The sequence below is a fragment of the Marinobacter lacisalsi genome (genome assembly GCF_042651045.1).
Classification (GTDB): domain Bacteria; phylum Pseudomonadota; class Gammaproteobacteria; order Pseudomonadales; family Oleiphilaceae; genus Marinobacter; species Marinobacter lacisalsi.
On the sequence record NZ_JBHSDI010000013.1, the window covers coordinates 225,213 to 274,309 of the forward strand.

A 49,097-nucleotide genomic window follows, 5' to 3' on the forward strand; every position below is an offset into this window, starting at 1 on the left:
CGCCAGTGGGGGGCGCACTGTTCGTGCTGGACAAGTTGTTGGGCGAACCATTGAGCAAACTGACCAGCGCCACTTATAGTGTAAGGGGAACCTGGGATAATCCGGACGTGAAGCTGCGCAATATCTTTGATTCCGGCAACCGGGAATAAGCCTGGGGTCCCACACCACAGTCATCCGCAACGGAGATCGCTATGGCGAATGCCCAGACCGTCGCCGCCATCCAGATGGTGAGCACAACGGATATTGATGACAACCTCAACCAGGCCGGGCTTCTGCTGGCCCGTGCCGCCGAGCAGGGCGCCCGGGTGGCTGTTCTGCCGGAAAACTTTGCGGTACTGGATACCGCCAATATGCCATTGCATGGCAGTCGCGAGGTGTCTGCCGACGGTCCGATCCGCAGTTTCCTGGCAGAACAGGCCCGCAAGCACGGGCTATGGATCGTTGGCGGCTCTTTGCCCATCGGGGCCAGGCCCGACGGAACCACCCTTGAGGATCGGGTGCGGGCGAGCTGTGTGGTCATCGATGATCAGGGCCGGGAGGTGGCCCGCTATGACAAGATCCACCTGTTCGATGCGATGGTTGAAGACAGCCAGGGGCAGTATCGGGAATCGGACACCTTTGAGCCGGGTGAGGATCTGGTAACGGTCGATACGCCGGTGGGCAGGTTGGGACTATCGATTTGTTACGATCTGCGTTTTCCCGAGATGTTCCGGCAACTGCGCGAAAAGGAGGTGGATTGGATAACCTTGCCCAGCGCCTTTACCTGGCACACCGGCGATGCCCACTGGCACCCACTGGTGCGTGCCCGCGCGATAGAGAACCAGGTATGGGTGGTGGCGCCGGGGCAAGGCGGCCAGAACAGCGAACGTCGCCGTACCTATGGCCACTCCATGATCGTCGACCCGTGGGGCAGAATTCTGAAGGAACTGGTGGAGGGTGCCGGGGTTGTCGTCGCGGATCTTGACCCGGACTACCTGCAGCAGATCCGCACACGCATGCCGGTCTGGGAACACCGGCGCCTCTGAGGGCGTATACGGCCCGGAAAAGACTGATTTGCTACGGAAGAAAAACGCAAAGACAAAGACATTATTGGCCACGAAATCCACTAAAGAACACGAAAATTGCCTACCCTGAGCTCTGGGGGGAGGGTTATCTGGCGAAGCCTTTTCGTGAGATTTCGTGGATTTCGTGGCTAAAAAAAGAGTTTTTGATTTTTATTTCCGTGTTCTTCCGTGGCCAAAAAATCTTTGGTTCAGGAGCTCCGCTCAGCCTCGTCGATGCACTCCCGCAGGTAGCGGAACAGTTTCTTGCTGTGGCCGGTATTATTCCCGGATTTCACGTCTTTCTGGGCATTCCTCAGCAGGTTGCGGAGGTGCTGCACATCGGTTGCCGGACATTGCTCCACGAAACCCGCCACCGCCGTATTGCCTTCGGCAATCAGCCGGTCACGCCAGCGTTCGGCCAGATGGTGGCGACGGGTGTGTTCCTCGCTGCCTGCATCGAAGGCTTCCACGGAGCGACGCAGGCCGTCAGGATCAGCCTCGTTGCGAATGACCTTGCCTACGTATTGCAGGTGCCGGCGGCGGGCCTCATGCTGACGGATACGCCGGGACTCAACGATGGCTGCCTTGAGGGTCTCACTAATGGGCAGTGAAGCCAGCTGTTCATCGCTCAGGTCCATCATTCGTTTGCCCAGCTCCTGAAGGGCGTGCATTTCCCGCTTCAGCTGCGATTTGCTCTTGATCAGCTCGTCGTCATCTGCGGCGGCGTCCTGGGGTGTGGATTGTCTGTTCACGGGGTGCTCTCTCATGGGTCACTGGCCCTCGCCAAAATAGTCATTGATCAGTGCCTCCAGGGCGGCGATTGCCTCTTGTTCGTCGGGACCGTCGGCCGCCAGCTCCACTTCCGTGCCCTGGCTGGCCGCCAGCATCATTACCGGCATAATGCTTTTGGCGTCCACCTCACGGTCACCCTTGGCGAGCAGGACCCTGCTCTCGAAGGCGGACGCGGTTTCAACCAGTTTGGCGGCCGCACGGGCATGCAGGCCGAGCTTGTTGATGATGGTGACAGGCTGGCGGATCATGAAGTGCCACTGGCTTTCGGGTTCAGGTGGGGGAGCTCCGTGTGCCGGGTCTGTACCCGGCTGTATTGACGGCTGAAATAGCGGGACAACTGCTCGCAGACATACACTGAACGGTGCTGGCCGCCAGTACAGCCGATGGAGATGGTCATGTAGCTGCGGTTGCTCTTGCTGAACTGAGGCAACCAGTTTTCCAGGAACCGGGTCAGGTCATCGATCATGCGGTTGGTCATCTCGTCAGAGCCGAGAAAATTGATCACCTGCTGATCCATGCCGGTATATTTTCGCAGCTGCGGGTCCCAGTAAGGGTTGGGCAGGCAGCGAACGTCGAGTACGTAATCGGAGTCCACCGGCACGCCGTGCTTGAAACCGAATGACTGGAACAGCAGCGCCAGTTCCTGCTCGCTACGACCGATAATCCGTCGTTTGACCATGTCCCGCAGCTCGTACATGGAAAGATCCGTGGTGTCCATGTACAGGTCTGCCAGCTGGGCAATGGGTTCCAGCAGCTGTTTCTCGTAACGGATAGCCTCGGGCAGCGAGGTCTCATCGTCACTCAGCGGGTGTTTGCGGCGAGTGGCGTGGAAGCGTTGCAGCAGTGACTGTTCGGTGGCGTCCAGGTAGATGATTTCAGTGGTCATTCCGGAGTCCAGCAGGCGCTGGTGAATGGCCTCGAAATTGGCAATTTCGTCAGACAGGTTGCGGGCATCAATGCTGACAGCAATGTTCTCCAGCCGACTGCCGGAGTGGCCGGATGTGGCTTCCGTGGTGAGCGGAAACAGCAGGCCGATGGGAAGGTTGTCAATGCAATAGAACCCCAGGTCTTCCAGCACGTGCAGGGCCGTACTCTTGCCAGAGCCTGAACGTCCACTAACGATGATCAGCTTCATGAGACTTGTCCCTTGGCGACTTGGCCGGTAATGAGCCCGGATGTATCCTGTTCCCCGATGAAGGATCAGGCGTTGCCGGTCATCTTCTGGTAAAGATCGTCAGCCGTAGTGCAGGCCCTCAGGGCATCACAGAAACTTCGGTCATTGAATTGCTCCGCCAGCTGGCTCAGCAGCTCGAGATGCTCTGATGTGGCTTCCCGGGGGACGATCAGCGTGAACAGTACATCCACCGGCTGGTTGTCGATGGCGTCAAAGGAGACCCCCTCCTCAAGGGTAACCAGAGCACCGACCACACGGGTACAACCCTCAAGGCGACAGTGGGGAATGGCAATTCCCTGACCGATACCGGTGCTGCCCAGGCGCTCTCGGGCGACGAGATTGTTGAAGATCTGGGTTTCATCCAGTTCCGAATACTCCTCGGCGACTGTTTCGGCGATAAATTCCAGAATCCGCTTCTTGCTGGTTCCGTTAACGCGACAGTGGGTGAGCTGCGGCGCCAGGATGTTATTGATGGTCAAGGTCGAATCGGTCATGGATTCTCATCGGTCCCGATAAAAAAATGCTGCGGTACGAACCCGTACCGCAGCGATGTGATTCAGATTATAGCCGTTTCGGCATGACAACCGTTAGCGGGCGGTTGCTCCGTGCATCCGGTCAACGTTCTTTTCCTTGTGCTTGAGGATCTGTCGGTCAAGCTTGTCCACCAGGGCGTCGATAGCAGCGTACATGTCCTCGTTTTCCGCCTTGGCGTGAATCTCGCCACCGACCACATGCAGCGTGGCCTCTGCAATCTGGCGCACTTTTTCCACTTCCAGGGTGACCTGACAATTACTGATGTGATCGAAGTGGCGCTCGAGCTTTTCGAATTTTTCGTTGATGTAATCCTTGAGGGAGGGAGTCAGTTCAACGTGATGACCGGAAATATTCAGTTGCATGGGCTTCTCCTGTTTGTATCAGACCCGTATGTTCAGACCAGTCGTTTCCGCTCGTTGGAGGGCGGAATGTGCATGGCTTCACGGTATTTTGCCACCGTTCGCCTCGCCACCTTTATGCCCTGCTCTCCCAGCATGGTGGCAATCTTGCTGTCACTGAGCGGCTTTTTCGGGGTTTCCGCCGCAATCAGTTTCCTGATCATCGCACGAATGGCCGTTGACGAACATTCGCCGCCTTCCTCCGTGCTCACATGGCTCGAGAAGAAGAATTTCAGCTCGAAGATGCCGCGGGGTGTGTGCATGTATTTCTGCGTGGTAACCCGGGAAATGGTCGATTCGTGCATTTCCACCGCCTGGGCGATGTCCGAAAGGATCAGCGGTTTCATCGCTTCTTCCCCATGGTCCAGAAAACCCTGCTGATGTTCAACTATTCGTGTCGCCACCTTCAACAGGGTTTCGTTACGGCTCTGCAGGCTCTTGATAAACCACTTCGCTTCCTGCAGCTGATCCCGCAGGTAGGTGTTGTCGGCACTGCTGTCGGCCCGCCTTATAAGGGAAGCATAGCTGGCATTGACACGAATGCGCGGGGCAATTTCCGGGTTCAATTCCACCCGCCAGCGCCCCTTATCCTTGCTTACGATCACATCCGGAATAACGTAATCCGGCTCGGAGCGGTCCAGAGTATTGCCGGGGTGGGGGTTAAGCGCGGTAATGACCGCCAGCACCTCCCGCAGCTGATCCTCCTTGAGGCGGCTGCGGCGCAGTAATTGCGCGTAGTCCCGGTTACCAAGCAGATTGATGTAGTGGGTAATCACCAACCGGGCCTTATCCAGCCAGGGAGTATCAGGCGGCAGCTGGTTCAGCTGGATCAGCAGGCACTCCTGCAGATCACGGGCAAAGACCCCGGGCGGGTCAAAGTGCTGCAGGCGATGAAGAACGGCCTCTACCTCGTCCCGCTCCACCGGGTCTTCGTCTTCCTCGTCCATCAGGCCGGAATGGATTTCATCCAGGTCTGAGGTCAGATAGCCACGATCGTCCACCGCATCCAGCAAGGCGTGGGCAATGGCGCTGTCCCGATCACTCATGGGGGTGAGGTTCAGCTGCCATTCCAGGTGATCCTGGAGGGTTTCGGTGGTCGGGCTGCGGCTTTCAAAGTCGGAATCGTTGTCGTCCTCGCCCCGGGAAGCGGGGGCGGGGGCTGTCTGATAGATGTCATCCCAGGCGGTATCCACCGGCAGATCATCCGGAATGGTGTCGGCGCTGTTGTTCTCTGCCGACCAGTCGGATTCTTCCCAGCTGTTGTCGACCTCGGAGGCCGTGGCCGATTCGGCCTGATCCCGATCATCCCGGTCCTGCTGCTCCCGGTCGGAATCGGACGCCTCCGCGTTCTCTTCCTCTTCGGGGGTTTCCAGCATCGGGTTGGAATCCAGGGCCTGCTGGATTTCCTGTTGCAGGTCGAGGGTGGAAAGCTGGAGCAGACGGATCGCCTGTTGCAGTTGCGGGGTCATCGTGAGGCTTTGACCCATCTTTAACTGTAAGGAGGCTTTCATGACCATGGTTTCACATCCATCACCCTTCTGAGGTAACCGTAACGCACCAGTGGACAAAACCACTGACTCAGCTCAAAAAATAGCTGAAAATCAACAAAAAAATCAGCGTTACCGGATACTTGGAAATAACAAGCAAGTTCTTTGCCGAGTGTACCCCCTTGATGCTGGCAACACAATTGCAGGGGTGTCGGTGTGTGTTCCAGTGTGTAAAAACCGCCAGGGGCGGTTGTTGTCCTCGGCAGGTCAGAGCCTGAACTCATCCCCCAGGTAGACTTCCTTGACCTGCTGGTTGGCCAGGACCTCGTCGGCCGAGCCGGACGCAATGATATGACCGCTGCTGACGATGTAGGCTTTTTCGCAGATATCCAGCGTTTCCCGGACGTTGTGGTCGGTGATCAGTACGCCGATGTTCTTGTCCCGCAGGTGACGGATAATCTGCTTGATGTCACTGACAGAGATCGGGTCGACCCCGGCAAAGGGCTCGTCCAGCAGGATGAATGCCGGTTCCATGGCCAGGGCGCGGGCTATTTCCACGCGGCGTCGTTCACCCCCGGACAGAGCCATGCCGGCACTGTCGCGAATGTGAGTTATATGGAACTCCTGCAGGAGTTCTTCCATTTTTTCCACCCGTTGCCGGCGGTTCAGGTCCTTGCGGGTTTCCAGGATCGCCATGATGTTGTCGCTTACCGACAGTTTGCGGAAAACAGACGCTTCCTGGGGCAGGTAACCGATGCCCTGTCTGGCCCGCCCGTGCATGGGCAGGGGGGTTATATCCTTGCCGTCTATGCTGATGTGGCCGTGGTCCGCGGGCACCAGGCCAACGATCATGTAGAAGCACGTGGTCTTGCCGGCGCCATTGGGGCCGAGCAGGCCGACAATCTGTCCGCTCTCGATGCTCAGCGAGACGTCAATGACGACCTTTTTCTGTTTATAGCTTTTGGCGAGATGATTCGCCTGCAGTAATGCCATGGATATCGCCGTCAGTTGCTGCTGTTGCCACGGGGCTGGATGATCATTTCAACCCGGCCAGATCCCTCGCCATCCGCTGTGCGGCCTTCGCCGGTGACCACCTTGTTGGCGGTGTTGTAATTGATCACCGCGCCCCGGAACTCGTCTCCGCCCTGTTTCACGACCGCTTCCCGCTCGAAGCGCAGCAGGTTGTCGCCGGCGGAATAGTGAATCTTCAGGGCTTCGGCATTCACGGCACTCTCGGTTTCCGTGGCCGGGCGGTAGTAGGTGGCCGGGCGCCCGCTGGCGTCAATCTGGTCAAGGCCGGCGGCGTTGCGGGAAACATCGACCCGGTCAGCCGTCAGCAGAATCCCGCCCTGGCGGACCTTGACATTGCCCCGATAGACAGCCGTGCCCTGAGTGTCATCCAGGCGCGCTGAATCGGCGGTAACCCGGATCGGCTCATTGGAATCCAGGTTGAACGCCAGGGCGGGCAGCGCCGGCCCCAGTGCCAGCGTTGACATCAGTAGCAGGCGGCTTGCCAGGTTACGGACGGGTTTCATAGATCCCCTCAACTGAGTTTTCCAATTCCACTACCCGTTCATCAAACCAGCCGGTCATGCCCCGGGCGTGGGTGATGTTGCCCGGCGACTTCAGGGTAACGGGATGATCTGTGGTGGCCCTGCCGGCAGGGTTGTCGATAAGAAGATATTCTGTCAGCAGCACGGCATTACCGCCTTCAACGCTGCGTGTGACTTTGACGCTGCCTTCCAGTTCCATCACCTCGGTGGTCATGTGGTAGAGGCCCTCATCGGCGACCACCAGCCAGCGCAGGTCAGCCTCGTGATCATACAGGGTGGCGTCCGGGGCCTCCAGAACCGCCTCCTGACGATCGTCGAACTGTTCCGTGCGGGGGCTGGTGGCGACCAGCTTTGGCCGCCCCTGTGCATCGAATGACCGGAATACCCCCTGATTGATAAAGGTATCCGGTTCCGTTTCCCCGCGTAGCGCAACGGCGTCACTGTCGGGGGAGCGGGCGTCGTCACTTTGCCAGAGCAAAAAGCCGAGGGCCAGGGCGGCGATCAGCAGGCCGGGGTTGCGTATGCCGGGACGGGCCAGAAAATCCAGGAGCCGTACCAGAAGATTGCGGGAGTTGTCGGGCGACTTCATTGTTCGCCTCCCAGCCAGGTCTGCAGCTCCTGGTCCAGACGTCCGCGGGCAGACAAGAGCAGGTCTGTCAGCTCCCGGACAGCACCATGGCCCCCGGCGGTCCTGGTGCACAGGTCGGCGTGCTGACGGACAAACCAGTGGCCATTGGGCACGGTGACGCCCAGGCCGGCATGGCGTATCGCTGCCAGGTCCGGCAGGTCATCCCCGATATAGGCGACCCGGGCCGGTGGTAACTGACGCTCAGTCATGATCTCGCGCAGCGCCGTCAGTTTGTCCTCCCGTCCCTGCAACAGGGTGGTAATGCCCAGGCTGGTCATGCGTCGTTCGGTAAGGGGCGAGCGACGGCCGGTGATTACGGCCACTTCGATGCCAGCGGCCATGGCCTGCTTGAGGCCAAGTCCGTCGAGGATGTTGAATGCCTTGAGTTCATCGCCGCTGGCAGAGAAGATCAGGGCACCGTCAGTCATCACCCCGTCCACGTCCAGGGCAAGCAGGGTGATGTCTCTTGACTTTGCGAGGATATCCTCGGGCCATTCAGGCCGGCCGGTGGGGCTTGGGTCCCTGGTCATTGCGGCTCCGTCAGATGACGCCGGCACGCAGCAGGTCGTGCATGTTAATGGCTCCCACCAGTTCTTCCTTGCGGTTCAGAACGGGTAGGGCGTTGATCTTCAGCTCCTCCATCACGTGAAGGGCTTCGGCGGCAAGCTGGTTGTCGTGGATAGTGCGCCCATGTCGAGTCATCACGTCCCGAATCAGCGTGTTGTGAATATCGATGGACCGGTCCAGTGTGCGGCGAAGGTCACCATCGGTAAAGATGCCCGTCAGTTCACCGTCGTCGTTGACCACGGTGGTCATGCCCAGGCCCTTGAGCGAAATTTCCAGCAGGGCGCCGGACATTGGCGTGTTCTCCTTTACCCGGGGCAGGCGTTCGCCGGTGTGCATGATGTCGGCCACCCGCAACAACAGGCGGCGTCCCAGGGCCCCGCCAGGATGGGAGAGGGCAAAATCCTCGGCACTGAAGCCACGGGCTTCCAGCAGCGCTACGGCCAGTGCATCACCCATGACCAGCGTGGCAGTGGTGCTGGAGGTGGGGGCCAGCCCTAATGGGCAGGCTTCTTTGGCAACGCTGACGTCAAGATTGGCCACAGCTTCCCGGGCCAGGGTGGAGTCAGGGTTGCCCGTCATACTGATCAGCGGTGAGCCCATGCGTTTAAGCAGAGGCAGGATGGTAAGCACTTCGCCGGTATTGCCGGAGTTGGAGATGGCGAGCACTACATCCTGGCTGGTGATCATGCCCAGATCGCCATGGCTGGCCTCCCCGGGGTGTACGAAAAAGGATGGCGTGCCGGTGCTGGCCAGGGTGGCCGCAATCTTGTTGCCGATATGACCGGATTTCCCCATACCGGTCACCACCACGCGACCCCTGCAGGCCATCATCACCTCGCAGGCACGGACAAAATCGTCGCCGATCCGCGTGGACAGCGCATCCACGGCCTGGCGCTCCACTTCGATCGCCTGCAGTGCGGCAGAAACAAACGGTTTGGTCATGAGGCTCCTGGTCAGTCTGTTCCGGGTCAGGGTTGATCGTGATTATCCGGGTTTTTAACAGGTGCGACAGTATATCATCAAGCGGGCCTCCGGGGTGCCTGATCGGTGGGTCGGGTGCTCCCTTGCCGCCCTCCTTCCAAACTTTAACCCTCCCGGCCATTGAGCGGCGGTGCAAGTTGGCATACTGTAACGCCAAATTTCACGACACTTTTCGCCATGGCTGAGCGCTCTTGCATTGTACTGGACGACGTTGTTTTTACCCGGGGGCACCGGCGTATCTTCGATGGTGTGTCCCTGCGCATTCCCCGTGGCCGGATTACCGCCATCATGGGGCCCAGTGGCACCGGCAAGACCACGCTGCTACGTCTTGTTGGCGGTCAGCTCAAGCCTGACAGTGGCCAGGTGCTGGTGGATGGCGAGGACGTTCCCCGTATGAAGCGAAAGGCGCTGTACCGCTTCCGTCGGCGAATGGGCATGCTGTTCCAGAGTGGTGCCCTGTTCACCGACCTGAGTGTGTTCGAGAACGTTGCCTTCCCCCTGCGGGTCCACACCTCCCTGCCCGAAGACATGGTCCGAGATATCGTGCTGATGAAGCTGGAGGCGGTGGGTTTGCGGGGTGCTCGCGACCTGATGCCGGCCCAGCTCTCCGGTGGTATGACCCGGCGGGTGGCGCTGGCGAGGAGTATAGCGATGGACCCTGAACTGATTCTGTACGACGAACCCTTTGCAGGTCAGGATCCGATCGCCATGGGGGTGCTGGTCAAGCTGATCCGTGAGCTTAACACCACCATGGGTCTGACCAGCGTGCTGGTCTCCCACGACGTGCCGGAATGCCTCAGCATTGCCCATCATGCCTGCATTATCGCCGACGGCAAGGTCATTGGCGAGGGTACGCCGGAAGAGCTGAGGCAACACGCCTCGCCCAGAGTCCAGCAGTTCCTGCATGGCCAGCCCGACGGGCCTGTTCCCTTTCACTACCCTGCACCGGATGCCGCCGAAGACTGGGGCTGTCGTGTGGCTGATGACGAGGGTTCCCGTGCCTGAGTACCTGATTGACCGCATTGCCCGCCTGGGCCGTGGCACTGTGGACGCCGTGGCCTCCCTGGGTCGCGCTGCGGTATTCCTGTGGGGCGCCTTGATCGGGGTCCCCAGGCCTTCGGTGGGGCTGCCACTGATGGTGCGGCAGATATACCATGTGGGGGTGCTGTCACTGGCCATTGTGGTGGTGTCGGGTCTGTTTATCGGCATGGTTCTGGCGTTGCAGGGGTATTACATCCTCAGCGACTTTGGTTCAGAAAGTGCGATCGGGCAGATGATTGCCCTGACCTTGTTGCGGGAGCTGGGACCGGTGGTGACGGCGCTGCTGTTTGCCGGACGTGCGGGGTCAGCCCTGACCGCCGAGATCGGCCTGATGAAGGCCACAGAGCAGCTTTCCAGCATGGAGATGATGGGGGTCGATCCGTTGCGCCGGGTGATTGCCCCCCGCCTGTGGGCCGGTTTCATTTCCATGCCGGTGCTGGCGCTGATTTTTTCGGTAGTGGGCATCTGGGGCGGCATGCTGGTGGGCGTGCAATGGCTGGGGGTGTTTGAAGGCTCCTACTGGGGCAATATGCAGGCCTCGGTGACGTTCTTCGACGATGTCGTTAACGGTCTGATCAAGAGCCTGGTGTTCGGTTTCGTCTGCACCTGGATTGCGGTCTACCAGGGCTATGACTGCGTACCGACATCGGCGGGTATCAGCTCGGCCACCACCAGGACGGTTGTGTTTTCATCACTGGCGGTGCTGGGTCTGGACTTTGTCCTGACCGCCGTCATGTTCGGGAGTTTCTGATGGCTCAGAGAACAACAGACATTATTGTCGGCCTGTTTATACTCGCTGGCGGAGCGGCACTGCTGGTGCTGGCCCTGCAGGTCAGCGGGCTGACCCTCAGGCCCGGTGGCGAGACCTATAGCGTCCAGGCTTACTTCAACGACGCCGGCGGACTGTCGCCCCGGGCGAAAGTCTCCATGGCAGGCGTGACCGTGGGGCGAATCCGGGAGGTGAAACTGGATCAGGAAATGTTCCAGGCCCGTGTGGTCATCGACATTGAGGAACAATACGACAGCATTCCCGCCGACAGCTCAGCGATCATACGTACATCCGGCCTGTTGGGAGAACAGTATATTGATATTTCGCCGGGTGGTGACCTGGAGTCCCTGGCGGATGGGGATACCTTCTACGAAACCCAGTCAGCGCTTAACATTGAGCGCATGATCAGCAATTTCGCCTCCGGTCAGGGTGGCGAGTAAGTCAAAAGAAACAGGAGAGACCCATGACCGCGGTTCGATCAATCAGGCAGTATGCCACCATGCCCCTGGCGTTGGCTGTCATCGCGCTCATAACAGCGCTGATGGTGCGCCCCGTAGCAGCCAACAGCCAGGAGCTGACCAGCTACGTGGATGAGAATACCCAGAAGCTGGTGCAAAAGCTCAATGAGGAAAAAGACCTTTACACCGACGACCCGGATGCCTTCTATCGGAAAATGGAAGAGGCGCTGACCGGATTTGTGGATTTTCGCCGGATTGCCGCCCGGGTCATGGGGCGCTATGCCAGGCAGACAACACCGGAGCAGCGTGACGAGTTTGTGGTCCGTTTCAAGCGTAGCCTGTTTGAGAGTTATGCCCAGGCTCTGGTGGACAGCTCCGATGGCTTCGAAATCGACGTGCGGGGCGCCCAGGTCAATCCGAGGGACGAGGATCGGGCGTCGGTGAACATGCTGGTGACCACCGAATCCGGTGATCGCTACCAGGTAACCTATTCCATGTATCGTCAAAACGGCAGTGGCCAGTGGCTGATGGAAAATGTGATTGTCGAGGGTGTGAATATCGGCCTGGCGTTCCGTGACCGTTTTGCCCAGGAAATGGAGTCACGTCGTGGCGACGTGGATGCCGTTATCGAGAACTGGGGTGACGCGGTGGCATCCCTGAATCTGGATGAGGAAATGGAACAGGGCGCTGACAGCGAATGAGCGCCTCGGCCGAGCCCGACGGTAACCGGCTGGCGCTGGCCGGTCAGATTACCGCCGACAATGTGCTCGCCATCCGGCAGCGTGGGGAGGCATGGCTTGCCTCTCTGACGCCCGGCGTTCCGGCCAGTGTGGACCTTTCGGCCGTCACCACGGCCAGTAGCGTGTTGCTGTCATTGCTCCTGTGTCTTCGTCGCTTTGCTGACCAGCGACAGGTGACGCTGACCTTCGCTGGAACCCCGGACGATCTGGTCGGGCTTTCCCATCTTAACGGAATCTCCCGTTGGCTGACCGGCCCCTCATAATCCGGTACAATTCCGCTTTCGTTTCGTACAAACCGAGGTTAGACGCGTATGCAAGCCCAGGACGTTGCCGAACTGGTTCGCAAAGAACTGCCCGACTGTGAAATCGAGGTGCAGAACGACGGAAACCACTATCTGGTGGTGGCGATTGGCGACCGTTTTGAAGGCATGTCTCCGGTAAAGAAGCAGCAGCTTATCTATGGTGCGCTGCGGGAGCAGCTGGATGACGGTACCATTCATGCCCTGACCATTCGCGCGTTCACTCCGGCCCAGTGGGCAGCCCGGCAACAGTAAGCCGGCGCACAGTCACCGGTTCACCGCTGCTGATTCAGCTGTCGGTTCACAACTACAGGAATTCAACGTGGATAAACTACTCATCCGGGGCCGCAAGCCGCTTGACGGCGAGATTCGCATCTCCGGTGCCAAGAATTCAGCCCTGCCCATCCTGGCGTCAACGTTGCTGGCTGACGAGCCGGTGTCGGTGGGCAACCTGCCGCATCTGAACGACATCACCACCATGATTGAGCTGCTTGGCCGCATGGGCATTGAGGTGATGATTGACGAGAAGATGAGCGTTCAGGTGGATGCCAGCACCATCAAGGAAACCGTCGCGCCCTACGAGCTGGTGAAAACCATGCGGGCGTCGATCCTGGTGCTGGGGCCTCTGGTGGCGCATTTCGGTGAGGCCGAGGTCTCGCTGCCCGGTGGTTGTGCCATTGGCAGCCGACCGGTAAATCTGCACATCCACGGCCTTGAGCAGATGGGCGCGGAGGTGCGTGTTGAGAATGGCTATATCCATGCAAAATCCAACGGTCGTCTGAAGGGCGCCCACATCTTTCTCGATACGGTGACCGTCACCGGTACCGAAAACCTGATGATGGCAGCGGCTCTGGCCGATGGTGTCACTATCCTCGAGAACGCGGCCCGTGAACCGGAGGTGGTGGATCTGGCCGAGTGCCTGATCGCCATGGGCGCTGATGTCCGGGGACATGGCACCGCCACCATCGAGATCCACGGGGTGGAGCGTCTGCATGGCTGCCATTACGATGTGCTGCCGGATCGGGTGGAAACTGGTACCTATCTCGTGGCCGCCGCTGCCACCAGAGGTCGGGTTCGCCTGAAGGACACCCGCGAGAACCTGCTGGAAGCCGTTCTGCTCAAGCTGGAAGAGGCCGGTGCCCATATCAGTACCGGCAAGGACTGGATCGAGCTGGACATGAAGGGTAACCGGCCCAAAGCCGTGTCGCTGCGTACAGCACCCTATCCTGCCTTCCCGACGGACATGCAGGCCCAGTTCGCGGCCATGAATACCGTGGCTGAAGGCACGGGCACCATTGTGGAAACGGTGTTCGAAAACCGTTTCATGCACATCCAGGAGCTCAGCCGCATGGGCGCCGATATCACCCTGGAAGGCAATGCCGCCATCATCAAGGGTGTGGAACACCTGACCGGCGCGCCGGTCATGGCGACTGATCTGCGGGCCTCTGCCAGCCTGGTGATTGCCGGGCTGGTGGCCGATGGCGACACCATCGTTGACCGTATCTATCACATTGATCGGGGCTACGAGTGCATTGAGGAGAAGTTCCAGCTTCTGGGCGCGACTATTCGCCGGATTCCGGCCTGAGGCCGGGCCGGACAAGACATTCAGACCGGACTGATAACCGATGACCGACACGTCGATTACCATTGCGCTTTCGAAGGGGCGCATCCTTGACGAGACGATTCCGCTGCTGAAGGAGGCGGGCATCGAGTTTGTGGACGATATCAAGAAGTCGCGCAAGCTGGTGTTCCCGAGCACGGACCCCAATGTACGGCTGTTGATCATCCGTGCCACCGATGTGCCAACCTATGTTCAGTACGGCGGTGCCGATCTGGGCGTGACTGGCAAGGACGTGCTGATGGAGCACGGCGGTGCGGGTCTGTACGAGCCACTGGATCTCAATATTTCCCGCTGCCGTCTGATGACGGCCGGGGTAAAGGGCCAGCCGGCACCCCAGGGTCGTCTGCGGGTCGCTACCAAGTTTGTGAATCTTGCGCGGCGCTACTATGCGGCCCAGGGGCGGCAGGCGGATATCATCAAGCTCTACGGGGCGATGGAGCTGGCGCCGTTGCTGGGGCTGGCGGATGAGATCGTGGATATTGTGGATACCGGCAATACCCTGAAGGCCAATGGTCTGGAGCCGCGGGAGCTGATCGAGAATATCAGCACCCGGTTGGTGGCGAACCGGGCGTCCATGAAGATGAAGCATGCCATGCTGCAGCCGATCATCGAGAAGATGGGGCAGGCGGTTGAGGCTCGGCGGGTTGTTGAGGCCTGATTTTCCGGTTTTGGCTTGGGTGTTTGTCGCCCGCCCGGACAAGCGGTAAGGCTTTCCGGGACACGCCGTGAATACGTCCATGTAGGCTCTTCAAAAACGTCCCTGTTTTTGAAGGTCTCGGAAAGCCTTACCGCTCATCCGGGCTGACATTGGAGTGGCGCTCGGCGTTCGCCGTTTCCGCAAAAGTGTCGATGCCCCTCCCGGACTACTTGAGAGTTAACCGTAGTTTTTGTTGAACGCAGGTGACCTATGACTGACCTTACGATTACCAGACTGTCTGCTTCCGAAGCAGGTTTTGATGATGCGCTGTCCCGGCTTCTGGCCTGGGAGGACAGCGTGGACCATCAGGTAAACGAGTCGGTTCGTCATATCCTGAGCGAGGTGAAGCTGCGGGGCGATGAGGCGGTGATGGAGTTTACCGCCAGGTTCGACCAGCTTGAGGTGGCTTCCATGGCCGAGCTGGAGATTTCTGCCGCCCGGCTGGAGCAGGCTCTGGAAGCCATTCCCTCCGAGCAGAGGGATGCCCTGGAAGCGGCTGCGGACCGGATTCGTGACTATCACCAGCGGCAGAAACAGGACTCCTGGCAGTACGAGGATGCTAACGGCACGGTTCTGGGGCAGAAAGTGACGCCGCTGGACCGGGTGGGGCTGTATGTGCCTGGTGGCAAGGCTGCTTACCCATCGTCAGTGCTGATGAATGCGCTTCCTGCCAAGGTGGCCGGCGTTGGCGAGATCATCATGGTCGTGCCGACCCCGGCCGGGGTGGTGAACGATATGGTATTGGCCGCTGCCGCGATTGCAGGGGTGGATCGTGTGTTCACCCTAGGTGGTGCGCAGGCGATCGGTGCACTGGCCTATGGGACCGAAACGGTACCAGCGGTGGACAAGATTGTGGGGCCGGGCAATATCTTTGTGGCTACCGCCAAGCGTGAGGTTTTCGGTACGGTGGGCATCGATATGATTGCCGGGCCGTCGGAGATCCTGGTGATCTGTGACGGCAAGACCGACCCGGACTGGATTGCCATGGACCTGTTCTCGCAGGCGGAGCATGATGAACAGGCTCAGTCCATCCTGGTGAGTCCGGATGTGGCGTTCCTGGATGCGGTTGAGGCCAGCATCCGCAAGCTGGCGCCCACCATGGAACGGGGGGAGATCATTGCCCGCTCGCTATCGGATCGAGGAGCACTGATCCAGGTGAAGGATCTGGATGAGGCTGCGGTGGTCTCCAACCGGATTGCCCCGGAGCATCTGGAATTGTCGGTGGAAGCACCAGAACAGCTGGTGGCCAGGATTCGCCACGCCGGCGCGATTTTCATGGGGCGCTACACGGCGGAAGCCCTGGGCGACTATTGCGCCGGCCCCAATCACGTGCTGCCCACATCCGGTACCGCCCGATTCTCGTCGCCGCTGGGGGTGTATGACTTCCAGAAACGTTCGTCGCTGATCGGTTTTTCGGCCGCTGGTGCCGATCGCATGGGGCGGGTGGCGTCTGTGCTGGCCCGGGGCGAGGGGCTGACTGCCCACGCCCGTTCAGCGGAATATCGCATCGACATGGATCGCGATCAGTAAGGAATCGTCATGAGCAAGTTCTGGAGCCCCCTGGTCAGTGACCTGAAGCCTTACGTACCGGGTGAGCAGCCGAAGATGAGGCGGCTGGTCAAGCTAAACACCAATGAGAATCCCTACGGCCCCTCCTTGCGGGTGCTTGAGGCGATCCGGCAGCAGCTGGATGACGGTTTGCGCCTGTATCCGGACCCGGAGAGTGAGCACCTTCGAGAGGTGATCGGACGCTACTATGGCGTGTCTTCCGAGCAGGTGTTTGTGGGCAACGGCTCGGACGAGGTGTTGGCCCATATCTTCCAGGGACTGCTGAAGCAGGACAAACCGATCCTGTTTCCGGACATCACCTACAGTTTCTATCCGGTGTATTGCAGTCTCTACGGCGTGGAGAGCCGCACCGTTGCGCTCAATGATGCGTTCGAGATCAATCCGGAGGATTACCTGGTTCCCAACGGCGGTATCATTTTCCCCAATCCCAATGCGCCCACCGGCCGCTATCTGGCCCTGGGTGAGGTAGAGCGCATGATCGCCGGCAACCCGGATACTGTCGTGGTGGTGGACGAGGCCTATGTGGATTTCGGCGGTGAAACGGCTATCAGTCTGGTGGATCAGTACCCGAACCTGCTGGTCACCCAGACCTTGTCCAAGGCCCGCTCCCTTGCCGGGCTGCGGGTCGGCCTGGCGGTGGGCCACCGGGACCTGGTGGAAGCCCTGAACCGGGTCAAGAACAGCTTCAATTCCTACCCTCTGGACCGTCTGGCCCAGGCCGGGGCGGCAGCCGCCTTTGAAGATGAGGCCTGGTTCGACCAGTCCCGCAAGCGGGTGATGGCGGAGCGGGATCGGGTGACGAAAGCGATGACCGGCATGGGCTTCGAGGTACTGCCATCCACCGCCAACTTCATCTTCTGCCAGCACCGTACAGTGACCGGGGAAGATCTCGCTGCCCGGCTGCGGGAACGGGGGATCATCGTGCGGCACTTCAACAAGCCGAGGATCGATAATTTCCTGCGTATCACTATTGGCACCGCCGGGCAGAACGACGAACTGCTGCGGGCGCTGGGCGAGCTGACGGGTTGATCTACCCTCCAGCCAGAACGTCCGCTGACTGACAGGAGCAACCTATGGCAAAACGTACCGACATACTCCAGACCCTGAACCAATGGCTGAGTCCGGAGGACTTCCAGGACTACTGTCCAAATGGCCTGCAGGTTGAAGGTGGTGAAGAGGTTAATCGGATTGTCAGCGGTGTAACCGCGTCCCAGGCCCTGATCGATGCGGCTGTCGAGGCTGACGCGGACATGATCCTGGTGCATCACGGGTATTTCTGGAAAGGGGAGCCCCAGGCGGTCACGGGCATGAAAAAAAACCGCATCAGGACGCTGCTGAAGCATGACATCAGCCTGGTGGCCTACCACCTGCCACTGGATGACCATCCGGAGTATGGCAATAATCGCCAACTGGCTGACGTGCTGGGTATCCGTGATCCACGCCCCCTGGCTGGACTACTCTGGCAGGGGGAGCTGGACGAGCCGATGACGGCTGAGGCGTTTGCCGGGTATCTGGGCGAGCGATTGTGCCGAGTGCCCCTGCATGTTGGGGCGGGCCCGGAAAATATTCATCGTGTGGCCTGGTGTACGGGCGCGGCCCAGGGGTTCCTGCCAATGGCCGTGGAGGCTGGAGTGGATGCCTACATCAGCGGTGAGGCTTCAGAGCCAACCACCCATACCGCACGGGAATGCGGTATTCATTATTTTGGCGCCGGCCACCACGCCACCGAGCGTTATGGTGTGCAGGCGCTGGGGCAGGCGCTGGCCCGGGAGTTCGGGGTGTCGCACCAGTTCATTGACTGCGACAACCCGGTGTAGACTCAGGCCCTGGCTTTGGCCTTTTCTTCGTCGGTCAGGCCGTACCCTTCGTCGAGGGTACCTTTCTCGGCAGGATCTTTCTTCGGAGCATAATCCCTGGGCGGTTCTGCCGCTTCACCGTCCTCGCCCTTGGCGCCAGTCAGCCGGGCACGGCTGCTTTCCTGTTCCAGCTCCTCCAGCCACTCGTCGTCGCTTGCCAGTCGGTTGGCGCCACGGGCCATGTGCTGGTTGACGTCGCGGAAGGCATCATTGAAGCGTCGCAGCAAGTGTGCCGACTCCATGAAATGCTCGTTCACCTGAGCCTGGTAACGGGTGTATTCGTTGCGCAGTTCTTCTGTCTGCTGCTCGGCACGGCGCTGCCGGAGCGTTGAACTCTGGCTGGAACGGCCAATGAGCAGGCCAATGATCAGTCCTACGGCTAGTGCGGCAACAGCGGCCAAAATCAGGTTGGTCATAGGGTTATCGTCCTGTCGGAAATCCTTTTTTGCGCCAAGGGCGGCCTTTCGGGGGAGTGAGGCGGCATGGTTCCACCATCGGATTGCCTCGCTCTGTCTCAGGCCCGCCCCGGCCGGGAACATCATAACGTCAGTATACCCGTTAAGGGCAGCCGCTGCCCATGGTCTCATGCCCCTGCAAAGGTATTGTTGATTTATTGCAACAGGTCAAGAAAGCTTGCAACACCGGGAATATGCGGGCACAGCCCGCAATAATGGCGAATATTATGAAAATCAGCGACAATGGCGCCCGTTTTTTTGATGAACAGGCGTCTGCGGCTTCTGATGACGCAGGCGTCCGGATCCTGATAGGGGAAGGCTCTGAATGACACCCTGGGAACGATACCAGAACGATCTTGAACGCCCGGATTTCAAGGCGGATGCGGCACAGGAAGACGCCGTACGTCGATTGCAGGCGCTGTATGACAAACTGGTGGAAGCCGAAAACGAGCGTAGCCGACCGTTGCGAAAACTGTCGCTGAAGGTTCGCAAGGGGCGCGAGGAACCGGTCAGGGGACTGTACTTCTGGGGCGGCGTCGGTCGTGGCAAGACCTACCTGATGGACACTTTCTACGAATCGCTGCCGTTTGATCGCAAGATGCGGGTTCACTTCCACCGCTTCATGCAACGGGTTCATAACGAGTTCAAGACTCTGAAAGGGGAGAAGAATCCACTGGAGAAGGTGGCCGCCCGATTTGCCCGCGAAGCCCGGGTCATCTGTTTTGATGAGTTCTTCGTGTCGGACATCGGTGATGCAATGATTCTGGCGACCCTGATGGACGCCCTGTTCAGCCGTGGGGTGTCGCTGGTGTGTACCTCCAATATTCCACCGGACGGCCTCTACAAGGACGGGTTGCAACGGGCCCGTTTCCTGCCGGCCATTGATCTGGTCAAGAAACACACCGACGTGGTTAATGTGGACGGCGGCGTGGACTATCGTTTGCGTACCCTGGAGCAGGCGGAACTCTATCACTCACCTCTGGACGATCAGGCGGACATCAGCCTGAAGAAGAGCTTCGACGGTCTTGCCGTGGAAGCGGGCAACCATGGCCTGAATCTGGAGATAAACGGACGCAAGCTCCAGGCCCGGGCCCACGCGGATGATGTGGTGTGGTTCGAATTCCGGGAGCTGTGTGATGGCCCCCGTAGTCAGAACGACTACATTGAGCTCGCACGGGAATTCCAGACGATCATTGTGTCCAATGTCCCGATTCTGGGGGGTGACAAGGATGATCAGGCCCGTCGCTTCATCAACATGATCGACGAATTCTACGACCGCAACGTCAAGCTCATCCTCTCCGCTGAGGTGCCTATTACCGAGTTATATGCGGGTGGCAGACTCGGATTCGAGTTCGAGCGCACGGAATCCCGATTGCTGGAAATGCAGTCGCGGGATTACCTGGGGGCGCCCCACAAGGCCTGAGGGACCTGGCGGAGCCCCTACTCCTCGACAGAGGCGGTATCCGGGGTGGGTTCGTAGTCAGGCCGCAGCCGTTCCTCTGGGGCAGTGGCCAGTTCAAGCAGACTCTGAACATTGTCCCGGCTGACTATGGTGTCCCGGTAGCGCTGGTCATACCATACCAGGTTGTTGTAGCGGATCATGCTGCGCAATTCCCGGACGTACTCCTGCCCTCTGGCGGAATAGTCCCTGAGCCCGGCCGCCAGTTCCGATCCGGTTGGGTACTGCCCGCGCTGGTGAGCCTTTTCCCGCAATACACGAAGTTCGTGATAGGCGGGGTGGCGATTCAGGTTCTGTATGTAGGCCCGCACCGAATGGTACGGGGAGCGGAAGCGGGCCACTTCGTAGCTGGCGCCTTCGGGCCGGCTCAGGGGTACCAGGCCGCAACCCCGGGAGAAGCACCACTGACCGAACAGGTTGTTGCCCTGGCGGGCGAACCGGGATGTGCCCCACGCCGATTCATTGGCCGCCTGGGCCAGGACCAGCGATGGCGGAATGGTGTCCAGTCGCCGGAGCAGGCGCTGGAACATCTCCTCGCTGCCGTTCTCCTCATCCACTCGCAGGCGCTCCGCCTGACCGGCCAGCCAGGTGATATCTTCGTCGCTCAGGGTATCTTTGGACCGGAGCCCAAGCAGGTGCTGCCGTTGCAGAAGAATCCGGCTGTTGGCCAGCAAGGTGCGGCTGTACAGGTAGGAGAAGAAGGCTGCTTTCTTCTCGGTGACGTCCGTGTAAAGCTTGAAGTTGGGCAGGGGCTCAAGTATCCACCTGGGGAGGTCCGGCAGGGAGGCCAGTTCCAGGTCCTCTTCCGCGTCCTGCCCACGAGGCTCCGGCGGCGGTGGTGTATGGAGTACGCCCAACAGTGCCGCCAGAGTAAAAGGCACAATCAGCAGAAGACTTTTTGAACCGGCAGACATTGAGTTCCTCGTAAATGACCGTTGCTGACGTCAGTCTAACAGTCACTACGAGGAAATTTCTGTTCAGGTTTGTATCAGAAGAAGATCTTCATGCCGACGAGGACGCCTTCGTCCAGGTTTACGTCGCTGTGGCTGTCGTCCAGGTCGGTGTTGACGTAACGATAACCCGCATAGACGTCCGCATTGCGGATAACCCGGTAGCTGACCCTGGCTTCCACATCAGTGACCGCATCGGAATCACCGAATGACAGGATGCTGGGGGCATAGTGGGCACTGCCGCTGACCGACAACCCTGGTACTGTCGGAATATTCACGGTGGCATAGCCGCCGATACCGACGCCACCGCCGTCGAAGTCGTCATCATCCCATAGCAGACCCCGGAAGCCGATGCCCGCCGTGGTCGGAAGATTGCCCAGCGCTGTCTGGCCCTGTGCATGGAACTCGCCATTGAGAAGGTGGCGGCTACCTTCGTGATAGGTATAGCCAGCGCCGATCTGCATGTCTGACTGGGCATCAAAGAAGTTGACCTGGCCCTTGACGGACTCGCTGGTCAGGCTGAAATCCGCATCGGCGGCCAGCGCCGGTGCCGCCGCGACAGACAGGGCGACGGGCAGGGCAATGGCATAAGTCCTAAACTGCATGATGAGGTACCTCAGGAAGTTGGTTGGTTCGTTCCGATCAGATCTTGTTGTGAACGTGTTGGCATATTACCGGTGGGGCGTGTGAGGCTCAACTTAAACTCCGTTCAGTCACCAGTAACCCCCTGTCACCATAACCTGGCTGGGCGTCGGGTGTTTTTCAGTGGAAGTCTGTGCGGAGGCAGGGCAATGCTCTGGCCGAAGGCTTGATGCCCTGGCCAGCGAAATAACCAAACGGGAAACTAGTCGATATTCTGCTGCTGCAGCGACTCGATCAAGTCGTCTTCGGATACGGGTTCCTGGGAGGGAATACGGTAGTCCTCGCTGGCCCAGGCGCCAAGGTCGATCAGGCGGCAGCGGTCAGAGCAGAATGGCCGATGGGGGTTGCTGTCGGTCCATTCCACCGGGGTCTTGCAGGTCGGGCAGTCTACGAACATCAGAATTCTCTTGCGGCTTCCGGTTGCATGTCAGAACAGTATTGTTCCAGAACGGCCCGCAGCATGTCGATGTTTACCGGCTTGGCGACGAACACGTCCATGCCTGCCTCGCGGCTGCGCTCCTCATCCTGTTCCATGGCGCTTGCGGTCAGGGCGATAACCGGGGTGTGGCGAAGTTCGCCGTCCTGCTCCTCGCGGCGGAGCTGACGGGTGGCTTCGTAACCGTCGAGTTCCGGCATGATGCAATCCATGAATATCAGGTCGAAATGGCCGTTGCGCCACTGTTCCAGGGCCTGCTGGCCGTCGTCGGCGGTACTTACCCGGCAGCCCAGCTTCTCCAGCAGACGTTGGGTCAGGGCCCGGTTTACCGGGTTGTCTTCGGCCAGCAGCACACTCATCGGGCCGCAGGGCAGGGGTTTTGGTGATGGCAGTGGTGCCATGGGGGCCTGCAGTGAAAACCGGGTCAGGAACGTCCGTTCGCCCCGGTCTGTGTCCCCGAACAACTGGTTGAGCATGGGGGCCAGGCGTGACTCCCGCAGTGCCTTGCTCAGGAAGGCGTCGGCCCCGGCTGACCGGAAATGCTCGCCGTCACCCCGTTGCGGGTTGGCGGACAGCACAAAGATCCGTGTTGCCTCCCAGGCAGGGTTTTCACGGATCTTGCGGCACAGCAGATCACTGTCCATATCCGGCACGAAACCGTCGAGGATCACGGCGTCGAAGGGGGTGCCCGTTTCTTCAGCGGTGGACAGTGCGGCCAGCACTTCGGCGCCGGAACGCACGGCTTCGATGTCCACTTCCAGGCGCGACAGCATCTCCAGTGTGATCTTTCGGGACAGGGCGTAGGAGTCGGCCACCAGGATGCGACGGCCACGGACATTGGCCAGATTGACCCTGGCTTTCGGTGCCCGTTGGCTGGCCTCCGGCAGGTTGACTTCCAGCCAGAAGGTGGAGCCCTCGCCGGGAGAACTTTCCACGTCCAGGTGACCTTCCATCAACTCAACCAGCTGGCGGCATATGGTGAGGCCGAGGCCGGCGCCGGGAAGCTGGCGGCGGGTGCGGACATCGAACTGGACGTAGGGCTCGAAGATCAGCGGCAGGTGGTCGGTGTCAATGCCTACGCCGGTGTCCTCCACCGACAGGCGCAGCTGGGCGTTGCCTTCCTTGCGGCCGAGCAGTTCAGCGCTGATCAGCACGTGACCGGAATCGGTGTAGCGAATGGCGTTGGAGGTGAGGTTCAGTAACACCTGACGGATGCGGATGGGGTCGCCCACCAACTGCCCGGGCAGGTTCTCGTCCACCCGTAATTCCAGGGCCAGGCCCTTGTCCCTCGCCCGGGGGCCCAGCATGCTCACCAGATCATTGAGGGTTTCCCGCAGGTCAAACTCGATGGCGTCCAGTTCAAGCTTGCCCGCCTCGATGCTGGAAATATCCAGCAGATCGTTGATGATGGCCGATAGCCCCTCCGCCGCGTGCATGAGTGTGTCCACATAGTCATGCTGTTCCTGATCCAGGCGGGTGTCCTGGAGCAGGCTGGCGTACCCGAGCACTGACTGCAACGGGATCCTCAGCTCATGGCTGAGGTTGGCCAGGAACAGGTTCTTGGCGTGATTGGCGCGGATCGCCTCGTCCCGTTCATCCATGGACTGCCGGCTGGACTGGCGCAGGTCCCGTGTTTCTTCCAGCAGCCGTTCCCGCATCTGGTTGAGGGCGTGTTCCATCTCGCTCAGTTCGTCCGGCCGGGAGGGTGGCTTCCGATTCAGTCGCAGGGGTTCGATGAGGGCGTTCAGGTTGAGCCGGGTGGTGTAGTCGGCCATTGCCTCCAGATGGCGGGACAACATGATGCGCACAATCAGCAGCAGGCCCAGGGTGCCCAGCATGACGATGATGGACTGGAACAGCAGCAGGACCAGGGCCCGGTCTCTCACCGCAGCCTGCACCTGATCCGCCGAGGAGGTCAGCACCAGGCGCCCCAGATTAGGGGTGGCCACCAGTTCCGAGCGGGTCATCCGCAGGGCGTGTTCATGGCTGATCACGTCGCCTTCCGGGTATTCGCCGATACTGAATTCACGACCATTGGCGGTTATGATCCTGGCGTGCTGGATAACCTCGAACGACAGCAGGTCGTCCAGCATGTTCTCCACCTCGCCGAAGTTCATAAGCCACAGCTGCTGGCTGAGGTTGCCTTCGATGATTTCTGCGGTTTTTTGCTGCAGGTTGCGGATTTCGGCCAGCCGTCGACCGGTTTCACCAGCCAGTTGCAGGCCGGTCGCAACCACCGCCACCATCAGGCTGAACAGCAACACGTAGACCAGCAGCCGCGCGGCCAGGGGCCGAACGCTGAGGTTACGGGTGAGGGCAGCAATCACTCGTGATGCAGACAAGGCACTTGGTTCCCTGTGATCCGGAATTCCGTCAGTCAGTGTAACAGACTGTCAATATAACAACACCGACCAAGTCAAACCTGAAACGGACATTCAAGTCATAAAGATGAGCGCCATAGATACGGTCTTCGTCTTGTCGGCCGCGTCGGAAAGAGGGCCTGGGATCGTAGCTGGCGACGTCTTCAATCAGTCCTTTCAGGTCAGGGTAGCGTTCCTCAGGGAGGGCGGCAAGCTGCGCTTCCGCTTCTGTCGAGAAGCGCACGGGCAGTCGTTCCGGAGCGTCTTCTCCGGCCCACCCGATGCGTGCATCGGGAACGGAATCGGCGAATGGCAGATAGGGCTTGATGTCCAGGATGGGCGTACCATCGATCAGGTCGTGGTCGCGTATGCGCAGTATCAGCTCATCGTCGCGCCGGACCAGCCCCTCGTTACTGACCACCGATAACCCCAGACTGTTGGGGCGAAAGGGCGAGCGGCTGGCGAAAACGCCCACCTTGCGGTTGCCACCGAGGCGGGGCGGGCGCACCACCGGTCGCCATTCAGCCCGCACAGCCTGATGGAACTGGAAGGTCAGCCACAGGTGACTGCAGCTTTCCAGGCCCCGAAAGGCATCTTCCCGGTTGAACGGCGGTGCGATGACCAGCTCGGCCCAGGCGTTGCGGGTCAGACCGGGCTGGCGCGGCACGGCAAACTTGTCCCGGAAGCAGGAACGGGTGGTCGCCACCGGGGTCAGGGTCAGTGCTTCCTCGGCGGGTCTGGATGGATGGCGGGACACTTATGCTCCTGTGGATCAATGGCGTACCACGTTGCCGGAGAAAAACATCTCGACACGCAGCAGCAGTGAGGCCTCTTCCCGAAAGTCGTTCTCCCGGTCAAATTGTACTGAGGGTATGATCTCGCCGTACAGCCAGTCCTGATAGAGGCGGTAACGCCAGGTGATATCCGCGAAGAAGCTTTCGTGCCGCCAGTCGGGATCGCTGTCGCCAAGCACGCCGAAGCGGGGGTTCAGCTCGGAACGGTTGTTCAGGCGTTTGTGAAAGTTGAAAATCTGGGCCAGGTCGAAACGACGGTCATCGTGTTTCCATACCGCTTCGGAGCTGGCCAGGAAGGTCCAGTCGTTGCCGATATCCTTGCCAAGCTCGAACCGGGTGGAAGCGCCCCAGCCATCCGTATGAAAATAGTAAACCCGCTGCCGGGCCGAGAGCTGCCAGTCGGAAAGGTTCCAGCGGCCGCGGATGCTCGTCCGCCAGAAGGCCTCGGGAGGAAAGCGCAGCCGCGCACCCACATCGTTGCTGAGATTGACGGCGTCGGAGATCCGGGTCAGGTAACTCAGGGCGCCTGTCGGGTTGGTGTCCGAGCGTTGGTCATCGGTGAGTTGTCGGTCCCGCCTGCGTTCGCCCAGGGGAATCAGGTCTTCGCTCTCGCTTTCGACCACCACCCGGAGTTTTTCTTCCGCGGTGGGCAGGTCCAGCTTGAAGCGGACTTCCGGGTCAAAATCCGCCAGATCACTGGTGGCGGATTCGGCGGCGAATCCGAGCCGGAGATAGCTGGCGTTGTCAGGCAGGGCCCGGGCGTTCCACGACAGGGTTCGATCGGCCCAGGCCCCGAGCGCCTGCACCCGACGCGACTGGGTGTGTTCCTGACGAATGACCCAGTTGGAAAATGCCATCCAGTAGGAGTCTTTCGGCTCCCGCCAGAATTCGTCGGGCGTGAAGGTGAAGAACTCCGGTGGCAGGTTCTCCGGTGACAGTGATTGCGTCAGGGGGGCTTCGGCTCTGGCGGAGGTGCTGATTCCAAGAACGAGCAGGATGACGCCTGCGACCTGCTGCCAGCTTGTCGGAAAGGAGAGCCTGCGATCCATCAACGTTCAGCTCCGGGTCAGGTCCAGTAGTTGCTGGTGCAGTCTCTCTACCTCAGCCTGGACCTGATCCAGTGGGCGATCATTGTGTATCACGAAGTCGGCGCGTTCCATCCGGTGTTTTCGGGGTATCTGCGCGGCAATGATCCGCTCCACCTGCTCCCGGTCATTGCTGTCACGGGCCATGGTGCGTTCGATCTGGGTTTCTTCGGGTACGTCAACCACGATGGCCTTGCGTATCAGCGTATGCTGATCCGTCTCCAGCAGCAGGGGAGAGACCAGCAATACGTAGGGCAGGTGGTAATCTTCGGGCTGCAGCTGTCTGGCCAGTTCGTCCCTGATGGTGGGGTGCAGCAGGCCTTCCAGCCATTCCCGCTCACTGTCGTCCCTGAACACGATCGTTCGCAGGGCGGCACGATCGAGGGCCCCGTCATCCTGCAGGATGGTGTCGCCGAAACGCCCGACAATCTCCGCCAGGGCCGGCGTGCCCGGTTCCACCACTTCCCGGGCGACGATATCCGCATCCACCCAGTGCACACCGAGATCACCAAACATCCTGGCCACGGTGGATTTTCCGCTGCCGATACCGCCAGTCAGTCCGATCACTACAGGGTTGTTCATCAATACCTCTTTATTCTGTGGTCAGCCACGCTCCTCCGGTCAGGGTGCTCAGGGCCGTGCCAGGGGAAGCCACGCGGATTTTGCCACGGACACGTCACCCCTTGCACGATTGTTCTTGAACTACTTCAACCGATTGAGCACCGAATCACCAATATTGCGGGTGTCGCGGCGGGTGCCGCCGTTCTGCGCCAGGTCGGCGGCAACAGCGGCATAAAGTTCGCGACCGGCCTCGGCCAGCAGCGGATCCTGGCGCCCAAGCCATTCCAGCATCCTGGCGGTGGTGAACAGCATGGCGGTGGGATCGGCGATGCCCTGGCCGGCGATGTCCGGTGCGCTGCCGTGGGTGGGTTCGAACATGGAAGGCATGTCGGGGTTATCCGGGTTCAGGTTGCAGGACGGCGCAACCCCCATGCCACCGGAAAGCACGGCAGCCAGATCCGTGAGTATATCTCCCTGCAGGTTGCTGGCGACCACCACATCGAAAGCCCACGGGGCCTGCACGAACTTCATACAGGCGGCGTCGATAAGTTCATGGTGGGTGGCAACATCGGGGTAATCCCGGGCAACCTGCTCGAACACTTCGGTATACATGTCACCCCAATATCGGAGTGCGTTGCGCTTGGTCACCACACACACCTGGCTTTCGCAGCGCTCGCCGGAGAGTGTCGGGAAGTCCCGTTTGTTGCCGTCACGGCGGCGGGCGTCGGCCCTCAGGCGGGCCTGCTCGAAGCCATAACGGATAATCCGCTCGGCGCCCCGGCGGGTGAACACTTCCATCTGCGTAGCCACTTCATGTTCGGTACCCTGACGCAGGCGACCGCCCTGGCCCACGTATTCGCCCTCGCTGTTTTCCCGGATGACCAGCATGTCGATATCCCGGGCCCGGTCATCGGCCAGGTACTGGCGCGCCCCCGGCAACAGGCGGGCGGGGCGTTCACAGACCCACTGGTCGAAGCCCTTGCGCATGTCCAGCAATGGTGCCAACGACACACTGTCAGGCAGCAGGTAACGCTCCGGATCGTCCATTGGGCCCGGGTCGCCCAGGGCCCCCAGCAGGATGGCATCGTACTGTGCAAGCTGTGACAGGGCGTCTTCCGGCATGACCTCCCCGTGCCGTTCGTGCCAGGCGTGGGATGGCCAGGGGAAGCGGGTCCATTCAATGGGTAGCTGGTGCTTCTCGCGGAGCAGTTCCAGGCAGTGAACCGCTTCCGTTACCACTTCCGGACCGATCCCGTCACCGGGCATGACAGCGATTCTCAGGGGCTGGGGCATAGTGAAACCACTCCTTGAATGAGAATTTACAGATGTTTGCAACCGCCCCCTGCCAATGCGGGCACCATGCTGACACCATGGGAAGCGGGAGATGATAGACAGTGTAGCCACACAGCTGGAATTCGTCAGTGTTTCAGTGCGTTTACGAAGGTGCACCCTGTGTCTATAGTGACAACCAGTGGGAAAGTCATACTCGATATTCTGAATCAAAGGAGCAGGTGTGCAACGGCCCGACGTTTTGTTCGATGAGACCCATTGCGGTCAGTGTGCCTGTGGTGAAGGTCTGGATTTCCAGTTCTCCTTCGCTTTCCAGCCTATCGTTGATGTTTCCGATAACACGGTCTATGCCTACGAGGCGCTGGTCAGGGGGCTGCAGGGGGAAAGCGCGTGGAGCATCCTGTCCCGGGTGAACGAGCAGAACCGTTATTCCTTTGATCAGATCTGCCGGGTAAAGGCCGTCAAACTGGCTGCAAAGCTGGGTATGGATGCCATGCTCAGCATCAATTTCATGCCCAACGCGGTTTACCAGGCAGAGTACTGCATCCGCACCACCCTGGCGGCAGCGCAGACCTATAACTTCGATACCCGCAAGATTATTTTCGAGCTGACCGAGGGTGAGGACCTGTCTTCAATTGATCATCTGGTATCCATCATCAAGGCTTACCAGGGTATGGGCTTCAGTACTGCCATTGATGATTTTGGCGCTGGCTTCTCCCGCTTTAACATCATGACGGCCAGTCCGCCGGACCTGCTCAAGATAGACATGGGTCTGATCCGCGATATCGACCGTAAACCCAACAAACAGGCGGTGGTCAACGGTATTATCACCATGATGACGGAGCTGGGTGGCCGCATTGTGGCGGAGGGCGTGGAGACCGTGGAAGAGTATGCCTGGCTGAAAGGCCGCGGCATCCGGCTTTTTCAGGGTTACCTGTTTGCCAGGCCCGGGTTCGAAACGCTGCCGGAGCCGCATTTTCCCGATATCGGATAAGGTGGAGAAGAGCCTGTGTTCTATCGTGTGGTGACGCTGGTTGGCGGCATACTCTTCGTCGGCGTGCTCTATGGCCTGATCTGGCTGCTCTGTCGCTGGTTTCTGCAACGCCAGGGGGTGACAGACCAACTCAGTGACCGGGTCACGGTGCTGACCACCTGGACGTTCAGCGGTGTCTGCCTGGGGCTGGTATTTGCCGTATTTGGCGCCTTCCTGCTGGGCCCCTGGGCCTTCTATCGGACGGTCAGAGCCCATGATGTCGGGGTGTCTGACGGGGCCGCCGTCTGGTGGGGGTTGGCTATTGTGTTGCTGGCCCTGGCGCTGACCGGAGCGGGCTTTGCCGGATTCCTGTGGTTGGTGGGCGCACTCTGATACTTCCCTCCGTAACGCCTGCCTGTTCACGTTACGCCATCTTACCGGCTGACCGGCACTATGTGCGGGGCGCTCCCGTCATCAGGGGGCGTATGCCTGGCGCTCAGCCGCTACAGCGTGGAACAGTTCCCTCAGCCACAACAACGCCGGTTCCTTCTCATAGGCCCGGTGCCAGTAGAGGTGGATGTCCACGTCGGGCAGGCCTTCCGGGGGATTCAGTATGCAGGTGTCGGAGCGCGCGGCAATCTGCCGGGCGTAGCCCTCCGGCATGGTGAGCAGAAGGTCCGACGTTTCCACCACCTGGCAGGCGGCATAGAAATGCTGGCAGCGTAGTCGGATCTGTCGCTGCAGCCCCAGCCGGGAAAGTTCGAAATCCTCGATGCCAGGTCCCTCGGTGCGGGAGGAGACCAGGATATGGCGTTCCTGCAGGTAGTTCTCCATGGTCAGCTCCTCCCCCGCCAGCCGGTGGCCCTTCCTGGCAAGGACCACCAGGCGATCCTTGCGGAGCTGCTCGTTGGCGGTCTGGTCGCTGATGGGTAGCAGCACGTCCACGGCGAAGTCCAGTTTGCCGGCAGCCAGCAGGCTCTCCATATCACGGCGCGCGATACGCTGGCTGTTGATCTCGATCTCCGGGTAGTCGTTCAGCCTTGTCACCAGTTGCGGCAGGAAGGTGGACTCCAGCACATCACGCAGGGCCAGGGCGAAGGTCTTACGGTTACTGGCGGGGTCAAAGGCATGGAACTGGTTGACCGCACTGTGGATCTGGTTGAGCCCCGGGCGCATGGATTCCACGAACCGGCGCGCCAGGGGCGTTGGCACCATGCGATTACCCTGGCGGGAAAACAGCGGGTCGTCGAAATGGTCCCGCAGGCGGGCAAGGGAATGGCTGACCGCCGGCTGGGTGAGATGGAGCGACCGTGCGGCCCGTGTCAGGCTGCCCTCCCGGTAGATGGTATCGAAGACGTGAAGAAGGTTAAGATCGAGCCGGTTGGAGGCCATGGATGGTTCTCTGTATCGCCTTTGGATAAATCCGGATTATGATGAATGATAAGAATAATTCAGTCGCGTAATACTTTACAGGCCCATAGACTGATCCGTTACGAAAAAAACAGGGTGGAGCCCGAACCATGACCCAGAGAGTCTTTATTACCGGAGGCGCAAGCGGCCTCGGTCGCGCGCTTGCGCTTCATTATGCCCGCGAGGGCGCAAAGGTATGCGTTGGCGACATCAACCCGGAAGCGGGCAAGGTGACTGAAGAGGAACTCACTGCGGCCGGCGGTGACGCCCTGTACCTGCCTTGTGATGTGCGCCGGGTGACGGACCTGGAGCAAGTGCGGTCTGAACTGGAGCAGCGCTGGGGCGGGGTGGACATCGTGGTGAACAACGCCGGTGTCGCCTCCGCGGGGTCCATTGAAGAGACCACCATGACCGACTGGGAGTGGATTCTCGACATCAACGTGCTCGGCGTTGTGCGTGGTTGCAAGGTGTTCACACCGCTGTTCAAACGTCAGGGCGCCGGTACGTTCGTGAATGTGGCGTCCATGGCCGGGCTGATGCTGGCGCCAATGATGGACAGTTACAACGTTTCCAAGGCCGGCGTGATCGCGCTTTCTGAAACCTTGAGCCTGGAACTGCGTGATGCGGGCATCAAGGTCTGCTGTGTCTGCCCCTCGTTCTTCCAGACCAACCTGGCCAGTGGCATGCGCTCGGACCTGCCGGGTATTCAGCAGAACATCAACGGTCTGATGAAGCGGTCCACGGTGACCGCCGAGGACGTGGCCGGGGACATTGCCCGTGCCGTGAAGCAGGGCGATTTCTGGGTGCTGCCCCATCAGCGTGAACGACGCCTCTGGCTGCTCAAGCGCCATGCGCCCCGGGCTTTTGACTACATAATGCACCGGGAAAGCCGGCGCTGGATGAAACGTCTGTCAGGAGGCTGACTTATGGCCAATATCTACCTGATCCGTCATGGCCAGGCCAGTTTTGGCGACGATAATTATGACCAGCTTTCGGATACCGGCTGGCAACAGGCCCGCGTGCTGGGCCGCTGGCTCTCAGGCCGTGTTGCTCCGGATGTGGTAATCGGCGGTGATATGCAGCGCCACCGGGAAACGGTGGAAGCCATAGCCAGCGGGTACCGGGCACCCTTTCCGGACATGCAGGTGGCGACTGGTTTCAACGAATTCGACCATGCCTCAGTGGTGCACAGGTTCCGGCCCGAGTGGGCGGATCGGGCGCAGATGCAAGCCGAACTGGAGGCCTCTGGCCATCCTGCAAAAACGTTCCAGAAGGCCTTTACCCAGGCGGTCCAGCGCTGGGTCAGCGGTGAATACGACAGTGAGTATCCGGAAACCTGGCTACAGTTCAAGGCCAGGGTGGTGCAGGCCCTGGATGATCTGGTCGACTGGGCTGGCGGCGGTGACGTGTTCGTGTCCACCTCCGGCGGGCCCATTGCGGTCATTGTGCAGCAATTGCTGGAAATCAGTGACCGCAAGGCCCTGGGCCTGAATGAGGTAATTGCCAACACCAGCGTTACCCGGGTGCTGTATTCCGGACCCCGCCGCAGCCTGGCGGTATTCAACAACTACAGTCACCTGGAAGCGGAAGATCCGGAACTGGTGACCTTCCGCTGACAGGGCATTCTCCATCGGATAACGGATACAGGAGCGCATAATGAGCAAAAAGAACCTGTTTGATCTCAACGGCAAGGTGGCATTGGTGACCGGTGCCAGCCGGGGTATTGGCGAGAGCGTGGCCCGCCTGCTGGCAGACAATGGTGCCCACGTCATCGTCAGCAGCCGCAAGATCGACGGTTGCGAGGCCGTGGCCAGCAGCATTCGTGACAATGGCGGCAGCGCTGAAGCCGTGGCCTGTCATATCGGCGAAATGTCGCAGATTGAGGCCATCTGGCAGCACATCCGTGACCAGCATGGGAAACTGGACATCCTGGTGAACAATGCCGCCACCAATCCCTACTTCGGCAAGATTGAGGATACTGACCTCGGCGCATTCCAGAAGACGGTCGATGTGAACATTCGCGGTTACTTCTTCATGTGCGCCGAGGCTGCCAAATTGATGAAAGAGAAGGGCACCAAGGGCGCTGTCGTCAACGTGGCGTCCGTCAATGGCGTGACACCGGGCATGATGCAGGGCATTTACTCCATCACCAAGTCTGCGGTCATTGCGATGACCCGTTCCTATGCCCGTGAGCTGGGCCCGGATAACATCCGCGTCAACGCGTTGCTGCCGGGGCTGACCGATACCAAGTTCGCCAGCGCCCTGACATCCAACGACAGCATCCGTGACCGTGCCCTTGAGCATATCCCCATGCATCGCATGGCGGCCCCGGATGAAATGGCCGGCACCGTGTTGTACCTGGTATCAGATGCTTCCAGCTACACGACCGGCACCTGCGTGAATGTGGATGGCGGTTACCTGACCGTATAAGCCAATCGCATGAACGCAAAAAGCCCCGGCATGGCCGGGGCTTTTTTGTGGGTCACACGCCAATCGCGTTACTGGGTGTCGGCCCGTGACAGGGCGGTGCCTGTGGGCGGGTTGGAGTGCAATGAATACAGCACCTTGTCGAGGACGGATTGACCTTTCCAGGCCGGGGAGTGATTGATGATACCCACCACCGCCCAGGTGGTGTTGTTGTCGTCCCGGGTGAAGCCGGCCACCGAGCGTACATCCTGCAATGAGCCGGTCTTGATGCGGCCCATGCCTTCCATGTCGAGGTCACGCAGCCGGCGGGCCATAGTGCCGTCCATGGCCGTCAGCGGCATGGATGTCATCAGGTCGGAGCCGTAGGGGCTGGACCAGGCGTTGGTGAGAATGGACGACAGTTGACGAGCGGTCATGCGGGCATGGCGAGACAGCCCGCTGCCGTTGTCGATGACCATGCCCTTGGTGTCGATGCCCTTGCCTTCCAGCCAGTCATAGATGGCGCGAATACCGGACACCCGGTCGTCGTTGTCGGCCGCGTGCCGGTTCTCGGCACCAATGGTAATCAGTAACTGCCGGGCCATGACGTTACTGCTCCACTTGTTGATATCGCGGATCATGGTGACCAGGTCTGGCGACGTGGTACTGGTGACCAGCCGGCTTCCGGACGGGGTCACGCCCTGGCGCCAGCCGCCGGTAATGGTGCCTCCCAGTTCCTGCCACAGGGACTGGATGATCTCGCCACTGTACTGGTCATGGGGCAGCAGTGACATGTAGGTGGTGGTGCGGCAGCCCGCGGGCAACTCCCCCTCCACAGTCAGTGTGACATTGCCGCGATTGTCGAAGACCGGCTCCCAGCTGAACTGCCGGCGACCCGGGCAGGGGCCTTCCTCGGTGGCGGTGATGCGGTTGTCGATGTTGACGGAAGGCAGTGCCGGTGTCGCCCAGGCCTGGGTCCCGCGCTCGTCGGCGCGCACCTGGAGGTGTACCAGGTTCATGTTCAGCAGTATCGGGGAGGGCTCCACCAGGAACGGCCGGTGCGGGTTGTTGCCGTTGTCGTGGAAACGTGGCAAGCCATCCGGCAGCGCAAAGACCCGGCCATCCAGCACGATATCACCGTCAATCCGGCTCACTCCCATGGCCCGGATTTCGCGCATCACCACCCACAGGCGTTCGATGGTCAGCTTGGGGTCGCCGCCAAAGTGGACGTAAAGGTTACCCTTCAGGGTATCGCCTTCGAAGTCACCGTCGGTGTAGAAACGGGTCGTCCAGCGGTAGTTCGGCCCGAGAATCTCCAGGGCCGCGTAGGTTGTGAGCAGCTTCATGATGCTGCCCGGGCTCATTATGGTGTCGGCATTGATGAACTGCTCGATACCGGGCCCGTCCAGGGGAACAGCGGCGACACTGAGACCGTTCGCATCGTCGAAGGAGTCCTGGGCAAACCCCCGGACCTGGTTGCCCCACACCCGGGGTTCCCCCTGAATGCCTTCGGCGGCGGCCGTAACCGGCATGGCAAGTAGTGCGGTGGTCATCAGTCCGGCACTCAGGGAGCGGACAAGGACGGTCATGTTGGTTTTGAACGATCGAAGTTGCCGCATTCCACAAGGTTCCGTTCTATTGGTTTTGCTGCGTCGCCGGCGTATTGTCATCGGGAGCCCCGGGCCGGTTCCGGGACACGTTCGAGCCTCCCTGAAATCCAGGGGAGGATCGTGGATCCTGCGATGGATTAACGATAGCTCATTTTCCTCTCCAGCACTATGTTCCGAGGCTATACATAACGTTAAAAAATGGCAGCAGAGTGGCGAAAATAAAGAAATTTTGTGACGGCTGGTAACGGAATGTATGGGCAGAGGCTGCCGCGGTGACCGCAGATTGCTAGAATACCCCCGGGAAAGTTTACCAATGTGTATGAAAAATCATGAGGTTGGGTTCAATGCTGACGGGGCGCTGTTTGTGTGGCGAAGTAACATTTGAATACAACGGCCCGCTCGGCCCGCTGACCCTGTGCCATTGCAGTCAATGCCGGCGGGCTCATGGCAGCGCGTTTTCCGCCAGTGCTCCGGTGCAGAAGATGCATTTCCGCTTTACCGGCGGCGAGGACTGCATCCGTGAATACGAGTCACGCCCCGGCAAGTACCGTGCGTTCTGCAGCAACTGCGGCAGCCAGCTCTACAGCCGGCTGGATGCTATCCCCGGTATCATGAGGCTCAGGGTGGGGGTCATCAATGAGCCGCTGGGCAAGGGGCCCGACTCTCACGTATTCACCGGCTCCAAATCTGACTGGTTCACCATCACCGACGACGTGCCCCAGTTCGAGAAGACGGAAAGGACCAACGATCCCCACTGACCCTGGCCCGTCATTTTGCCGGTGTGATCCGCACTACCTGGCCGTCGGCACTATCGGTCAGTAACCACAGGTGACCGTCCGGCCCCATGCTGACCGCCCGAATGCGCTCGCCCAGACTGGTGAGCAGGTCTTCCTCACCGATGATGTCCCGGCCATCCAGTTCCAGGCGCACGAGTTTCTGCATCTTGAGGGCGCCCACGAACAGATCCCCCTGCCACTGGGGGAAATCGTCCCCGGTATAGAACGCCATGCCCGATGGGGCAATGGACGGATCCCAGTAGTGCAACGGCTGGGCCATGTCCTCCTTGTGGGTCCGGTCGGTGATGGGGGTTCCGCTGTAGTTGATGCCGTAGGTGATGACAGGCCAGCCGTAGTTGGTCCCCGCTTCTATGACGTTCACCTCGTCACCGCCCCTCGGGCCGTGTTCATGGCTCCATACCTCGCCGGTGTCGGGGTGCAGGGTCATGCCCTGGATATTCCGGTTACCCAGGGTGAACAGCGTGCGGGAACCGCCCTGATCGTGGAAGGGGTTGGCTTCCGGTGCCTCACCGTCAATGGTAATGCGGTGCACCCCGCCGGCGTCATCGCCAATATCCTGTGCCCTGTCGCGCTCACCCCGGTCGCCCACGGCTACGTAAAGATAGCCGTCAGCCGGTATTGCCATGCGGCCGGCAAAGTGCCGGGTAGTCCCGGAGCGGGGCCGGGCCTCGAAGATAACGCGAAGATCCTGCAGGGCCCCGTCCTGGTATTCCGCCCTGGCAACCCGGGTGGTCATGCCTTGTGCGTTACGATGGGCATAGCTGAGGAACAACAGCCGGTTATTGTCGAAATCCGGGTGCAATAAGATATCCAGCAGGCCGCCCTGTCCCCTGGCAGCCACGTCCGGTACACCGCTGACCGGCTCGTCCAGCAATTGCCCGTCCCGGATCACCCGGAGCCGCCCGGCGCGCTCTGTTACCAGTTTGTCACCGTTGGGCAGAAAGGCGATAGCCCAGGGATGTTCCAGGCCAGAGGCGACCGTTTCCAGCCGGAAATCCGCCTGGTCGGAGGTGTAGGTGTCGGCAGACGCCAGGGCCGTGGGCATGATGCCAAGCACCAGGGTGGCGGAGATTATCCGAAGTCGTCGCATGGTTGTTTCCTCCGTAATCGGTTCCGGCGGATCCGGCGAGCTTTCAATTGCAAATAATAATCAATGCTATTAATCTGGTGTCAGTCAATGGCACAGTGACATCTGTACAGGATCGTCCAGATGGTGATACGGAGGCAACCATGTTCGAGCAGGAACTGAAAGAGGGACTCAAGATTGCCGTTGTGGCGGGTTTGTTTATTCTGACATTGACCTTGCTGATGGGCGTGGCGGGCACGGGAGGCTGAGCCCCGGCAGATTCCGGCACGCTGGTGAACCAGTGCGGTTACGTCGACGTAATCGGGGGTGATCATTGAAGACAGGCTCACCAGGCCTAAGGTTTCTGGTGTGCCATACTGGGAAAGTCACCCAGTGACGAGGTTATCCAACGTTCAACGAGGAAACCGACAGGAGATAATCCCTATGTCAGATCATCACGTTTACAAGAAGACCGAGGTGGTAGGCTCCTCAAGAACCAGCATTGAAGAGGCCATCGACAATGCACTGGCCGAGTGTGCCAAGAGCATTCGCAATATGGAGTGGTTCGAGGTGACGGAAACCCGCGGCCATATCGAAAATGGCAAGGTGGGCCACTACCAGGTCAGTCTCGTGGTTGGCTTTCGTATTGAGAACAGTTAGTTGTTCAAGATCCCCCCGATGTTTCGCGGTCAGCGTCGGTGATGCTTCTGTAGCCACCGGTCCAGCTGATCGGCGAACTCCTTGCGGTCCTGTTGGCTGAAGGCTGACGGGCCGCCTGTCATTTCCCCCGCACTGCGCATTTCCTCCATGAAATTCCTCATGGCCAGCCGCTGGCGAATATTGTCCCGGGTGAATGCCTGCCCCCGGGGATTGAAGACATCCGCTCCCTGTTCAATGGCCTCCGCCGCCAGCGGTATATCCTGGGTAATGACCAGATCACCCTTGGAAAGCTGAGCCATGATCTCATTATCTGCCACGTCAAAACCCTGGGGCACCTGCCGGGCCTTGATCCAGGGGCTGGGCGGCAGCTTGATGACATGGTTGGCGATAAAGGTGGTCTCGATCTGCCAGCGGGTGGCGGCACGGCACAGAATCTCCCGGATGGGGACGGGGCAGGCGTCGGCGTCGACCCATATTGGCATGGTGTTGGCCTCGATACAGAGGATGGCGGGAATTGACCCGGTGGATAGCGGTAATGGTACCCGGTAATCCGTTCACAGCCCACCGTGGTAAAACTGTTAAGGCAATCTGTCGGGGAGAGCAGACATGAGCACACGAAAGTGGCTGGTAACGGCATTTGCGATGGCACTCGCTTTGGCCCTGGAACCGGCCGTTGCGGATGACACGGAGGCCTGGCGGGCGTTGCGGGAAGGGCAGGCCGTACTGATACTGCGCCATGCCCTTGCCCCCGGCACCGGCGACCCGGCCAGCTTTGATCTGGGCGACTGCTCCACGCAGCGTGACCTGAATGCTCAGGGCCGCAAACAGGCCCGCGCCTGGAATGGCCTGCTGGCACAACAGGGTATCGATGCCGCCCGTGTCTACTCCAGCCAGTGGTGTCGTTGCCGCCATACCGCTGAAGAAATGGACATTGGGCCAGTGACTGAATGGCCCCCACTCAATTCATTCTACGGGGGGCAGGGCGATGGCGAGCGGCAGACCCGCGAGACCATTGCCGGGGTGAACGCACTGGACGAGGGGCTGCCGGTGGTCCTGGTTACCCATCAGGTCAATATCACACGCCTGACCGGGGTCTATCCCGCCTCCAACGAAGGCGTGATCCTGTCGCTGCCGCTCTCGGAGAGACCCACGGTGTTAGCCCGGGTGAGCCCCTGAACGACCGCGAATGAGGCACAAAAAAGCCCGGACGAACCGGGCTTTCAGTCAGGGCCGTTAATGCTGACGGACTGTCACAGCGTTTGCAGGAAGCCGTTGATGGCCTCCCGTTGATTGCTGGCGTCTTCCTCGGTCTGGAAGACCACGGTCTGGTCGTCCCGGCTGAGGTTCAGGGAGTCCGCAAAACCGCACTCCACTTCGGAGACTTCCTTAACCCGTTCCTTGAAGCCGTCGTTGCTGAGGCAGAGGTATTCCATTTCCGCCGCCACCTGGCCGCAGTAGCCGGCGATATTCAGATTGTTGAGCTGGTCATTGTTCAAGGCTTCCCAGTTCACGCTGGTGGAGACCGGGCTGTCACACACCTTGCTGGCTGACTCGTCAATGGCCTCGAGAGCACTTTGTTGACGCTGAACGGCCTTGGCCCGGTCGAAGCGGGCGAGTCTGGCCTGTATGCCCTCGTTCATCTGTTGCTCGTATTCGGCCACCAGCCCGTCAAGGCTGATCCCGGCGCTGCCCTCTTCGTCGGCCTTGATGGCGTGAGGCTCCTGCTGGCCAGGAACGTAGGCGGTGTAATCCGTGGGCGACCAATAGGATTGGGCATAAACCACCAGCGAGCGTTGCTTGCCATCCACCTCGGCGCGGTAGGCCCGGCCATCGTTATCGCGCTGCTCCACATCGGCCAGCATGACGACGCCATTCATGGGGTGGTCAAGGCCGGTCAGCTTGACCAGTGCCTGTTTTTCATCGGCGGTGGGGGCAACCACGGCCTCCAGGCCGTTGTCTCCGACCAGTACCAGCGGGCTATCTCCCAGCTCCAACGCGTGGGTCGACAGTGACAAAAGCGCAAGGGCTATGGAAGAAACGAAAATGGATACGATCCGGGTCATGGATGTTAGTCCTTGTGTCCTGTTGAGTCAGTGCCTCGTCTGGGTAATTCGCTGGCCTCAGCGTCTCGCCCCTCGGGAGCCACTGAGGGCCTTGATAGCCGCGTTGCGCTGCCTCGATTTGGAACCACCAAACCTTCGTCACCGCGCCTTGCTCTCAAGGCCCTCAGTGGCTCAGTAGGTCAGCGAATTACCCAGACGAGGCACCAGAGTGGCAGGTAGCTTCCTACTGCCCGCCGATTTTGGTGCCATTCCCTGCCTTACACAAGACGTTAGAACATAACGTCTCATTTGCTATCTCGTAGCGAGAACTGTGTCTCGTTTTTGTTGATCAATCTTTCGTCATCGACTAGAAACTATGGATGTACAGCTAATTCTGTACCCCACGAGTGCCGGTGTGATCCACCGGCCACCAACCCAACAGTCAGCGTAACCCGCCGGCCACAAGCCGGACCCGTTACGGTGTGAGGAGACGGGGATGAAACAACGTCACGACTTTACCGTGGTAAGTGCCCGCTATCTGGATGAAGCGGGGCAGCCACTGGATACCCTGCCTGAATTCGCGTCAGACAAAGCGCGCCTACTCGACGCCTATCGCAACATGGTGCTCGCCCGCACCCTGGACCAGAAGATTATTGCCCTGCAACGAACCGGCAAGTGCGGCACCTACCCTTCGGTACTGGGTCATGAGGTGATTGGCTCCGCCGTGGGGCAGGGCATGGATCACCACGATGTATTTGTACCCTATTACCGGGATCAGGCCGCCCAGCTCATCCGCGGCGTCACCATTGTTGATCTGCTGCTCTACTGGGGCGGGGACGAGCGGGGCAGTTCGGGCTGGGAGCGGTGTCCGCAGGATCTGCCAGTGGCCGTGCCCATCGCGACACAGTGCTGCCATGCCGTGGGCATTGCGGCAGCCATGCGCATCCGTGACGAGAAACGGGCGGTGGTGGTTACCCTGGGTGAGGGAGCGTCCTCGAAAGGCGACTTCCTCGAGAGCCTTAACCTGGCCGGAGCCTGGCACCTGCCGGTGGTGTTTGTCGTGGCCAACAACCAATGGGCCATATCCACACCCAGAAACCTGCAAACCGGCAGTGAGACCATCGCACAGAAGGCCATCAGCGGCGGCCTGCCCGGGCATATTGTCGATGGTAACGATTACTTCGCCGTGAGTGAGGCCGTCGACAACGCCCTGGAGCGGGCCCACGGTGGCAAGGGCGCCTCGCTCATTGAAGCGGTTACCTACCGCCTGGGAGACCACACCACGGCTGATGACGCCACACGTTATCGCAGCGCCGGGGAACTCAAGGCCGCCTGGGAAATGGATGGCGTCAAACGCTTCCAGAGTTACCTGCACAAGGCCGGTCTGTGGGACGCGAAACAGGAGAAACACCTGCAGTCCCACTGCAGGGATATGGTGGACAAGGCGGTCAGGGTGTACCTGGAAACGTCCCCGGAACCACCGACCGCCATGGTCGACTATCTTTTTGAAACCCTGCCGTCAGCCCTGGCCGGCCAGCGGGAAAGGCTGGCCCGGATCGGGCAGGGAGGTGCGTCATGAATGCCTCAGTGGAGAAAGCCATCAATCATGAAGACGGCACCGAAGTCAGCCGTGACGTGACCCTGGTGGAAGCCGTCAACATGGCCCTGGCCCGGGAAATGGCCAATGATGACAACGTGGTAGTCCTGGGCGAGGACATCGCCACCAACGGTGGTGTCTTCCGGGCCACGGTCGGGTTGAAGGAGCGCTTCGGCTACAAGCGCGTGATGGACACGCCCCTGGCGGAGGCCCTGATCGCCGGTGCTGCCGTGGGCATGGCGACCCAGGGGCTGAAACCGGTGGCGGAGTTTCAGTTCATGGGTTTCATCTACGCAGGTCTGGAGCAGATCATCAGCCACGCCGCCCGCATGCGTAATCGCACCCGTGGCCGGCTGCATTGCCCCATTGTCTACCGGGCGCCCTTTGGTGGCGGCATCCACGCCCCGGAACATCACAGCGAAAGCACCGAGGCCCTGTTCGCCCATATCCCCGGCCTGAGGGTAGTGATTCCCAGCTCCCCGCAACGGGCCTATGGCCTGCTGCTGGCGGCGATCCGCAATCCGGACCCGGTCATCTTCCTGGAGCCCAAGCGCATCTACCGCGCCGTCACCCAGACCGTGAAGGACAACGGTGATGCCCTGCCGCTGGATACCTGCTTTACCCTGCGGGAAGGCGACGACGTCACCCTGATCAGCTGGGGGGCCTCCATCATGGAAACCCTGCAGGCCGCCGACCGGTTGGCGGAGCAGGGTGTATCGGCTGAAGTCATCGATGTGGCGACCATCAGCCCCCTGGACCGGGAGACACTGCTGTGCTCCGTGGCCAAGACCGGCCGCGCCGTGATCGTACATGAGGCCTGCCGCAATGGCGGTTTCGGCGCGGAAGTGGCCGCCAGCATCGCCGAGGGCGCCTTCCTGGATCTGCAGGCCCCGGTTGTCAGGGTTACCGGCTATGACACCGTCATGCCCTACTACCGGAACGAGGCCCACTACCTGCCAAAGACCGAGGATATCGTCCAGGCTGTCGAGGAGGTGATCTCGCTATGAGGTATTTCAAGCTGCCCGACCTGGGCGAAGGCCTGCCAGAGGCGGAAATCGTGGAATGGCACGTCAAGGTGGGGGACGCCGTTGAGGTGGACCAGACCCTGGTCAGTGTGGAAACCGCCAAGGCCATTGTGGAAGTGCCGTCGCCGGAGGCCGGGGTGATTGCCAAGCTGTTCGGAGAGGCCGGCGATATTATCCACACCGGCGAACCCCTGCTGGCCTTTGAAGGGGAGGGCGATGACAGCGGCACCGTGGTAGGGGAACTCAAGGGCTCCGACAAGGGTGAGCAAGGGGCCCGGGAAGACCCGTTCATCATCGGCGCCGCCGCCTCCAGCAAACGGGCAAGGGTCAACCGGGCCACGCCGGGGGTGCGAGCGCTGGCGGAACGCCTGGGCGTCAGCCTGGAAGCCATCAAGGGCAGCGGCCCCGGCGGGCTGATCACCAACGACGACGTCCACCGCCAGGCCAGCCACCAGAAACAGCTTGGCGAAGCGGAAAGCCTGCGGGGCCCCCGGCGCACCATGGCCAAGAATATGGCCCTTTCCCATGCCCAGGTCGTGCCCGTCTCCATTTTTGAAGATGCCGATATCCACGACTGGAAGGAAGGCACCGACATCACCATGCGCCTGGTGCAGGCCATCGCCCACGCCTGCGAGGCCAGCCCGGCCCTGAACTGCTGGTTCGACGGCGACAACCTCAGCCGGCGCCTGCTGGACGAAGTCCATGTAGGCATCGCCGTGGACACCCCGGAAGGTCTGTTCGTACCGGTACTGAGGGACGTCAACCACCGCACCCAGAAGGACTTGCGCAAAGGCCTGGAAAACCTCCGCGAAGCCGTTGCCACCCGCAAGATCCCCCCCAGGGAAATGCAGGGCGCCACCATCAACCTGTCCAACTTCGGCACCATGACCGGCCAGTACGCCAACCCCATTGTCAGCCCGCCCCAGGTGGCCATCGTGGGGGCCGGCAAACTGCGGGAAAAAGTGGTGCCCCATAAGGGCAAGCCCGCTGTACGACGGATCATGCCGCTGTCGGTGACGTTTGACCATCGGGCAGCCACCGGCGGAGAGGCGGCGCGGTTTATGGCGGCGCTGGTGGATAGCCTGGAGGCAGGCTAGATCGTGTTAGTCGGTTAAGCTTCAGGGAGAGGGTATCGGCATCTCTCCGGATTGATAGCTGGTGGCAGCCGATAACCTGTCCTGGCAGTGCTCGCGCGAGAAATGGCGAAGCTGCCAGGACTCGCGCGTGTCGGTGTCGGACAGGTCCAGCTGCTGATAACGTTTCTGTGCGGAGAATAGCGCCGAATCGAAATCGGCTTGTTGCCAGCCTGCATCGCTCGCAGCGTCATTCAGTGTGAACGCTGCCTCCCGGTATGTTTCGGCGGCAGTTGGGTCAGACTGGTACTCAGACGCGGTGTTGGCGCACATCAAGAGATCCAGGTAGGTGCTCACTAGGGGATCCAGGCGTTTGTCAGCGGATGCGGTGCTTTCTGCTATGGCTGCGGCGGCAAAGCAGAGAGCTGCTGCGGCAACCAGCGCAGGCTTCGCTAGTGTGGTGCGTGTCATGATCGATTTTCCTCATCCAGCGTTGATGGGCTGGCTTGGACTTCTGGCTTTAGCGCAATGGAATAGCCCGCTTGCAGCGGCAAAAAGAAAATGGGCCAGATAGCAACGCTGAGCCAGAGTGAGGGTCGTGCACCAAACCAATGGGCGACCACGCTAGCACTGATAGCCAGGAGAAAGGCGCTGCACACTGTGCAACAGAACCAGTTGGCGCGGGTGGCTGCCAGGGATTTCCCCTTTATACTGGTCAGCAGCGCGAAATACAGGAACGATCCGGCAAGCCCCGAGGCCACAAGTACAATCAGCCTGTCACAGGTCTTGATAGTCCAGTAGGCCTCTCGCAGCAAGCTCACGCTTCGCCACTTCTGATTCTTTCCTGGCCATGATGCTCGATATGCCGGTAGACGGAAATGCCATTTAATATGGGAGAGAACAGATCAGGTGAGCCGGCGATCTGTCGTTCGAAACCATTGAGTCCCATCAGGTTGGCCAGGGCAGCCAGTGGTGCAGTGTTGAAGTCAGAGGTGACATAGCGGTCTACGGCTACCGTCGTCATTGGTACGCTCCTTGTCTGATAGCTTGTTAACAATCCGCTGTTATTGCTGCAAGCCTGGGATTCTTCCAGAAACGCAAAAACCGTGTCAAGGCCACACAAGATCGCCGTGCAAAGCGCTGCAACCAGCCACACAGCGGGCCCATCCCCCGGCTGTCATTGCCGATAACCGGGGTGCCATGAGCGGAAAGGGAACGTTTTATGGCGGCTCTGGTGGACAGCCTGCAGCGTTGCTAGTCACTGGGCGGCCTTCAGGTTGGCCCCGCGACGCGGGGCTTTTTTGTGTTTGAGGGGCGGGGGCCAATGGTGTAGGTTTGATACATTAATAAAAATTTAGTGATTGGGCGGGGAAAGATAGACGTCAGATGGTCGCGGTGCTGGACTAGGAAGGTGTGCTATCTAAATGATGTTTATAAATTATTTTTTGATAGGTGGCTATTTTTCCCGTAATCACAGAGCGGTTCAGTTTTCGCAATCATAGAGCGCGCTATCTAATCGCTGTTAGCCAATCAAAGGGAGATCGCTCTTTTGCTTGAAAACATCGGACTCATAGTCGCGTCATTTACCGCTATATACGGGGTCAACGAGTGGCGGCGGCAATTGAAGGGCCGCCGCGAATACGAGCTAGCAGAAGAAGTCCTTACTTTGGTGTATGACTGCAGAGATCGCTTGCGGTCTATCAGAAGCCCGTTCTCTCATACAGGAGAGGGTTCAACTCGAAAGGCCGATACCAATGAAACACCCGAGCAGACGGAATTGCTAAACCGGGCCTACATAGTTTTCGAACGCTACGAACAACATAGAGAAGTGTTTGCAGAGCTTTTTGCGCTTCGCTATCGATTTATGGCCGTGTTCGGCAAGGAAGCCGCAGAACCGTTAGAAAAATTAAGGCAATCACTGAACGAGGTTTTTGTTTCCGCAAATATGCTTCCTACCTACTGGTTGCGTCAGGGGCGTGTGCAAATGGGGGAGGAGGAGTTTGAGCGGCATCTCAAGGAAATGCATGAGCATGAATCCGTATTTTGGGGCACCTTTTCAGAAAGGGATCACTTCAATGAAAAGATCGAGGGATTGGTTTCGGAAATTGAGAGCGTTTGCTCCAAGATAATTCGCCCTGAACCCGTTTGGCAAAGATGCCGAGAGCTTATGGCCAGGCGAGACAATGGTTAACCAAACGCGCCACTCGGATGCCCTTGCCTTCGCTTCGCTACGCCAAGGGCACCGGAGCGCTCAGCGTTAAAAATAAAGAATAGACATGGAGATAGTATGTCAAATGTAGATTGGCCAGACAACTTTCACGACCTAATTTTCCTGCCAAGGATTGATGAGCACATTGACGACCTGGCTGCCATGGCAGAGCCCGAGGACTGGGCGTACGAGCATTCTGAAGCTGATCACCGAAAGCCAATTTTGTACAACTACATAAAATACACGTACAAGCGGCTGGCTGAAGAAGACAAAATCGCAATCGCTGATGATGGCCGCGCTCTTGTGTTCAATACTGGGCTTGTTACCTCTTCCCAAGAGCCCATATTTTGTTATTGCACACCCAACAACATGCCGGATACAGATGTACAGTGGCATTTTACGGCGTGGAAACGGAAAGGCGACAACGCCTTGTCGTCTTTTTCTGCATTGCCAGAAATGGCCCACTATTTCGACGACCCTACGGTGTTAGTGTTAGATCCTCGAAAGGAGTTGAGGGTTAACGTTGAGCACGTAATCGCCGATAACAAGGAGCGATTTCCGGAGCCGTACCGTTCAATGGATGAGTACCCCCTCCAAACCTTTTTGAAAGGTGCGATAGACAACGCCCAAGAGCGCGTGAAAAGAAACTATAAAACGGCCATACCCCAATACTATCGCGGTCGAGTTCAGTTGATGTTGCCTCTGTGTATAGGTAGCCCCGGTGTAGCCGATCTGGCACTAGTGGTAGAAAACCACGGTGCGTTCTACCGAGCATCAACGTGCTTAACCTTGGAAATGGCCTATAACAATGCACGACAGCTTGCGAGGCCCGATAAGGACTGGTTGCAGCCTTGAGCCATTTTTAACAAATCGCTCAAGTACATTCCCGGTCTGTCGGCCGTCCAACGGACGTCCCTGCCGCGCCGCCGCTTAGCTTTGCTGTTAGATTTCTTGGGAGACGAAGTGGATTACGCAAACCGTGAATGGCGGTATTCATACCGTCGACTCTTTGATATCTGCCCTGAGAAGAAACTTTCCAAGGTGGTAAGTCAAGTCCTGACACAATACTCGGGTTTGACGAAGGCGTGGGACGTCGAGGCAAACTCTATATGGGTTTGTCGTACATATCTTGCGACAAAGATGATTTTGAATGCTACCGTTCTAACCAATGCGCTCGAACACAGTGAGGAAACAGGCCTTAGGATTGGTAATCCTTACTACGAATACTATGCAGCGTTATCTTTGTTGCGGGCGGTTGTATACACATTGCCCACCGCTGAATGGTCTGATGGTGAACTTATCTCAGTCTCCCATTCACGGGCTATCAATCTGGCTGTTGATTGGCTTGGAAGGTTTGATCAAGATACGGCTAAGCGCCTAAAAGCACTTACACAGCAATTAAAAGCCCAGAGAGAGGTGATCTCATATCGTGCGCCAGCCAGTGGAGATTCGATTCTTGACGTCGAGTACGACCTTTATGAGCTACTGATTATGCTTTCAGAATTGGCGCAGTTCAACTCTGAGCTACTTGAACAATCAATTACGAAGAATGCCGACCCATCATCGTTTTTGGTCAGATCAGAGTACATTTCCCAGCTATCGGGATTTAAAATTAAAGGGTTCGCCTTTCACGACTCCGAAGATGCCTACCGACTTGGTTATTTAAAACGGAAAATGCCACGACCCTTCAACTTGGTGGAAACGATGACCGAAGGCCAAACCGAGGACTTCATTGGCGCGTGGGACTCCAATGAGGAAGGGAAGTTTAAGAATGGTAGTCCGTGTGACTGGCAACAGATCTTTGATGTGCCATAAGAAATCTAACCGGGCCAAGCACAGCAACAGTTTTTTCGTTGCGGCTCTGCCTACACTTCAAAGCTGCGCGTATTGGCGGCGTTAACTTAAAATAAGAGTTTGACATGGAAGAAGAACCAATATTAGAGCCCGGGCTGCACGACTTTGAGCTGGATGAGATTGGAAATCATTTTCTAACAGACTTTGCAGATTCGAGGACGAGGGCGAAATTGATAGCTAATCTTGAGGCTTACGCTAAGCTTCTTTCGGAATTGGGCGCTTCGGTAGAGTTGTGGCTAGATGGTTCTTTTACGACTAAGAAGGTAGACCCGAATGATATCGACTTGGTTGTATTCTCATCTGAAGCGGAAATAAATGCATTACCACCCAAGGAACAAGGCTTGCTCAGAGCACTTTTAGATCAGCCAACTGTCAAAAATAGATTTGGTTTGGATGTTTATTTTTGTGTAATGGAAAATCAACAATTGAGGAGTTATTGGCGCGGCTGGTTCGGCTTTAATAGGAACGAGCAGCCGAAAGGGATTGCTCGGATAACGGTGGCGGCATGAGTGAAAAGGTTAGCCAACAAAAGAAAGAGGCGAGAAGGCTTCTCGATGAGGCCAATCAAAAGGCAGAAGAAGGGAGCTTTGCTTATCAGCTGACCGCTGCTTCGATTGAGAGCCACATTGAAGAATTAGAAAAGATCGAACTTACTTCAAAAGTGAGTCCTGCATTTGAAATGTTGGATTTCCGAATAAACGCTCCAGACCTTAGAGCTGGAAGTGATCCTCTTGCATTTGTATCGAAATTGACCGAAGAAGTTAGAAAAACAATTGGTTATGCGGCACTTCGCCTAACGCAAGGTGGTATTGATAGGAAAAGAGTTCCACGACATTTATACGAAGATTTAGACCTAAGGCTTGAGGGGCTTTTGCCTGGATCTTCGAGGTTTATTGTTTCAGCAGCCGCTGAAAGAGACTTATTAGATGATGGCTTAAGTAAAGGAGCAATCGAGCGCGTATTTTCCGTTCTTGATTCCGGAGGAGAAGGTGCAGAATTTCTTAAGTCAGTTAATGAGTTAGGACCACTAGGCGCTAGAAGTTTGCGTAACTTTTTAAGGATTATTAGATCCCATGATGCTGAAGCTGAATTTACATGGAAATTCTCGGGAGAGAAAGTTCGATATTGGGAAGGGAGTAAAGATGTTCTTGATTCAGTAACAGCTGCACTTGAGGTTACTAAGATCATAGAAGAAGAACGGGTTGTTATTTACGGAAAAGTAGAGTTGCTGAGCAAGCGTGAACGGATTGACTTAAGATCGGCGGAAGGAAATCTCATAAAGATACTTTATCCAAAGCGCCTACTGCCAGCTGTTAGTAAGCTGCACCTTGAGCAAGAAGTAACCCTTTATTGTCAGGTCACTGAAACGGAAAATCCTTTAACTAATGAATCTTCTATTTTTTACGAACTATTAGAAATCAGAAGTTAACAAGGAGCTCAAGCCTAGCGGTTTGCACTGGCATTATATTTGAGGAGGCAGTTTGACAAAATTCGAGATTATCAGCTCACTCGTATCTATACTCGCTGTGGTGGTCTCTTTCTATTCGCTTCACCGCTCTAAGAGAAACCATGATCAGCTTGTTGAGCTCGAGAAAATTCATGCCAAACTCAGTGAACGGGAACTTGCTGAATACGAAAAGCGGGATCGTGATGCGCTGAAAGCTGTTTTGTCGGTGCGGATGGTAAAAGACAGAAACGCCCAAAAATTCATAATAACCAATCAGGGTGCAGCAGAAGCCAAGAACATCTACTTCGGCCTAGAGCAAGATAATGAGCACAATCCGCTTGTGCCGAACGACTATGAACAAAAAACACCTTACCGAATACTAGGACCGGGCGAAAGCTACCACCTATTGGCCTCTATTCCACTTAGTGTCCGGCAGAACGCTTATTTTGTGTCGCTTCGATGGGAAAACGCAGACGGCACTCAAGATCGCGTTTTTCGGAGCGTGGCCAGGTAAAATATAGCCAGCCGCTGTTGCCGGACAATTTCTCCATCCCTGGGCGGCTCCAAAATTGCCGCAAAGTTACGCGTTGAGGCTGTAGAAAAAGTCCCGAAAACCTCGCTCCGGGTTTGGTAGCATTGACTCATCGCAGGCCGACAAGGACCCGTCCCATGCCCCGCTTCAGGCACTA

General features: G+C 58.9%; 59 protein-coding genes (1 of these 59 only partly in view). 31 read left to right on the forward strand and 28 right to left on the reverse strand.

Features of this window, described 5'->3' with window-relative positions:
* Together ACFOZ5_RS11005 and ACFOZ5_RS11010 are read left to right on the forward strand one after the other, a co-directional pair.
* On the forward strand, nucleotides 1–149 hold the end of the coding sequence (locus tag ACFOZ5_RS11005; protein WP_379887195.1) for a YhdP family protein. 3,814 nt of this gene lie to the left of the window's left edge; the window shows 149 of its 3,963 coding nt (coding positions 3,815–3,963); its start codon lies off the left edge, out of view; it ends in the stop codon at nucleotides 147–149.
* 42 nt (nucleotides 150–191) lie between these two features.
* Nucleotides 192–1,025, forward strand: coding sequence for a carbon-nitrogen hydrolase family protein (locus ACFOZ5_RS11010; RefSeq protein ID WP_379887197.1), 834 nt, complete (start codon nucleotides 192–194; stop codon nucleotides 1,023–1,025).
* A gap of 227 nt (nucleotides 1,026–1,252) precedes the next feature.
* On the opposite strand, the gene yjgA is transcribed toward ACFOZ5_RS11010, so the two are convergent.
* The 11 genes from yjgA to ACFOZ5_RS11065 form a co-directional block, all read right to left on the reverse strand.
* On the reverse strand, nucleotides 1,253–1,795 hold the full coding sequence (yjgA, locus tag ACFOZ5_RS11015) for a ribosome biogenesis factor YjgA (RefSeq protein WP_379887200.1): 543 nt from the start codon (nucleotides 1,793–1,795) through the stop codon (nucleotides 1,253–1,255).
* A gap of 18 nt (nucleotides 1,796–1,813) precedes the next feature.
* Complete coding sequence (locus ACFOZ5_RS11020) at nucleotides 1,814–2,083, reverse strand: HPr family phosphocarrier protein (RefSeq protein ID WP_379887202.1); 270 nt, start codon at nucleotides 2,081–2,083, stop codon at nucleotides 1,814–1,816.
* The gene (gene rapZ / locus ACFOZ5_RS11025; protein ID WP_379887204.1) at nucleotides 2,080–2,970 is read right to left on the reverse strand and encodes an RNase adapter RapZ; all 891 of its coding nucleotides are present in this window, start codon (nucleotides 2,968–2,970) and stop codon (nucleotides 2,080–2,082) included. Before rapZ ends, ACFOZ5_RS11020 begins: the two co-directional genes overlap by 4 nt.
* A 65-nt stretch (nucleotides 2,971–3,035) precedes the next feature.
* Nucleotides 3,036–3,503 carry a PTS IIA-like nitrogen regulatory protein PtsN gene (gene ptsN, locus ACFOZ5_RS11030; protein ID WP_379887206.1) on the reverse strand — a complete coding sequence of 156 codons (468 nt, stop codon included), beginning with the start codon at nucleotides 3,501–3,503 and terminating at the stop codon, nucleotides 3,036–3,038.
* A gap of 93 nt (nucleotides 3,504–3,596) precedes the next feature.
* Nucleotides 3,597–3,905 (reverse strand): ribosome hibernation promoting factor, encoded by a 309-nt coding sequence (hpf, locus tag ACFOZ5_RS11035; protein ID WP_379887208.1) that lies wholly within the window; start codon nucleotides 3,903–3,905, stop codon nucleotides 3,597–3,599.
* Nucleotides 3,906–3,937: 32 nt separating this feature from the next.
* Complete coding sequence (locus tag ACFOZ5_RS11040) at nucleotides 3,938–5,452, reverse strand: RNA polymerase factor sigma-54 (RefSeq protein ID WP_379887210.1); 1,515 nt, start codon at nucleotides 5,450–5,452, stop codon at nucleotides 3,938–3,940.
* Nucleotides 5,453–5,695: 243 nt separating this feature from the next.
* On the reverse strand, nucleotides 5,696–6,421 hold the full coding sequence (gene lptB / locus ACFOZ5_RS11045) for an LPS export ABC transporter ATP-binding protein (RefSeq protein ID WP_379887212.1): 726 nt from the start codon (nucleotides 6,419–6,421) through the stop codon (nucleotides 5,696–5,698).
* 11 nt (nucleotides 6,422–6,432) lie between these two features.
* On the reverse strand, nucleotides 6,433–6,963 hold the full coding sequence (gene lptA, locus ACFOZ5_RS11050; RefSeq protein ID WP_379887214.1) for a lipopolysaccharide transport periplasmic protein LptA: 531 nt from the start codon (nucleotides 6,961–6,963) through the stop codon (nucleotides 6,433–6,435).
* The gene (gene lptC, locus ACFOZ5_RS11055; protein WP_379887216.1) at nucleotides 6,947–7,570 is read right to left on the reverse strand and encodes an LPS export ABC transporter periplasmic protein LptC; all 624 of its coding nucleotides are present in this window, start codon (nucleotides 7,568–7,570) and stop codon (nucleotides 6,947–6,949) included. The genes lptA and lptC overlap by 17 nt, the downstream gene beginning before the upstream one ends.
* A complete protein-coding gene (locus ACFOZ5_RS11060; protein WP_379887218.1) occupies nucleotides 7,567–8,139 on the reverse strand; it encodes a KdsC family phosphatase in 573 nt (190 codons plus the stop codon). Before ACFOZ5_RS11060 ends, lptC begins: the two co-directional genes overlap by 4 nt.
* 10 nt (nucleotides 8,140–8,149) lie before the next feature.
* The gene (locus ACFOZ5_RS11065; protein WP_379887220.1) at nucleotides 8,150–9,118 is read right to left on the reverse strand and encodes a KpsF/GutQ family sugar-phosphate isomerase; all 969 of its coding nucleotides are present in this window, start codon (nucleotides 9,116–9,118) and stop codon (nucleotides 8,150–8,152) included.
* A 216-nt stretch (nucleotides 9,119–9,334) separates the two neighbouring features.
* Between ACFOZ5_RS11065 and ACFOZ5_RS11070 the strand changes: the two genes are divergently transcribed.
* From ACFOZ5_RS11070 to ACFOZ5_RS11120, 11 genes are all read left to right on the forward strand, one after another.
* Nucleotides 9,335–10,162 carry an ABC transporter ATP-binding protein gene (locus ACFOZ5_RS11070; protein WP_379887221.1) on the forward strand — a complete coding sequence of 276 codons (828 nt, stop codon included), beginning with the start codon at nucleotides 9,335–9,337 and terminating at the stop codon, nucleotides 10,160–10,162.
* On the forward strand, nucleotides 10,155–10,949 hold the full coding sequence (gene mlaE / locus ACFOZ5_RS11075) for a lipid asymmetry maintenance ABC transporter permease subunit MlaE (RefSeq protein WP_379887223.1): 795 nt from the start codon (nucleotides 10,155–10,157) through the stop codon (nucleotides 10,947–10,949). Before ACFOZ5_RS11070 ends, mlaE begins: the two co-directional genes overlap by 8 nt.
* Nucleotides 10,949–11,407, forward strand: a complete 459-nt coding sequence (gene mlaD / locus ACFOZ5_RS11080; RefSeq protein ID WP_379887226.1) for an outer membrane lipid asymmetry maintenance protein MlaD — start codon at nucleotides 10,949–10,951, stop codon at nucleotides 11,405–11,407. Before mlaE ends, mlaD begins: the two co-directional genes overlap by 1 nt.
* A gap of 23 nt (nucleotides 11,408–11,430) precedes the next feature.
* Nucleotides 11,431–12,126 carry an MlaC/ttg2D family ABC transporter substrate-binding protein gene (locus ACFOZ5_RS11085; RefSeq protein WP_379887228.1) on the forward strand — a complete coding sequence of 232 codons (696 nt, stop codon included), beginning with the start codon at nucleotides 11,431–11,433 and terminating at the stop codon, nucleotides 12,124–12,126.
* A complete protein-coding gene (locus tag ACFOZ5_RS11090; RefSeq protein WP_379887230.1) occupies nucleotides 12,123–12,428 on the forward strand; it encodes an STAS domain-containing protein in 306 nt (101 codons plus the stop codon). Before ACFOZ5_RS11085 ends, ACFOZ5_RS11090 begins: the two co-directional genes overlap by 4 nt.
* 48 nt (nucleotides 12,429–12,476) lie before the next feature.
* A complete protein-coding gene (locus ACFOZ5_RS11095; protein ID WP_379887231.1) occupies nucleotides 12,477–12,719 on the forward strand; it encodes a BolA family protein in 243 nt (80 codons plus the stop codon).
* A gap of 67 nt (nucleotides 12,720–12,786) precedes the next feature.
* On the forward strand, nucleotides 12,787–14,049 hold the full coding sequence (gene murA / locus ACFOZ5_RS11100) for a UDP-N-acetylglucosamine 1-carboxyvinyltransferase (RefSeq protein WP_379887233.1): 1,263 nt from the start codon (nucleotides 12,787–12,789) through the stop codon (nucleotides 14,047–14,049).
* Nucleotides 14,050–14,089: 40 nt separating this feature from the next.
* Nucleotides 14,090–14,743 (forward strand): ATP phosphoribosyltransferase, encoded by a 654-nt coding sequence (gene hisG / locus ACFOZ5_RS11105; RefSeq protein ID WP_379887235.1) that lies wholly within the window; start codon nucleotides 14,090–14,092, stop codon nucleotides 14,741–14,743.
* A gap of 249 nt (nucleotides 14,744–14,992) precedes the next feature.
* Nucleotides 14,993–16,312 (forward strand): histidinol dehydrogenase, encoded by a 1,320-nt coding sequence (gene hisD, locus ACFOZ5_RS11110; protein ID WP_379887237.1) that lies wholly within the window; start codon nucleotides 14,993–14,995, stop codon nucleotides 16,310–16,312.
* 9 nt (nucleotides 16,313–16,321) lie between these two features.
* On the forward strand, nucleotides 16,322–17,380 hold the full coding sequence (gene hisC, locus ACFOZ5_RS11115; protein WP_379887239.1) for a histidinol-phosphate transaminase: 1,059 nt from the start codon (nucleotides 16,322–16,324) through the stop codon (nucleotides 17,378–17,380).
* A 44-nt stretch (nucleotides 17,381–17,424) separates the two neighbouring features.
* Entirely contained in the window at nucleotides 17,425–18,168 is a 744-nt protein-coding gene (locus ACFOZ5_RS11120; protein ID WP_379887241.1) for a Nif3-like dinuclear metal center hexameric protein, read from the forward strand.
* Between the two features lie 2 nt (nucleotides 18,169–18,170).
* Here the strand turns inward: ACFOZ5_RS11120 and ACFOZ5_RS11125 are convergent, their stop codons facing one another.
* A complete protein-coding gene (locus ACFOZ5_RS11125) occupies nucleotides 18,171–18,623 on the reverse strand; it encodes a YhcB family protein (protein ID WP_379887243.1) in 453 nt (150 codons plus the stop codon).
* Between the two features lie 364 nt (nucleotides 18,624–18,987).
* Here ACFOZ5_RS11125 and zapE point away from each other — a divergent pair, with 364 nt between their 5' ends.
* A complete protein-coding gene (gene zapE / locus ACFOZ5_RS11130; protein WP_379887245.1) occupies nucleotides 18,988–20,085 on the forward strand; it encodes a cell division protein ZapE in 1,098 nt (365 codons plus the stop codon).
* 17 nt (nucleotides 20,086–20,102) lie between these two features.
* Here zapE and ACFOZ5_RS11135 read toward each other — a convergent pair whose 3' ends face one another.
* From ACFOZ5_RS11135 to ACFOZ5_RS11170, 8 genes are all read right to left on the reverse strand, one after another.
* Nucleotides 20,103–21,035, reverse strand: coding sequence for a glucosaminidase domain-containing protein (locus ACFOZ5_RS11135; RefSeq protein ID WP_379887247.1), 933 nt, complete (start codon nucleotides 21,033–21,035; stop codon nucleotides 20,103–20,105).
* A gap of 74 nt (nucleotides 21,036–21,109) precedes the next feature.
* Nucleotides 21,110–21,676, reverse strand: a complete 567-nt coding sequence (locus ACFOZ5_RS11140) for a YfaZ family outer membrane protein (protein ID WP_379887249.1) — start codon at nucleotides 21,674–21,676, stop codon at nucleotides 21,110–21,112.
* 239 nt (nucleotides 21,677–21,915) lie between these two features.
* Nucleotides 21,916–22,110: a DNA gyrase inhibitor YacG gene (gene yacG, locus ACFOZ5_RS11145; protein WP_379887252.1), complete on the reverse strand. Its 195-nt coding sequence runs from the start codon at nucleotides 22,108–22,110 to the stop codon at nucleotides 21,916–21,918.
* Nucleotides 22,110–24,491 carry a response regulator gene (locus ACFOZ5_RS11150; protein WP_379887254.1) on the reverse strand — a complete coding sequence of 794 codons (2,382 nt, stop codon included), beginning with the start codon at nucleotides 24,489–24,491 and terminating at the stop codon, nucleotides 22,110–22,112. Before ACFOZ5_RS11150 ends, yacG begins: the two co-directional genes overlap by 1 nt.
* A gap of 31 nt (nucleotides 24,492–24,522) precedes the next feature.
* Nucleotides 24,523–25,266, reverse strand: a complete 744-nt coding sequence (gene tsaA / locus ACFOZ5_RS11155; RefSeq protein ID WP_379887256.1) for a tRNA (N6-threonylcarbamoyladenosine(37)-N6)-methyltransferase TrmO — start codon at nucleotides 25,264–25,266, stop codon at nucleotides 24,523–24,525.
* A gap of 15 nt (nucleotides 25,267–25,281) precedes the next feature.
* A complete protein-coding gene (locus ACFOZ5_RS11160) occupies nucleotides 25,282–26,352 on the reverse strand; it encodes a hypothetical protein (protein ID WP_379887258.1) in 1,071 nt (356 codons plus the stop codon).
* 6 nt (nucleotides 26,353–26,358) lie between these two features.
* A complete protein-coding gene (coaE, locus tag ACFOZ5_RS11165; protein ID WP_379887260.1) occupies nucleotides 26,359–26,970 on the reverse strand; it encodes a dephospho-CoA kinase in 612 nt (203 codons plus the stop codon).
* A gap of 120 nt (nucleotides 26,971–27,090) precedes the next feature.
* Complete coding sequence (locus tag ACFOZ5_RS11170; protein WP_379887262.1) at nucleotides 27,091–28,242, reverse strand: isocitrate/isopropylmalate dehydrogenase family protein; 1,152 nt, start codon at nucleotides 28,240–28,242, stop codon at nucleotides 27,091–27,093.
* 220 nt (nucleotides 28,243–28,462) lie between these two features.
* On the opposite strand from ACFOZ5_RS11170, the gene ACFOZ5_RS11175 reads away from it, so the two are divergent.
* Both ACFOZ5_RS11175 and ACFOZ5_RS11180 read left to right on the forward strand, forming a co-directional pair.
* Nucleotides 28,463–29,233: an EAL domain-containing protein gene (locus ACFOZ5_RS11175; protein WP_379887264.1), complete on the forward strand. Its 771-nt coding sequence runs from the start codon at nucleotides 28,463–28,465 to the stop codon at nucleotides 29,231–29,233.
* A gap of 15 nt (nucleotides 29,234–29,248) precedes the next feature.
* On the forward strand, nucleotides 29,249–29,605 hold the full coding sequence (locus tag ACFOZ5_RS11180) for a hypothetical protein (RefSeq protein WP_379887266.1): 357 nt from the start codon (nucleotides 29,249–29,251) through the stop codon (nucleotides 29,603–29,605).
* Between the two features lie 81 nt (nucleotides 29,606–29,686).
* Here ACFOZ5_RS11180 and ACFOZ5_RS11185 read toward each other — a convergent pair whose 3' ends face one another.
* On the reverse strand, nucleotides 29,687–30,604 hold the full coding sequence (locus tag ACFOZ5_RS11185; RefSeq protein WP_379887268.1) for a LysR family transcriptional regulator: 918 nt from the start codon (nucleotides 30,602–30,604) through the stop codon (nucleotides 29,687–29,689).
* A gap of 128 nt (nucleotides 30,605–30,732) precedes the next feature.
* Here ACFOZ5_RS11185 and ACFOZ5_RS11190 point away from each other — a divergent pair, with 128 nt between their 5' ends.
* From ACFOZ5_RS11190 to ACFOZ5_RS11200, 3 genes are read left to right on the forward strand one after another with little or no spacing between them, the layout of a single operon-like run.
* Nucleotides 30,733–31,545 carry an SDR family oxidoreductase gene (locus ACFOZ5_RS11190; protein ID WP_379887270.1) on the forward strand — a complete coding sequence of 271 codons (813 nt, stop codon included), beginning with the start codon at nucleotides 30,733–30,735 and terminating at the stop codon, nucleotides 31,543–31,545.
* 3 nt (nucleotides 31,546–31,548) lie between these two features.
* The gene (locus ACFOZ5_RS11195; protein WP_379887272.1) at nucleotides 31,549–32,238 is read left to right on the forward strand and encodes a histidine phosphatase family protein; all 690 of its coding nucleotides are present in this window, start codon (nucleotides 31,549–31,551) and stop codon (nucleotides 32,236–32,238) included.
* Between the two features lie 40 nt (nucleotides 32,239–32,278).
* A complete protein-coding gene (locus ACFOZ5_RS11200; protein WP_379887274.1) occupies nucleotides 32,279–33,052 on the forward strand; it encodes an SDR family oxidoreductase in 774 nt (257 codons plus the stop codon).
* Between the two features lie 68 nt (nucleotides 33,053–33,120).
* On the opposite strand, the gene dacB is transcribed toward ACFOZ5_RS11200, so the two are convergent.
* Nucleotides 33,121–34,647, reverse strand: coding sequence for a D-alanyl-D-alanine carboxypeptidase/D-alanyl-D-alanine endopeptidase (gene dacB / locus ACFOZ5_RS11205; protein ID WP_379887276.1), 1,527 nt, complete (start codon nucleotides 34,645–34,647; stop codon nucleotides 33,121–33,123).
* 335 nt (nucleotides 34,648–34,982) lie between these two features.
* Here dacB and ACFOZ5_RS11210 point away from each other — a divergent pair, with 335 nt between their 5' ends.
* Nucleotides 34,983–35,396 carry a GFA family protein gene (locus ACFOZ5_RS11210; protein ID WP_379887314.1) on the forward strand — a complete coding sequence of 138 codons (414 nt, stop codon included), beginning with the start codon at nucleotides 34,983–34,985 and terminating at the stop codon, nucleotides 35,394–35,396.
* A 10-nt stretch (nucleotides 35,397–35,406) separates the two neighbouring features.
* On the opposite strand, the gene ACFOZ5_RS11215 is transcribed toward ACFOZ5_RS11210, so the two are convergent.
* On the reverse strand, nucleotides 35,407–36,525 hold the full coding sequence (locus ACFOZ5_RS11215) for a PQQ-dependent sugar dehydrogenase (RefSeq protein WP_379887278.1): 1,119 nt from the start codon (nucleotides 36,523–36,525) through the stop codon (nucleotides 35,407–35,409).
* A gap of 420 nt (nucleotides 36,526–36,945) precedes the next feature.
* Between ACFOZ5_RS11215 and ACFOZ5_RS11220 the strand changes: the two genes are divergently transcribed.
* A complete protein-coding gene (locus ACFOZ5_RS11220) occupies nucleotides 36,946–37,161 on the forward strand; it encodes a dodecin (protein WP_372958102.1) in 216 nt (71 codons plus the stop codon).
* A gap of 29 nt (nucleotides 37,162–37,190) precedes the next feature.
* Here ACFOZ5_RS11220 and ACFOZ5_RS11225 read toward each other — a convergent pair whose 3' ends face one another.
* Complete coding sequence (locus tag ACFOZ5_RS11225; RefSeq protein WP_379887280.1) at nucleotides 37,191–37,643, reverse strand: YaiI/YqxD family protein; 453 nt, start codon at nucleotides 37,641–37,643, stop codon at nucleotides 37,191–37,193.
* Between the two features lie 160 nt (nucleotides 37,644–37,803).
* Between ACFOZ5_RS11225 and ACFOZ5_RS11230 the strand changes: the two genes are divergently transcribed.
* Entirely contained in the window at nucleotides 37,804–38,337 is a 534-nt protein-coding gene (locus tag ACFOZ5_RS11230; protein ID WP_379887316.1) for a histidine phosphatase family protein, read from the forward strand.
* Nucleotides 38,338–38,411: 74 nt separating this feature from the next.
* Here ACFOZ5_RS11230 and ACFOZ5_RS11235 read toward each other — a convergent pair whose 3' ends face one another.
* Complete coding sequence (locus ACFOZ5_RS11235; RefSeq protein ID WP_379887282.1) at nucleotides 38,412–39,224, reverse strand: hypothetical protein; 813 nt, start codon at nucleotides 39,222–39,224, stop codon at nucleotides 38,412–38,414.
* 475 nt (nucleotides 39,225–39,699) lie between these two features.
* Between ACFOZ5_RS11235 and ACFOZ5_RS11240 the strand changes: the two genes are divergently transcribed.
* Genes ACFOZ5_RS11240 through ACFOZ5_RS11250 form a run of 3 tightly spaced genes read left to right on the forward strand, consistent with a single transcriptional unit; the run spans nucleotide 39,700 to nucleotide 42,922 of the window.
* A complete protein-coding gene (locus ACFOZ5_RS11240; RefSeq protein ID WP_379887284.1) occupies nucleotides 39,700–40,782 on the forward strand; it encodes a thiamine pyrophosphate-dependent dehydrogenase E1 component subunit alpha in 1,083 nt (360 codons plus the stop codon).
* Nucleotides 40,779–41,807 carry an alpha-ketoacid dehydrogenase subunit beta gene (locus ACFOZ5_RS11245; RefSeq protein ID WP_379887285.1) on the forward strand — a complete coding sequence of 343 codons (1,029 nt, stop codon included), beginning with the start codon at nucleotides 40,779–40,781 and terminating at the stop codon, nucleotides 41,805–41,807. Before ACFOZ5_RS11240 ends, ACFOZ5_RS11245 begins: the two co-directional genes overlap by 4 nt.
* Nucleotides 41,804–42,922, forward strand: coding sequence for a dihydrolipoamide acetyltransferase family protein (locus ACFOZ5_RS11250; protein WP_379887287.1), 1,119 nt, complete (start codon nucleotides 41,804–41,806; stop codon nucleotides 42,920–42,922). Before ACFOZ5_RS11245 ends, ACFOZ5_RS11250 begins: the two co-directional genes overlap by 4 nt.
* Before the next feature lie 21 nt (nucleotides 42,923–42,943).
* Here ACFOZ5_RS11250 and ACFOZ5_RS11255 read toward each other — a convergent pair whose 3' ends face one another.
* Genes ACFOZ5_RS11255 through ACFOZ5_RS11265 form a run of 3 tightly spaced genes read right to left on the reverse strand, consistent with a single transcriptional unit; the run spans nucleotide 42,944 to nucleotide 43,922 of the window.
* The gene (locus tag ACFOZ5_RS11255) at nucleotides 42,944–43,369 is read right to left on the reverse strand and encodes a hypothetical protein (protein ID WP_379887289.1); all 426 of its coding nucleotides are present in this window, start codon (nucleotides 43,367–43,369) and stop codon (nucleotides 42,944–42,946) included.
* Nucleotides 43,366–43,719: a hypothetical protein gene (locus ACFOZ5_RS11260; protein WP_379887290.1), complete on the reverse strand. Its 354-nt coding sequence runs from the start codon at nucleotides 43,717–43,719 to the stop codon at nucleotides 43,366–43,368. The genes ACFOZ5_RS11255 and ACFOZ5_RS11260 overlap by 4 nt, the downstream gene beginning before the upstream one ends.
* On the reverse strand, nucleotides 43,716–43,922 hold the full coding sequence (locus ACFOZ5_RS11265) for a hypothetical protein (protein ID WP_379887292.1): 207 nt from the start codon (nucleotides 43,920–43,922) through the stop codon (nucleotides 43,716–43,718). Before ACFOZ5_RS11265 ends, ACFOZ5_RS11260 begins: the two co-directional genes overlap by 4 nt.
* 525 nt (nucleotides 43,923–44,447) lie before the next feature.
* On the opposite strand from ACFOZ5_RS11265, the gene ACFOZ5_RS11270 reads away from it, so the two are divergent.
* From ACFOZ5_RS11270 to ACFOZ5_RS11295, 6 genes are all read left to right on the forward strand, one after another.
* On the forward strand, nucleotides 44,448–45,089 hold the full coding sequence (locus tag ACFOZ5_RS11270; RefSeq protein ID WP_379887294.1) for a hypothetical protein: 642 nt from the start codon (nucleotides 44,448–44,450) through the stop codon (nucleotides 45,087–45,089).
* Nucleotides 45,090–45,185: 96 nt separating this feature from the next.
* Nucleotides 45,186–45,962: a DUF3825 domain-containing protein gene (locus tag ACFOZ5_RS11275; RefSeq protein WP_379887296.1), complete on the forward strand. Its 777-nt coding sequence runs from the start codon at nucleotides 45,186–45,188 to the stop codon at nucleotides 45,960–45,962.
* 108 nt (nucleotides 45,963–46,070) lie between these two features.
* Nucleotides 46,071–46,922 (forward strand): hypothetical protein, encoded by an 852-nt coding sequence (locus tag ACFOZ5_RS11280; protein ID WP_379887297.1) that lies wholly within the window; start codon nucleotides 46,071–46,073, stop codon nucleotides 46,920–46,922.
* A 104-nt stretch (nucleotides 46,923–47,026) separates the two neighbouring features.
* Nucleotides 47,027–47,470: a DUF6932 family protein gene (locus tag ACFOZ5_RS11285; protein WP_379887299.1), complete on the forward strand. Its 444-nt coding sequence runs from the start codon at nucleotides 47,027–47,029 to the stop codon at nucleotides 47,468–47,470.
* The gene (locus tag ACFOZ5_RS11290) at nucleotides 47,467–48,390 is read left to right on the forward strand and encodes a hypothetical protein (protein ID WP_379887300.1); all 924 of its coding nucleotides are present in this window, start codon (nucleotides 47,467–47,469) and stop codon (nucleotides 48,388–48,390) included. Before ACFOZ5_RS11285 ends, ACFOZ5_RS11290 begins: the two co-directional genes overlap by 4 nt.
* A gap of 52 nt (nucleotides 48,391–48,442) precedes the next feature.
* Nucleotides 48,443–48,922, forward strand: coding sequence for a hypothetical protein (locus ACFOZ5_RS11295; RefSeq protein ID WP_379887302.1), 480 nt, complete (start codon nucleotides 48,443–48,445; stop codon nucleotides 48,920–48,922).
* Nucleotides 48,923–49,097 lie beyond the last annotated feature (175 nt).

What these genes read in the sequence shown, in the direction of transcription:
- ACFOZ5_RS11235 (WP_379887282.1), bottom strand. Translation starts at nt 39,224, where the DNA reads ATGACCCGGATCGTATCCATTTTCGTTTCTTCCATAGCCCTTGCGCTT.
- coaE (WP_379887260.1), bottom strand. Translation starts at nt 26,970, where the DNA reads ATGAACAACCCTGTAGTGATCGGACTGACTGGCGGTATCGGCAGCGGA.
- ACFOZ5_RS11095 (WP_379887231.1), top strand. Translation starts at nt 12,477, where the DNA reads ATGCAAGCCCAGGACGTTGCCGAACTGGTTCGCAAAGAACTGCCCGAC.
- hisD (WP_379887237.1), top strand. Translation starts at nt 14,993, where the DNA reads ATGACTGACCTTACGATTACCAGACTGTCTGCTTCCGAAGCAGGTTTT.
- ACFOZ5_RS11120 (WP_379887241.1), top strand. Translation starts at nt 17,425, where the DNA reads ATGGCAAAACGTACCGACATACTCCAGACCCTGAACCAATGGCTGAGT.
- ACFOZ5_RS11200 (WP_379887274.1), top strand. Translation starts at nt 32,279, where the DNA reads ATGAGCAAAAAGAACCTGTTTGATCTCAACGGCAAGGTGGCATTGGTG.
- ACFOZ5_RS11170 (WP_379887262.1), bottom strand. Translation starts at nt 28,242, where the DNA reads ATGCCCCAGCCCCTGAGAATCGCTGTCATGCCCGGTGACGGGATCGGT.
- ACFOZ5_RS11250 (WP_379887287.1), top strand. Translation starts at nt 41,804, where the DNA reads ATGAGGTATTTCAAGCTGCCCGACCTGGGCGAAGGCCTGCCAGAGGCG.
- ACFOZ5_RS11265 (WP_379887292.1), bottom strand. Translation starts at nt 43,922, where the DNA reads ATGACGACGGTAGCCGTAGACCGCTATGTCACCTCTGACTTCAACACT.
- lptC (WP_379887216.1), bottom strand. Translation starts at nt 7,570, where the DNA reads ATGAAGTCGCCCGACAACTCCCGCAATCTTCTGGTACGGCTCCTGGAT.
- ACFOZ5_RS11275 (WP_379887296.1), top strand. Translation starts at nt 45,186, where the DNA reads ATGTCAAATGTAGATTGGCCAGACAACTTTCACGACCTAATTTTCCTG.
- hisG (WP_379887235.1), top strand. Translation starts at nt 14,090, where the DNA reads ATGACCGACACGTCGATTACCATTGCGCTTTCGAAGGGGCGCATCCTT.
- ACFOZ5_RS11255 (WP_379887289.1), bottom strand. Translation starts at nt 43,369, where the DNA reads ATGACACGCACCACACTAGCGAAGCCTGCGCTGGTTGCCGCAGCAGCT.
- ACFOZ5_RS11240 (WP_379887284.1), top strand. Translation starts at nt 39,700, where the DNA reads ATGAAACAACGTCACGACTTTACCGTGGTAAGTGCCCGCTATCTGGAT.
- ACFOZ5_RS11125 (WP_379887243.1), bottom strand. Translation starts at nt 18,623, where the DNA reads ATGACCAACCTGATTTTGGCCGCTGTTGCCGCACTAGCCGTAGGACTG.
- ACFOZ5_RS11230 (WP_379887316.1), top strand. Translation starts at nt 37,804, where the DNA reads ATGGCACTCGCTTTGGCCCTGGAACCGGCCGTTGCGGATGACACGGAG.
- ACFOZ5_RS11090 (WP_379887230.1), top strand. Translation starts at nt 12,123, where the DNA reads ATGAGCGCCTCGGCCGAGCCCGACGGTAACCGGCTGGCGCTGGCCGGT.
- ACFOZ5_RS11285 (WP_379887299.1), top strand. Translation starts at nt 47,027, where the DNA reads ATGGAAGAAGAACCAATATTAGAGCCCGGGCTGCACGACTTTGAGCTG.
- mlaD (WP_379887226.1), top strand. Translation starts at nt 10,949, where the DNA reads ATGGCTCAGAGAACAACAGACATTATTGTCGGCCTGTTTATACTCGCT.
- lptB (WP_379887212.1), bottom strand. Translation starts at nt 6,421, where the DNA reads ATGGCATTACTGCAGGCGAATCATCTCGCCAAAAGCTATAAACAGAAA.
- lptA (WP_379887214.1), bottom strand. Translation starts at nt 6,963, where the DNA reads ATGAAACCCGTCCGTAACCTGGCAAGCCGCCTGCTACTGATGTCAACG.
- ACFOZ5_RS11060 (WP_379887218.1), bottom strand. Translation starts at nt 8,139, where the DNA reads ATGACCAGGGACCCAAGCCCCACCGGCCGGCCTGAATGGCCCGAGGAT.
- hisC (WP_379887239.1), top strand. Translation starts at nt 16,322, where the DNA reads ATGAGCAAGTTCTGGAGCCCCCTGGTCAGTGACCTGAAGCCTTACGTA.
- ptsN (WP_379887206.1), bottom strand. Translation starts at nt 3,503, where the DNA reads ATGACCGATTCGACCTTGACCATCAATAACATCCTGGCGCCGCAGCTC.
- ACFOZ5_RS11185 (WP_379887268.1), bottom strand. Translation starts at nt 30,604, where the DNA reads ATGGCCTCCAACCGGCTCGATCTTAACCTTCTTCACGTCTTCGATACC.
- ACFOZ5_RS11190 (WP_379887270.1), top strand. Translation starts at nt 30,733, where the DNA reads ATGACCCAGAGAGTCTTTATTACCGGAGGCGCAAGCGGCCTCGGTCGC.
- ACFOZ5_RS11140 (WP_379887249.1), bottom strand. Translation starts at nt 21,676, where the DNA reads ATGCAGTTTAGGACTTATGCCATTGCCCTGCCCGTCGCCCTGTCTGTC.
- ACFOZ5_RS11020 (WP_379887202.1), bottom strand. Translation starts at nt 2,083, where the DNA reads ATGATCCGCCAGCCTGTCACCATCATCAACAAGCTCGGCCTGCATGCC.
- zapE (WP_379887245.1), top strand. Translation starts at nt 18,988, where the DNA reads ATGACACCCTGGGAACGATACCAGAACGATCTTGAACGCCCGGATTTC.
- ACFOZ5_RS11225 (WP_379887280.1), bottom strand. Translation starts at nt 37,643, where the DNA reads ATGCCAATATGGGTCGACGCCGACGCCTGCCCCGTCCCCATCCGGGAG.
- ACFOZ5_RS11010 (WP_379887197.1), top strand. Translation starts at nt 192, where the DNA reads ATGGCGAATGCCCAGACCGTCGCCGCCATCCAGATGGTGAGCACAACG.
- ACFOZ5_RS11210 (WP_379887314.1), top strand. Translation starts at nt 34,983, where the DNA reads ATGCTGACGGGGCGCTGTTTGTGTGGCGAAGTAACATTTGAATACAAC.
- ACFOZ5_RS11065 (WP_379887220.1), bottom strand. Translation starts at nt 9,118, where the DNA reads ATGACCAAACCGTTTGTTTCTGCCGCACTGCAGGCGATCGAAGTGGAG.
- rapZ (WP_379887204.1), bottom strand. Translation starts at nt 2,970, where the DNA reads ATGAAGCTGATCATCGTTAGTGGACGTTCAGGCTCTGGCAAGAGTACG.
- ACFOZ5_RS11135 (WP_379887247.1), bottom strand. Translation starts at nt 21,035, where the DNA reads ATGTCTGCCGGTTCAAAAAGTCTTCTGCTGATTGTGCCTTTTACTCTG.
- ACFOZ5_RS11160 (WP_379887258.1), bottom strand. Translation starts at nt 26,352, where the DNA reads ATGGATCGCAGGCTCTCCTTTCCGACAAGCTGGCAGCAGGTCGCAGGC.
- ACFOZ5_RS11220 (WP_372958102.1), top strand. Translation starts at nt 36,946, where the DNA reads ATGTCAGATCATCACGTTTACAAGAAGACCGAGGTGGTAGGCTCCTCA.
- ACFOZ5_RS11040 (WP_379887210.1), bottom strand. Translation starts at nt 5,452, where the DNA reads ATGAAAGCCTCCTTACAGTTAAAGATGGGTCAAAGCCTCACGATGACC.
- ACFOZ5_RS11070 (WP_379887221.1), top strand. Translation starts at nt 9,335, where the DNA reads ATGGCTGAGCGCTCTTGCATTGTACTGGACGACGTTGTTTTTACCCGG.
- yacG (WP_379887252.1), bottom strand. Translation starts at nt 22,110, where the DNA reads ATGTTCGTAGACTGCCCGACCTGCAAGACCCCGGTGGAATGGACCGAC.
- dacB (WP_379887276.1), bottom strand. Translation starts at nt 34,647, where the DNA reads ATGCGGCAACTTCGATCGTTCAAAACCAACATGACCGTCCTTGTCCGC.
- ACFOZ5_RS11195 (WP_379887272.1), top strand. Translation starts at nt 31,549, where the DNA reads ATGGCCAATATCTACCTGATCCGTCATGGCCAGGCCAGTTTTGGCGAC.
- hpf (WP_379887208.1), bottom strand. Translation starts at nt 3,905, where the DNA reads ATGCAACTGAATATTTCCGGTCATCACGTTGAACTGACTCCCTCCCTC.
- ACFOZ5_RS11215 (WP_379887278.1), bottom strand. Translation starts at nt 36,525, where the DNA reads ATGCGACGACTTCGGATAATCTCCGCCACCCTGGTGCTTGGCATCATG.
- ACFOZ5_RS11085 (WP_379887228.1), top strand. Translation starts at nt 11,431, where the DNA reads ATGACCGCGGTTCGATCAATCAGGCAGTATGCCACCATGCCCCTGGCG.
- ACFOZ5_RS11245 (WP_379887285.1), top strand. Translation starts at nt 40,779, where the DNA reads ATGAATGCCTCAGTGGAGAAAGCCATCAATCATGAAGACGGCACCGAA.
- ACFOZ5_RS11290 (WP_379887300.1), top strand. Translation starts at nt 47,467, where the DNA reads ATGAGTGAAAAGGTTAGCCAACAAAAGAAAGAGGCGAGAAGGCTTCTC.